Origin of the sequence: Paraburkholderia ginsengiterrae, assembly GCF_001645125.1 — a bacterium.
Lineage (GTDB): Bacteria > Pseudomonadota > Gammaproteobacteria > Burkholderiales > Burkholderiaceae > Paraburkholderia > Paraburkholderia ginsengiterrae.
In genome coordinates, this window is the sequence record NZ_LXKA01000165.1 from 1 (window position 1) to 56180 (window position 56180).

A 56180-nucleotide genomic window follows, 5' to 3' on the forward strand; every position below is an offset into this window, starting at 1 on the left:
ATGCGCGGCGAGGACGGGGGGTGCGCGGCGGCTGGGACGGCGGGTCTGTATTCGGCGGTACATGGGCGGGGGTACGGCCAGGGCGGTGGGGGCCGCGGAGGCGGATATCGGCCGGGAGGGGCTGTGGGGCGACGAGGCGGGGGGAGTACCGCGGGAGGTGCGCTGGGCATGTGGGGGGGGGGGGGCGCGCGAGGTGGAGGGCGAGGCAGACGACCGGGGTGGGGTAGCACGCAGAGGGCGGGCTGAGGGGCGGCGCGCCGAGGGAGGGGGCGCCGGGGGGGTGGCGGAGGGGGGGGGTGGGCCAGGCGCGAGGCGGGGCGGTAAGGGGCGGGCTGGTCGTGAGCCAGGTTTTTACGTTGTACACCACGCCGGTGATCTACCTGTACCTCGACCGGCTGCGCGCGCGACTCGCGAGATGGTCAGCGCGCCTGCCGTGGAATCGCCGCGGCGAAGCACCCGAAACGAGCGCATGATGAAGACGACTTTCTCCGCCACACTGACCGGCGCGTTGCTGGCGTTGCCGGTGCTTTTTCTGGCCGGCTGCATGGTCGGCCCGGACTATCACCGGCCGCCCGTCGCCACGCCCGCCACATGGAAAGAACTGCCCGGCTGGACTGAGGCGCAACCCGCCGCCGAGAGCCCGAAAGGAAACTGGTGGACGGTATTCAACGACCCGCTGCTGGACGAACTCGAACCGCTCGTGTCGGTGTCGAACCAGACCGTGCGCCAGGACTATGCGAACTACCAGCAGGCGCTCGCTGAAGTACGGCTCGCGCGCGCCGCGCTGTTTCCGACCATCGGCGTGACCGGATCGGCGACCCGCGAACGGTCTTCAACAGGCAGCCTGAGCAGCAGCTCCAGCTTCGGCAATTTCCAGCGCGTGAACAACGCCGGCTCGCTCGAGGCCAATGCGAGCTGGGCGCCCGACCTGTGGGGCCTCGTGCGCCGCAACATCGAGGAAAGCGCCGCGACCGCGCAGGCGAGCCAGGCGACGCTGGCGAACGCCACGCTCTCCGAGCAGATCGCGCTGGCCAACGCGGTCATCAATCTGCGCGTGACGGATGCGAATATCGATTTGCTCACGCGTACCGTCGACGAATTCGGGCAATCGTTGCGCGTCGTTTCCGAGCAGGACAAGGCCGGCACTGTGCCGCCCTCCGATCTCGTCACCGCGCAGACGCAACTGGAGTCGGCCCAGTCGAGTCTGATTGCCTTGGGCGTGGCACGGGCCCAATACGTTCATGCGATGGCCGTGCTGGTCGGCAAGAATCCCGAAGAACTGGAGGTGCCGCACAACGTCAACCTGCCGACGCTGCCGTCCATTCCAGCCGGCGTCCCCTCCACGCTGCTCGAACGCCGGCCCGACATTACTACCGCCGAGCGCCAGATGGCGGCGCAAAATGCCGCGATCGGCGTGGCTGTCGCGGCGTATTACCCGTCGGTTTCGCTCTCGGCGCTGGACGGTTTCACGCAGTCGCCGTTGTCCGGTTTGCTGCACGTCGCCAACTATGTCTGGTCATTGGGCGGCCAGGCGAGCGAGACGCTGTTCGACGGCGGTCAGCGCAGTGCGCAGGTCGATGCCGCAAAAGCCGCGTACGACGCGGCGGTGGCCAACTACCGCGGCACGGTTCTGACAGCGTTCCAGGGCGTTGAGAACGACCTCGTGGGCTTGCGCGTCCTCGCGCAGCAAGCCGAGGTGCTGCAGCGCGCGGTCCGCGATGCGACGCGCGGAGCCGAGATCGCGCGCAATGAATATCAGGCGGGGACGGTCGACTATACGACGGTCGCAACAGCGCAGACGAATCAGTTGAACCTTCAGCAGACAGCATTGAACGTGCAGCAAACACGCTTGCTCGATGCCGCGTCGCTGATCGGTGACCTGGGAGGCGGCTGGTCCAGCAGCGAGCTGGTCGATCCTCGTCAGCAGAAACAACTGAAGGTGTTGCCCTAGTCCGGCGTTGCCGTTGCAACCGTCGGGCGGCGCATCTGCGCCTGTTTCATTCCGGCGTCGGCTCCGCTTCGAGCCCCGACCAGCTGACGCTCGACACCCCCTTCTCCATGCTCAGGCGACTAGCGATGCTCTCCAGCTTGGACTGGTCCTTCGGATGCAGTTTGAGCGTCGCGGTCACTTCGATACGTTGTGGGTCGCCCTCGTAGTCCTGGCTGGTCAGACTCTGGAATGACAGCGGCGCGGAAGACATTGAATTGGATAGTGCCGCGCGAATATGGATTTCGTCCGCTTCGCGGCAGACTACCGTCAGCGTGTATTCGCGTATGAGGTCGGCGGCCGATACCGGCGCGGTATTGATCGCGTGGCTGACTTCCCGCAGGACGGTATTCGTCAGCAGCACGATAGCGGTCCCGGCCACGGCGGGGCCGAAGTGCCCTGCCCCGCATAAAACGCCGACGGCGGCTGAACACCAGAGCGTAGCGGCCGTGTTGATGCCCTGAATCGCCCCCTTGTCGCGCATGATGACGCCGCCGCCAAGGAAGCCGACGCCCGATACGACGTAGGAGGCAATTTGCGTGACCCCGGTCGTGCCATTTCCCGTCAGCACCCCGAGGGTGACAAAGAGACAGGCGCCGCTGGCCACTAGGGTAATCGTGCGCAGCCCCGCGGTGCGCTGGCGCATCTGGCGCTCGAGCCCAATCGCCACCCCGCAGGCGAAGGCAGCGAGCAGCCGCAAAGCAAAGTCCAACGTCATGGCGCCCCTGTTCGTTTCGTATGGCAGGTGACCCGGTTTGCCGCTAACAGGAGGCAAACCGGGTACGACACGCGTCCTGCGTCTATTTTATTTGAGCACCATCATCTGCACGACCTTCACGACCACGAGTCCAACCGCCAGCACGAGGTAGCCGCGCAGCACGCCCATCCAGACGCGCTTGGCCAGCGTCAGATTCGGCGGCGGCAGGTCTTCCAGCGGCGGCATGCGCCACGTATCGCGAGCATTCTTCGGATACGTTTGCACCTCTGCCTCCGCGGTTTGGCGACGGAGTCTGCGGATCCCGGCGGTGCCGGCGAAGCCAAAGATGGCCAGCAGTGTTCCGCCGGCGAGCGTTTCCAGAATCGTTTCGCCGGTGATGTCCGGGTAGACGACCGAAGCGGTCAGAATGATGGACAGCATCACCAGCACCCAGATCACGGCGCCGGTGAACAGGTTGAGCCGCTTCGAGTTGACCCACGGACCCAGCACGGCCTTGTCGTTGCACAGCAGCAGCAGAAACACCGTGGCGCTAGGCAGCAGGACACCCGCGAGCGTCTGCACGGCTTCCGTCAGCAAACCAAGCGGGCTGCCCGGAATCAGCACCAGCGCTGCGGCGGCGGCCACAATGCCGAAGTAGACGATATAGAAACCCTTGGCGTCCGACACCGGACGATGCAGCGAGTGGCGAATCTTGAAGACGTCGCCAATGGCGTAGGCCGTGGACAACGACACCGCCGCCGCGCCGATGATGCAGGCATCGAGCAGTGCCACCGCGAAGAGCGTGGCCGAGGTGCGGCCCGCGTACTTTTCCAGCCCGCCGATCACGCCGCCTGCGTCCGTGAAATTGCCGAACTCGGGCTTGCCGGCATACAGCGCCGCGCAGAACGAAATCATCGCCACCGCGCCGATCAGCACGAACACAATGCCAATCCACAGGTCGGCCTTTTCGTACTTCATGAAGCGCGGCGTGATGCGCTTGTCCACCACGTAGCTCTGCTGGAAGAACAACTGCCACGGCGCGACCGTCGTGCCGACAATGCCGATGACGAGCAGCATCACGTCGCTCAGCTTCGAATGGGCGGGCCAGTTCGGGATGAGGAAATCGCGCGTCATCTGGCTAACCGGCGGATGAATCGACACCAGCACGGGCACCAGCAGCAGACTCATCACGCACAGCACCACGGCGAAGCGCTCGAACCGTCTGAAGTTGCCCGTACTGACCGCGGCCATGGTCAGCGCGGCCGCAATGCAGACGCCGAAAATCTTTGAAATGCCGAAGAAGTCGAGCACGAAGGTGATGCCGATGAACTCGGTCACGATGGTCAGCGCGTTCAGAATGAACAGGTCGACGACGCTGAAGGCGCCCCAGAACTTGCCGAAGCGTTCGAAGATGAGACGCGCGTGTCCGACACCGGTCACCGCGCCAAGGCGCAGCACCATTTCCTGATTGACGAACAGCACCGGCACGAGCAGCAGCATGGTCCACAGCAGCGTGGTGCCATAGTTCTGCCCAGCCTGCGTATAGGTGCCGAAAGCGCCCGCGTCGTTGTCGCCGACCATCACGATCAGCCCCGGACCGAGGATGGCGAGCAGCGTACGGAAACGCGCCCACCAGTTGGTGCGCGGCGCGGTGTCGTGGTGGGCGATGGTGCCCAAGGCCCCTTTGATGTCGCCAAGGTGCGCGGTGTCGAGCACGGCGCTGCGTGGCGGCGAAACGTTAGCTGGAGTGGCCATTTTTATGGTTTCCCTGATTCTGTTTGTTGAAAGGAAATTGCGCGGCTCCGGCATACGTAAAGGCGTGTACCGTCGACAGACAGCGTCGCTTGCGTATGACGGATAAGAGCGCGCGAAACTACGAAGCGTGCGAAACGAGCGATTTGAGGCGATGCCAGAATGCGGCGAACCCGTGCGGTTCACTGGCGTGCAACGCCAGCATGGCGTTGTAGTGCGTACGCGATTCTTCGACGTGCGGCAGATTAGAAAGAAGGAGTCCGAAGTTCATGTTATTTCTCCGAGCGTTTGGCTTGACGCGTTTTTGCGGAAAGCCAGCAGACACGGAGGCCGGGCATGCTATGCGCGCGGCGACGAACGTCTACTCGCTTTCCTTAGACAAAGGTAAAGGTGAGTGGCATAAGGGATAACTGTCACTGTCCGGCATGGCGGCTCCTTATCGGCGCTTGGCGCGCTTGGTGCGCGTGCTGCTGCCTGTTTGCAACGCACGTGCTGATCCACGCGTTGGCCCGCGCCTGTGATTCGAACAGGCGCGAACGAACGCTGCCGCGAGTGAACGCTCGCGACGCGATGCCATATGGACGAGCGTTATCGCTGCGGCCAGATGACGCTAATCAGGGTGCACGGAGAGAATGAACTGCGGCGCGCACCGTCTGCCTGCTGGCAAGACGGCGGCTGTGATGAGGGAGCGCGGACGTCCTGCCGGTCAGGCAGCGAAACTATTCGAAGGTCGACTACTGCAAGAGTCCAAGGCGTCAGCCCCATTTGTGAAGATTTTTAAATTTTAGGTGGCGCTTTTAAACGAAGTCAACAGAATTCGCTAAGCAGAGCAAATATTATTTCCGGAGCGTCAAATCTTTCGAAATGAAAGAATTAATGGCGGATGCCATCGCATCGATGCGGACAGCAACGTAGGGCGGGATTGTCGCTGCGACGAATGTGGCGGAAAAGTCGGCGTTCGGCATTTTTGCGCTTTTTTTACTTGCCGTTTGACACAAGTGCCGAATACAATCCGCCCCGTCTTATCAAAAGGAGTCCCTCGTGGACACATGCTCTAGTAGTGGAAGTCCGATGCCGGTCCATGCCGGCGTAGTCACCGCGAGATAGCCGCAGCAGGGTCACTCCTTCGCCGCTAACTCGCTTTGTTCGGGTTAGCGCGCTTCATCACCGACCGGCTTTCTGCCGGTCCGTCAGCAGCACGCTCCCTCTGTTTGACCGCTTTTCGCAACCGCGCTTGCGAGACGCCGTCACGTCTTCATACGTCGCCTGGCTTTGCCGGGCTGGACGGGAGTGAGCCTATGTTCTTCGCTTCGTTTGTTACCTATTTCAAGGGCGGATTTGCTGCCCCGCGCGGCGACACCGCCGCTGCCCGGCTGCTGCCATTGGGCGCTCGTGAAAACCTGGCCGTGCGCTTGACCGGCTATGCCGCGAGAGCCCATTTTCTCGTCGCGCCGTCCATCACTTCGACGACTGCCGCCCATGCCGGCGGCGTCCCGCAGTCGGCCCGCGCCCGCCGTTTCGCCACCGATCCGCTGCGCCGCGCCGGTAAAACCGTAGCGCGCGCCGCACTGCGCGTGGCCTATGCCGGCAGCCCGCTGACACCAACCGGCTACGCCATTCTGGCGCTGACGGTCGCCGCGGTCGCGCTGGTCGCGATGTTGTCCAGCTCGTCGCTTGGCGACGAGCTGGGCCGTGCGATGCGATTGAGCTGGTGGTTCTCCTGAATCGGGGCCGCATTCACGGTCCCGCCACACGTCTCGTGTCATATCCCTCGATGAGCAGATTCTCTCTGCCCTATAACCTGGCTGCCACTTGTTATGAAGAAAAACCTGAAGACCAAACTGCTGCTGTCCGGTGGCCCTCTCGGCCTGACCTGCGTGCTGTCCCTCGGCGTGGTGCCGCCCGCCTTCGCCCAGGCGGCCGGCGAGGGAACGCCCGCCGCCACGCCGGCTCAGAGCGAAGCGCCGGCATCCCCCGCCGGCACAGCTGACGCAGCCAAAGCGGACCAGGCGCCGCCGGCACCGACCGGCTTCTGGGACCGCTCCAACCTGTTCGGCGACATGGGCGGGCTGCGTCCGTGGCTTGGCAACTATGGGGTCACCTTCAACCTGTCGGAAACCAGCGAGTACCTGAACAACCTGTCAGGCGGGACGAAGCGCGGCGGCGCTTACGACGGCCTGACCCAGTTCGGCCTGGTGGTCGACACGGGTAAGGCCATCGGCCTGCCGGGCGGCACCTTCAACGTGTCGGGCCTGCAGATTCACGGCACCAACCTGACCCAGCGCAACCTGCAGACCCTGCAAACGGCGACCGGCATCGAGGCGGATGCGACGACGAGACTGTGGGAACTCTGGTACCAGCAGACCCTGTTCGGCGGCAAGGCCGACGTGAAGATCGGGCAGCAGAGTCTCGACCAGGAATTCATGACCAGCCAGTACGCCGCCACCTTCATGAACGCGACGTTCGGCTGGCCGGTGCTGCCATCCACCGACATGCCTGCGGGCGGTCCGGCTTATCCGTTGTCGTCGCTCGGGCTGCGCGTGCGGGCCACCCCCGCGGATGCGTGGACGGTGCTGGCCGGCGTGTTCGACGGCAATCCGGCGGGCAACGGGATTGGCGATCCGCAGAAGCTGAACGCGCACGGCACCAATTTCAACCTGCATGACAGCGCCCTGTTCATCGGCGAGGTGCAGTACGCGATCAACCAGCCGCCGGCCAACCCGTCGGACGCGAAACCCACAGGTTTGCCGGGCACCTACAAGCTGGGCTTCTGGTACAACACCGGCAATTTCGCCGATCAGCAGTTCGACAACACAGGGCTATCGCTCGCGAATCCGGCGAGCACCGGCGTGCCCCGCAGTCACCGCGGCGACTACAGCTTCTACGCGGTGGCCGACCAGATGGTCTGGCGTGCGGGCCCGGACAGTCCGCAATCGCTGGGCGTATTCGCCCGAATCATGGGCGCGCCTGGCGATCGCAACCTGGTCGACCTGGGGATGAACGTCGGCGTGACGCTGAAGGCGCCGTTCAAGGGACGCGACAACGACACCGTCGGGCTGGCTGTCGGCTACGCGAAGATTGGTTCACATGCGCAGAACCTGGCAAGCGACACGGCTGCGTTCACGCCGGGCTACCCATCGCGCAGCGCGGAAACCATCCTTGAAGCGACCTATCAGTATCAGGTCACGCCGTGGTGGCAGATGCAGGCAGACTTCCAGTACGCGTTCCGCCCGGCCGGCGGTATTCCGAACCCGGAGAACCCTTCGCAGCGCATCGGCAACGAAGCGGTTGTCGGGATTCGCACGGTCGTTACCTTCTAAGCGGTCTTGTCGAATTCGCCCGGCATCAAGCGCAAGAATATGCATAGGATTGCAAACTTGATTCGATGCCGGGCCGAGGCTCGACTACAGATGCAACCAGTACATCTCGGGAATGGCGCGGTCCTCTGCTGATAGATAGGGATTGTCGATCCAGATCAGCTTTCTGCCGCCCAGGTTAGAACGCTTCAGCCCGTTCTGGATATACGGGTGCGAGTTGAACAGCTTCAGATACGAGCCGTCGCGCCACGCGGCCGCGAAGCCGCGTGCGATCGTCGCAGCCAGCAGCGCGTGGTTCGGTGACACGTAGAAAAGAAAATCCGAACGATAGCCCAGCAGCAAACGGTTCTCGACGGCGAGGTGCGGCTCCGTCGACAGGTGCGAATCCAGTTCCGGATAGGCCTCGATCACGCCGCGCGGAAAATAGTCGACCCGCCGGCCTTCGAGCATGCGGAAGATCGTCTCGTAGGTGGAAGGCGTCTGCACGGGAAGCCCCGCGTTGCGCATGATGTCCGTGTCGATCCAGCCGAGGCCCTGCACGCCCGTCATCGACCGGAGGTCCTCGAGGGTGTCGATCCGGTCGAAATCCGCCTGACGGTCCTGCCGGATCAGAAACACCCGATATCCGATCAGGCCCCGGTGAATCGGAATATGCACGACATTCAACCCACGCTCGGCCCGAGCCTCCATGCTCGTCCAGTGCAGGTTGATCGTGTTTCCCGACGCGAGTTCGGCAAGCGCCCTGGTGCGCTCCATGACGATTTCGACCTGGCGCGCGGTATAGGACGCGTTGGCGGCCTTCATGGCGATATCGAGCGTCGCCAGTGCGAACGCCGCGTGCACGTCCCGGCCTGGCCGGATCTGCGGGTAGACGATTTCGAAATGCCCAGCCGGTGCGGCCCGAGCGGCGAGCGCCGCTCCCGCGGCACCCGCAGCCGCGAAGATAAAACGCCTGCGATGCATAGCAATACAGATGAAGAAAACCGGTCGTGCGGAGGGCTCGGGAGAAAGCGAGGCTAATCAGATCGTGGCACGGGCCGCGCCGCGAAAACAGCCCGGGCAAACCCGCTGACGGAAGGCTCACGACATGCCTACAGTATCATTTCCATTCCCGCCTGCTACTCCACGATCAGGCCGTGCCGGATCGCGTAACGGATCACCTCGGCGTTGTTCGAAAGGCCCAGTTTCTGCATCAGCCGCATCTTGTGCGTACTGATCGTTTTCGCGCTGAGCGAACAGGAGTCCGCGATGTCGTTGATGCTTTTTCCCGCCGCCAGCATTTGCAGCACCTGAAACTCGCGATCGGACAATACTTCGTGCGGCGCCATATCGCCGCGGTGCGTGTCGAACACCATCGCATCGACGAGTTTCGGGTCGATAAAACGCCCGCCGTCCGCGAGTTTGCGGATCGCCGCGAGCAGCACGTCCGGGTCGCTGTCTTTCGTCAGATACCCGGTTGCGCCGGCGCGCAGCGCGCGCGAGGCCACCTGTGCCTCATCGTGAATGCTCAGCACCAGGACCGGCAACGCCGGCTGCTCCGCGCGCACACGGCGGATCAGATCGACCCCGCTGATGCCGGGCATGGTCATGTCGAGCAGCAAGAGGTCGACGCTGCAGGTGCGCAGCTTGTCGACGACTTCCGCGCCTTGCGCCGCCTCCGCAGTGACGACGATATCGCTGGTGGTCGCGATGATCTGCCTGAGTCCGCCGCGGACAATGGCGTGATCGTCGGCAATGAGTATTCTGATCATGTTCTGCTGTCGCTCAGGTTACGCTCAGGTGTCGCCAACGAGCGGAATATGAATTGAAACCGTCGTGCCCGCGCCCGGCGCGCTGTCGATCGACAGCGAACCGCCAATCAGCCGCGCCCGCTCGTTCATGCCAAGCAGGCCATACGAATACGCCCGGCTCGCCGCCTGCTGGTCGAAACCGCAGCCGTCGTCGCGTACCTGCAGTTCGAGCTTTGCAGCGGTCGAAACCAGCGTGACGTCGACACGTGTGGCGTGCGCGTGCCGGGCGACGTTCGTCAGCGAGGCCTGCACGATGCGGAAAACCGCCGTGGCATAGGTGTCCGATAGCGTGGGTTCGCCACCGGCAATGCGCAATTCAGCCGCAATGCCGTTGCGCCGGATGAAGTCCTCGACCAGCCACTCCAGCGCCGACACGATACCGAAGTTCAGCGCCGCAGGGCGCAAATGGCTGGCGACATTGCGCACCATCCAGATCGTACCCTCGACCAGTCCGCGCATGTCGTCGGCTTTTTTGGCGGCTTCCGGGTCGTAGTCCAGACGCATCCTGAGCAATGACACATCCATCTTGAGCGCCGTCAGCAACTGGCCCAGTTCGTCGTGAATCTCCATCGCGATGCGTTTTCTTTCCTCTTCACGAATCGCCTCCATGTACGCGGACAGCTTTCGCTGCTGCTCGCGCGATTCGAGCAGTTCCTGCTCCATCTGCTTGCGCCCGGTGATGTCGTTCAGGCCGACGTAGATCGCCGGCGACTCGCCGTAAGTCGCGACCCGCGCGCTTGCCATTACCCAGAACCGTACTCCGTCAGGACGCTTGAACTGCAATTCGGTATTGCTCAGGCTGCCTTCTGTTCGCAGATGATGAACCAGATGCTCGCGCTCCATCGGGTTCACATAGAAGTCCGCAATGTTGGCCGCCATGCCGTCGTCCATGCCGAAGAGTGCTCGCAGAGGCTCGTTGGTGTACAGGATCTGCCCGTCGGGCATCGACGTGATGCACAGCGGCACGGGGCTTGTCTCGACAATCGCACGAAAGCGGGCCTCGCTCGCCTGCAGGCGAGCATCCGCACGCCGGCGCCCGTCGATCTGGGCCTGCAGTGTCGTGTTGGCGCGCGCGAGCTCTTCGGTGCGCAACGCCACGCGCCGCTCGAGATCGTCGCGCGCCTGCGACAGCGCGGCTTCCGTCTCCTTGCGCACCGACACTTCGGCGAGCAATTGCCGGTTCTGTTCGACGAGCCGCTTGTGCATGGCGCGCAACTCGAGATGAACGCCGACTCGCGCAAGCATTTCATCCACGCGCAACGGCTTGGTCACATAGTCGACGCCACCCGCCGAAAAACCCGCGACCCTGTCCTCGTCGCCCGTCAGCGAGGTCATGAAGATGACCGCGATATCGCGTGTGCGTTCATCCAGTTTCAACCGGCGGCACGTCTCGAATCCGTCGATTCCAGGCATCTTTACGTCGAGCAGGATCAGATCGGGCTGCGAAAAAGCAGCGCGCTCGAGTGCCTCGCCGCCGTCGAGCGCAACCAGCACGCGCACGCCACGCGCCTCGAGGCTGTCGACCACCAGCCCGAGATTGGCGGGCGTATCGTCGACGATCAGGATCGTGCCGGTCTGCACGACGGATGCGGCAAGATCGCTCATGGTGAGGTATTCCCCTCAAGATACCGCTCGACCAGCTGCAAGATCGCTTTCGACTGGTAAGCACGCGCCAGTTGATGGAGCCGCGCTGCGAACGCGGCATGCGACGGACTGCTCGCGGCGGTTCGCTCCGACCATTGCACGATGCCGCGCATATTGCCTTCGCGCGCAAGCTGATGCAGTTCGTCCATCATGTCGGCGGGCATTGCGGCGGGCAACGTCTCGAGCGCTCCGAGCGGTGCTTCCGGCTGCACCGCGGCGTAGATCCACGTCAGATCGAGCAGCGCCGCCATGCGCGCGAGCAGCACGTCGAAGTCGACCGGCTTGGCGATGAACGCGTTGGCGCCCGCGGCGAGGCTCTTCGCGCCATCCACGCCCAACGGCGTCGCCGATATCGCAATGATCGGCACGTCGGCGAATTCCGGCACCGCGCGCAAACGCCGCGTCACCTCCATACCGTCGATACCGGGCATCACGATGTCCGTCAGAACCAGATCGGGCGGGTCCGCCAGCGCGGCCGCGATGCCGTCGCCGCCGTTGTCCGCCTCGGCGGTGTCAAAACCGATGCGCGTCAGCAGTTCGACAACGACCGCCCGGTTGATCTGCACGTCGTCGATCACGAGCACCTTGAGGCGCGGCCCCTCGTAGCCGACGACGAGCGACGCGGGCCCCGCCGCGCTCCGTGCCACCGGCTCGTCAAAGGCAGGCGGCAACTCGAACCAGAATACGCTGCCCTGCCCCGCCAGGCTCTCGACGCGCAACTCGCCGCCCATCGCGCGCACGAACTGCCTGCTGATGGCAAGACCGAGCCCCGTGCCTCCCGTGCGGCGACCCGGGCCACCGGCCTGCTCGAACGGCAGGAAGATGGTCTCGTGATCCTCCGGCCGAATGCCGATGCCTGTGTCGTGCACCTCGAAGCGCACCGCGCCGCTGGCACCTGGGCCAATGCCAAGGCGCACGCTGCCGTGGTCGGTAAACTTCACGGCGTTCGACAGCAGATTGAGCAACACCTGGCGCAAACGGTGTTCGTCGGCTCGCACGCTGCCCGGCGCATCGGCGGCAACCGTGCAGTCGAAATCCAGTCGGCGTTGCTCCGCCTTCACACCGATGATTTCGCGGATGGAGTCGACGAGTCCCGCGAGCGGGACGTCGCCAATCTCAATGCGCAGCTTGCCCGCCTCGACCTTGGCGAAATCCAGCGTCTCGTCGATCAACGTCAGCAGGTGCTCCCCGCTTTGCTGGATCACGGCGACGCCGTTGCGCTGACGCGCGGACAACGTGTCGTCGCGCCGCAAGATCTGCGCGTAGCCGAGAATGCCGTTGAGCGGCGTGCGCAGTTCGTGGCTCAGATTGGCGAGGAACTCGCCCTTCGCGCGATTGGCCGCTTCCGCCGCGCGCCGGGCCTCGCGCTCCATCGCGGCCTCGCGTTCGTCGAGATACGCGCGGTGCAGCCGATTGCCCATTGCGTTAAAAGCCGACACCACGCGGTCGAGTTCGTCAGGATCTTTCGACGGCTTGCGTTGCAGCACGAACGGCCGTGGCGGCTCATGAAAGTCATAGTCGCTCACGCTGCGCGCGATCGCGGCAAGATGCCGCGTGACCAGCCGCGACAGGATATAGAACGTGAACAGCGCAACCAGAAAGGTGTTCGCGGCCTGGCTCACGAGTATCACGAGCGCGGTACGCATCAGATCGTGATAGAGGTTGGCCAGGGTCGCCTCGACATAGAGCGTGCCGATCGGCTCGACCTTGTCCTTCACGCGGTACATGATCGGAAATTCGCGCGCGACTGTCATGGTCGGCATGCGCTCGCCAACCGTCACCACCAGCAGCGAACCAGAGGTTCGGGACTCGCGGACTTCCGCTGCGCGGATATCGGCGAGACGCAGCATGCCTTCCAGTTCCAGCTTCACTTGCGGTTGATCGAGACGCCACAGCGCTTCGCCCAGGCTGTCGCGATAGCTGCGATCGATATCGACGAGCCGGTCCTGGATTTGCTCGATGCCATGTTCGTAGTCGCGATACAGTTGTAGCGCCGTCAGAATGAGCGTGATCGCACAGCTAAAAGCGAGCACCGTGGCGAGCAGGCGCAGCACGATGCTGCGCCGCACATCGCGCAGTCCATCCCACCCTGCATCGAGGCTGTCGAGCGCCATATCTCTCCGCGAGCACTGCCATTCTGATTGTTTTATTCTGCACTCACACCACAGCCCGGTCTACCGTGCGCCCTCTCAGGGTTTCAAAAGTCTGATGAAACCCGGCGCGCGTTTTCCGCTCGCCACTATCCAAAGGTCTCGGGCACCTCGCCTTCGGCCCGCAGCCGGACCGTGCGCGCCGGCCGCTCGATCAGTTCGTCGATCAGATCGGCCATTTCGCAAAGTATCTGAAAGTCGTCGTCATCGAGATGATCCGCGTGATAGCGCCGCAGATCGTGCATGGTTTCCCCGAGCCGCCGCACCGCGTGGGGCGTGCTGTTGATCATCGGCCAGCAGTGCATCAGGTACGCCAGCGGCGTCACATTGCGTGATTCGCACCACGCGTCGAACAGGCGCAGACAGATCGAGTTGATCTGCTCCACGACGTTCTCGCGTTCGGACAGATAGGTAATCATCACGTGTCGGCCTGGCATGCGTTGCGATGGTCCATCATCAGCGAGCTGTTTTTTTGACGCAGTCAGCGCACACTGGAAACCGGCGTGCGACATCCTGATTTACGTGTCAGGAAATCCTGAATGCGGTTTGCCCAGCACCGGCAGTCCGGATCCGCGAAAATCCTTGCAGAACGCCGCGCGCGCCGCCTTGTTGTCGGGAAATCCTGACCGTGTAAATCAGCCGTTCCTGAACACACATTCCGCCGCAGCCGATTGGACCCGCGCCCGGGTGCCGCTAGCATCGGTCCATCGGGTATGGGGGGTGCTACCGTGGCGGCCAATACATCACTGCGTTTTCAGATAGAGAAACTGGTGGGCTCCACGCGCGCACCGTCGGCACGAGTACGGTTGCTGGCCCGCTCGCGCAGCGGCGAGATCAGGCGCGTCTGCGTGCAGATCGAGCGGCCAACGGGATCATTCTCACTCTTTTTCTTTCGCCATGCCGACGGCACATGGCGCATTTTTCCGCCGAGCCAGCGCCGCCCCGAGATGGGAATTGGCCGCGAAGCCGCATAATCGACACACCATTCGAGGAGACGCGCATGCATGACGATGCTTCGAACGCTCTGCCGCAATACGTGATCGATCTGCGTGCATGGATGAGCGACTGGTACGACCATGCTTTCAAGGCGGGCTTCGTTCACCCGCCGTTCCGGCTTGATGAATCGATCGCCGGCCGGCTGGAAGGCTACTTCAAGGCGGGGTTGACGCCCGCCGAGGGCGCCATCGCGTTTTTTGGCGTCGTGCATTGAGGTTAGTGTGATGCGATTCGAAGAGTTCGACCTGCGGTTGACCCGCATGCTGCAGTCGCTTCCAGCGGGGACGATCGCGGAGTTGGCCGATTGCTGGATCGCATGGTGGGACGGCGCGTGCACGATGTACGCCCGGATCGGCGCCGACGGCCGCCCTGCCGGGAGGCACGCGTCGGATCTGGTCGGCGAGTGGGAACAATGGCGCGACTGGCTCGCGGTATGGATCGACGAGCCGCGGTTTAGTACGCGATGAGCGGCCGTCCTCTGGAGGCATCCTCGCCAGCAAAACTTTCCCTATGGCCGTGCCGTCACGCGGGTTTCGTCGCCCCACACGACATTGCATCATCATCCATCCGCACCGCGATTCAACCAACCCTCTCGCCTGTCCAGCAGCCTTGTCGATCTGCATGATGTTCTCAAAGTGAGATCGGCTCATCTGCATTTGCTGTTGGACATGGCAATGCAACAGGACAATTCTATGCGTCATAAAGACGTGTCGACTGAGTCGAGCGTCACCTGCATCGATATCACCTGATATCGCGATTTTTCAGGGAGCACGCTGGATGTCTGCTTTATTTACCCCTTTCAACCTCAAGGACGTATCGCTGCGCAACCGCATTGCTATTCCGCCGATGTGCCAGTACAACGCCGTCGACGGATTGATCACAGATTGGCATCGCGTGCATCTTGCCGGACTCGCGCGCGGTGGCGCCGGCCTCGTCATCGTCGAGGCGACTGCGGTGTCGCCGGAGGGTCGAATTACGCCGGGCTGCACCGGCCTCTGGAACGACCAGCAGGCACAGGCTTTTGCGCCCATCGTCGCGTCAATCCGCGCGGCCGGCGCGGTGCCCGGCATCCAGCTCGCTCATGCAGGTCGCAAAGCCAGCTCGAACCGGCCGTGGGAAGGTGGCGACCACATCGCTGCAGGAGATCCTCGCGGCTGGCGGACCATCGCGCCGTCGTCCATCGCATTCGGCGACCATCTGCCGCGAGTGCCCGCGGCAATGACGCTTCAGGACATCGTCCGCGTACGCGAGGATTTCGTCGCGGCCGCGAAACGTGCGCAGGCCGCCGGCTTCGAATGGCTCGAACTGCACTTCGCACACGGCTATCTCGGCCAGAGCTTTTTTTCGGCGCACTCGAACCAACGGAACGATGCCTATGGCGGCAGCCTCGATAACCGCAGCCGTTTTCTGCTGGAGACCCTGGCGGCGGTGCGCGATGTATGGCCTGAACACCTGCCGCTGACCGCCCGTTTCGGCGTCATCGAATACGACGGACGCGACGAGGAGACCCTCGCCGAATCCATCGAACTTGCAAAGAACTTCAAGCGTGCGGGTCTGGACATGCTGAGCGTCAGCGTAGGCTTCTCCACACCGGCAGCTCAAATTCCGTGGGCGCCCGCATTCCTCGTGCCCGTTGCCGAACGCATACGTCGCGAAGCGCAACTACCTGTTGCATCGGCGTGGGGCATCGATACGCCAGAACTCGCAAACCGGTGCGTCGAAAATGGACAGCTCGACCTCGTGATGGTGGGGCGTGCGCATCTTGCCGATCCTCATTGGGCGTATTCAGCCGCGCGCAAGCTCGGGATCGATCGGGCGTCGTGGACACTTCCCGCACCCTACGCTCATTGGCTCGAAAGCTATGCGGTTACTGAGTAAGCCGCGGCGTCTCCGAGGCAGTTGACGTCCGCTGAGTTTAGGCAAGAAAGATGGCTGTCACGTCACCGCGTCAATCATTGAATCGCTCGTCGAATGCGAAAGGGCACTGAGGTGTCGGCTGGCAACTCCGCCGTGGAAGTCGTGGAATGCTCGAATGACTCCCCCACCCGGTTCCCTGACGAATCCTCCAGTTCAGCATTAATCACGATTGCGTAGTCACCAGGGATCCATGGCTTGCTTGGCACCATAGACCACCGCGTTTCACCGCGTGACAGTGTGACCTTGCCAGGCACGCGTCGACCATCAGGTCCCGCGATGGCTACCATGTCACGGCCCATCGCGTCGATCGGCTTGCCCAGCATCACGGATAGTGGCGCGCGTGTGCCGGCCCGCGGCGGATTGATCATCCAGCGGCTGGGAGCAAGTGGCGTCGTATTGCTTGCTGTCACGTTCCACCTTGCGATCTGCTGCCCTTTGAGCGTAAGCCGGATGTGCTCGCCGGCAACGAGCGCGCGACCCAAAGTGTCATGTGCGACAAGTCCCGTCTTGACCCGACCAGGTTGAAGCAGGACGGTCAGAGTAAGGTCGTCGGGCGACCACAACTCCTGCTGATCGAACGGGTTATCAACGATCGTTCCGTCGTCACGGAGGAGTTGCAGGCTCGGAATCACCGGCTGTGTTGGCCGTTCTGCGAAAACGATGGACAGCCGCAACAGGTTTTCCGGCAACGACGCGCACGACGGTCGTACTGCAATTACGGTCTGCGCCGTGGCTTGACTGCTAGCCACGGCGCAAGCAATTGCCAGCGATACGGCAAGGGGAAGCAACTTCATTGTCAGTAGATCTTGAATGGGCTCGTGTAGCCCTCTTCCTGCATGAGTTGCTTCTCTACCGGTTCAATGACGTTGGTCTCGAATCCCGGCGGATATTGGTATCCTGGGAACGCATACTCTGAAACGTAATCCGAGCTACGAAAGAAGTACGATTTGTCATACGTCACGAGTTGCGTTTTGTTCCACTCGACGTTGTCGCGCAGAGCGACAACGTATTGGTCGCTCAGGTTATCGATTCGCTTGACCCCTGATAAGGGCAAGGCCTCTGGTTGAATGCCCTGTATCTGCCCGAACGGAACCCACTGAGTCAGCCCCGATCCGGCATTCGCGTTCGCGATGGTACTGACCGGCATCAAGTCTGCGCTGCGCTCGTAGTTGGTCAGGAGAATATTCGTCGTTGTGCCGCTCTGTCCCGTACTGCTGAAAGAGATCATATCTGACGGTGTATTTCCGAAGCCAAGTTCAGCGATCGTTTTACCGCGTACGTGCGCGCCATCAACCAGCGCATCGAGTGGAATCGTCACGAGCGGCGTACACATGTATGCGGCAACGAGATAGGACGTGCCATTGAGATTAGCAAATGTCATCGTGCGAATCGGGGCACGTGTTTCGACCTGATTGTGGGTAGTGTGATAAATCTCGATTGACGTCAGGCTTGGATTCCCGTCGAATGGGTAACGCATCCGCCACAATGATGATGCAAAGCTCTGGTTCGAGAGTCCGGCAACGAATAGTTCATTGCCGTTCCATCGCATGTCAGTGACCGTCATGCTGCGTTCGGGAATTTTCCCCCAGAATGCTACGTTAGCGGTCGTCGCATTCTTTAACGTAATGTCGGTCGCGCCGGCCGCATTCAAATCGATATTTCGCACCGAGCCTTGTGAAGTGACCTCAGCGATCGCCGGGATACCTGTTGGTCCAAATTCGTATGCGACGTAGACCAATCCCGTTCCTGGGCGCACCTTCATGTCGGCAACTCGAACCGCCGCCCCACCGACTGCCCTCGAGAGCAATAGGGCGAGGTCGTCGATGTTATATGGACTTGCAGTCACAGCCGGCGCGGCAGGCAACCGGATAGCCTCGATGCGCGATGCCCGCCAATCGGCGACAAACAAAACGCCATTGGGACCAAATTCTATTCGAGAAATTGAACTGACGTTGGTCCCGTATGCATGGGTCATGATTACCGCGCTCACAATTGCGGTGGCTACTTTCTTAACACGCATGGTTTGTCTCCTTCCAAGGTACGACTCAAATCGAGCCGACGGTGCACGCCGCGTGCAGCTATTGGGTTACGCCTCCATGTTGAGCAAAATGCGCGTAGCCACCTTCAACCAACGCCTCAATTAGATTTCTCTCACGTGTTTCGCCGAGCGGCATGAGCGGTACTCGTGTATTCCGCCATGTAGGCTCCGCGTAGCGGTGAGCGAGCACGGCCTTGATAGCGGGAATAAGGGGGAAAGACTCGACAATCTGCCGTCTGCGGGTAATCCCAGCTTGAAGTGAATCAGCTGCCGCCGAACGCCAACCCAGGTAGGCCCGTTTTATCTCGCGCGCATTGATGTTTCCCGTCGCCGAGATGCAGCCAACCGCACCAACTCGCAGGCCGTCCAACAGGAAAGATTCGGAGCCAGGAAAAACTCTCAAAGAGGGAAACGCATCGATAACCGCTCGCGTATTCTTGAAATCTCCGGAACTATCCTTGAGACCCGCGATGACGGAGCCATACCTTTTCAGCAATCGCTCGATCAGGAAAAGGCTGAACCCAACCTGCGCTACCGGAGGGATGTGGTAGAGATATACCCGCAAACCCTTTTCGCCAACGCGCTCAATCAGTTCGCTGAAGTATGTGAACAGCGCTTCATCATCGACAGCCTTATAGTAAAAAGGAGGCAGCACCAGAACCCCCGCGCAGCCGGCCGTAACCGCGGCCTTGGTCAATTGCACCGCATCGGCGATGGAACACGAGCCTGTGCCGGGCATGAGTTGCTCTGGACTGGTGCCTTTATCGATCAGAAGATTTAGCAGATCGAGACGTTCAGAAACGCTCAGCGAATTGGCTTCGCTGGTAGTACCCAGAATTGCCAGACCGTCGGCTCCTTCAACTATCAGGTGCCGGCAATGCTCCACAAACAATGAACGATTGATTTGCCCATCGGCTAGAAACGGGGTCGTAGCGGGTACCCATACCCCTCCGCACAGCGTACTCATGATCTAACCTCCAGTAGTTTACTTCGCAAATACCCTGATTTCTCACGCGGGGATGACGGATTAGATGGCGTTTCCTCAGACCCACTGATATAGCTTTGCTGGATTACTCGAGAACAAGGCTTGCTGTTGAGCCCGCTCAGGCATCCAATCAGTGACGGCATCCAACAGGTCAGCGTCGTGAGGCATTGGCCCCTTCACCATGACGTGCGGCCAATCGCTTCCCCAAACGAGCCGCTCCATGCAGTGCTTCGCCAGCCTGCGCGCAATTAGCGCGGCCGTATCGTAGGGCGGCTCTTCGAGACCGATGCGATAGGAACCTGTTACCTTGGCCCAGGCGCGACCGGACTGAAGAAGCGCCAGCATGGCTGTCATTCCCGGATGATCGGGATCGACGCCCCGCGAGAGGTACCCCATGTGACCAAAGACGATGGGCACCTCAAGCGAACCGAGTTCCTCATCAAGGTTTGGATATCTGTCCACGTGGACGAGCAGTTCCAGATGCCATCCCAAGGGCCAGATGCGTTCTTGCAGCCTAAGTAACGCCTGTATAGGTAGATTAGAGCTGGGGGACTTTACATCTACGAGGTTGACTCGAACCCCCTTAACTCCGACCGCATCCATATCTCGCAGTTCGCCAATCGACTCTTTACCACTCAGGACGACAACTCCACGTGCCGCATTACCGAGGCTTTGAAGAGCTTCCAGCAGCGCGCTGTTGTCAGAGCCATAGACGCTTGGTTGGACAAGCACGCAACGGGTCAAACCCAAGCTACTTTGAAGAGGCAAGTAGTCCGCCAGGAGGCAGTCCGGCGGCGTATAGATACGTTCAGTACTGTAGGGATAGCGGGCTGACGGTCCCAGGATATGGAGATGACTATCGCACGCATGGGCCGGTAGCGCGGCACGCGGCACTACCAGGTTAGTCAGAGGTCCAGCACATTGGGGCGCACTATCGCCAATTGAGTTCATATAAAGCGATTCGACAAAGGTTTGCATTATGATTTTCTTGGGCGTGGCGTGACCTTATGACCTATCGCCCTTGGTTCCGACTCGGCCGAAAAGACGTCACACAACATGCTCTAACGTGCGGCGCATCAAGAATGAAACTGAGCAACGTGTTCACTTAACGATATAAATGAACCAGAGATGGCCCTGCACTTTATGTAGTAATTCATATCAATATCAAACTTAGATTAGGTGCTTTTTGCCATACAGAGAGATCGCATCATCTATCTTCTCTTCATGTAGAAAATGATATAAGCTGAAACCAACCGCAGGAAGCTGCAATTACCTCTAACCCTATTGGCAATTCCGATGATACGCACACCATCAGTCTGGATGGATCGAATCGGCAAGCGGATGAAGCTCCGCGACCTTTACATCTTGTCGGCCGTGGTTCGGTGGGGGAGCATGGCGAAGGCCGCATCCCACTTGGGAATGTCCCAGCCCGCGGTATCGGAGGCCATAGCAAGCCTGGAGGCTGCGCTAGGTGTGCGGCTTCTGAATCGCCATGCGCAAGGCGTTGAATCTACAATCTACGCAGATGCCCTTCTCAAGCGTGGTCAAGTGGTTTTTGACGAGTTGATGCAAGGCATCAATGACATTGAGTTCCTCACTAATCCAGAGGTTGGAGAAGTCCGCATTGCCTGTGCGGAATTCTTGTCCGCCGATCTACTGCCGCGCGCGATCAGCCTTTTCTCGCAGCAATATCCGCACGTCGTTTTCAGCGTTGTTCAACAAGACACGACCACATTGGACCATCGCGAGCTGCATGAGCGCGTCGTCGATCTTGTACTTGCCCGCATGCCTGTGAATTTTGTAGACGATGATCTGAATGTCGAAGTGTTGTTCGAAGATCCGCACTGCATCGTCGCCGGAACGAGTAGCCCTTGGGCAAGTCGCCACAACATTGCGCTTACGGAAATCGCCGGCGAACCGTGGATCATTCCGCCGTCGTCCATCATTGAAAAGTTCGTTCAAGCAGAATTTGAAAAAAGAGACATCAAGTTGAATGTTGTCGTGAATGCAGCTTCAATTCTGCTTCGCAACCAGCTGCTGTCAACGGGACGCTACATTTCGGTTCTGCCTTTTTCTTTGTTATCGGGAAATGCCAAGCAATGGTCAATCACCGCCCTGGAGGTGGATGACGTGCATCTAACGCCGCCACCGATCTCGCTCATTACATTGAAGAGACGAGCATTGAGCCCGGTTGTTGAACGTTTCGTCGAGCATCTGAGAGCTATCACGAAATCGATGGGCCCGCCCGCGACGCATTCAACGTCTGGCGCAAGCCGCCGCTGATGAATATCTCTTGTGCGCCCGGGAACGCCTTCGTCAAATGCGCCTCTAGTTGCGGGCCGGTCAGAAACTATGTCGGATTCCAACCATTGCACCTACCTGGCTCATACCAGTACCGGGCGTGGTCCCGCCGAGACTGACCGAGTATGCGGCTTTGCGGCTGTTCTGCAGGAAGGCAAGATTGGCATAGAGCGCCGTCCGCTTGGACAATGAATACGTAATGTTAGCCATCTCCATGTTGGCTCTCGTGTCCTGTTGCGAATTGACAATCCGTTGGACCAACCCTTCAACTGACAGCGCAGCCGTAATCTGGTACAGCGCTTCCAGCGCCACTTGATCCGAGGTAATTCCCATCCCTGATAGCGTTTGCGGTTCAACGTGCCGATGCTCCCAGAGTGCCGAAATTTTTAACGCACCGAACTTCAAGTAGGTGTCGGCGAGCATGCGCGTATTTCGATTGGAACTCGACGTGAAAGGGAGTGGCGCTGCACCATTGAACAAATTCACGGCGGAACCCGGTCCACCATTTTGACTGTCATATGCAACTCCAACACCCCACGGATCCCCGGCGTAACTCAGCATGGCCGACCACTCCCGGCAGGCGGAAGCATTGCCGGGCAAGCTGCCGGCACAGGTCCCCTCTCCCGGCGTGTTGAAGCCTCCAGTGGGTGAATTGTCACGCCCGAACGAATAGGCAAAACCGGCACTCAGGTTGCCGATGTCCTTCCTGTAGGCGACGCTGTTATCAGACCGCGCGTTCGGAATCCATGGATCTATCGATCCAAATCCATAGATGTTTGGCCCGACCGAACTGAACAGGGAAAGCTCTTGCACCAGCATAGAGTATTGCCGACCAAACGTCAGCGTGCCATAAGGCCCGTCGATTCCGACAAACGCCTGACGCCCGAACAACCGCCCTCCTTGCTTAGATAGTCCGGTCCCAACATCGAATCCACTCTCAAGCGTAAATATCGCCTTCCACGCTCCGCCTAATGGCTCCTTGCCGGTCAACCCCCATCTCGACGGCACGGTACCTGTATTAGAAGGTTCTCTTACGACAGAAGCGCCAGTTGAATTCGCGTGATTGATATATTCGATGCCGGTATCCACGATTCCGTAGAGCGTAACGCTTTGTGCCTCAGCCTTCATACAAACGGCACTTGACATGCATGCCCCTCCAAGCAAAACCAATGCAATTCTCTTCATGTCTTCCTCCTTCTGTATTTATTACGTTATGCAAACTATTATTAAGTTAGTTATTCTTTCAAACTATTCTCTTTCTTACGGCAGACCGAACCCAACTCACTGACTCATGAACACGGCGGCCGGATGGTGTCTTGACGCCAACATAGTTAATTCAGGTGAGAGCGATTTTTACTAATAACTCGCAGTATTTGATGACGTCGAATGTGAAACTGATGCTATGACCGTTGTGTCGGCGTCCTTCTTGCGCAACCTATTCTGGTCGCAAAGCAACCAGATGGCCGGTGAGTCCATTCGCCCTACGCTCATTCAATGGGCAGAAGAAGTCTGCAGTTGGTTCTTTGCGGCACTTTCATCTCGCGTCAGTACCGCGATTGTCGAGAAGATCACCGCTAGCACCCAGAACACCGGGCCTAGAATCCCAGGCCAGACAGGCATATGACCGGGAGCGATGACAAAGAGGATGAATCCGACATCTGCGATGCCAACAGTAGCGAAGTTGATCCAATAACCCCAGATGCTGTTCTTCCAGTTCAAGGTAATCGCTACGGCGATCGCACTGATTGAGAAAAACATAAGATTGAAGGCATCCTGGAAAACGCGCCCTTGGACCATTGACGAATCCATGGATCGGCCCAGCACATAGACCGAATGTGCTGCCATGAAATGCAGACAAGCCCAGATGATGTAAAGAATTGCACCGATTTTTGAATGTGTGTTTGAGCTTCCCATAAAACCTCCGGTTCAATAACTAGTTGACAGTTCCAGCGCAATCGCATGCACCCAACTTTGCATAGCGCGTTGTAGTTAAATTCTGACCATTGACGGGTCTTCGAAATGTTTCTTGTAGCATTGCAGCGCGATCGATGAATCGAATTCTCCTGCCAGCTTGCCCACAACTACCGTCGCCACAAGATTACCGATCACCGTCAGCGTCGCTCTTCCGATCGACATAAACTGCTCAACTCCAAGGAGAAGTGCCACTCCCTCCACGGGCACAACATGCGTCGATGCCACAGTCGACGCGAGCACGACAAAAGCACTGCCGGTGACGCCGGCCGACCCTTTGGATGTCAGCATGAGTATCAACAGGATCCCGATTTGCTCCGACATGCCAAGATCGATACCGTAGACTTGCGCAATGAATAGAACCGACATCGAGAGATAGATGGCGGCACCGATCTGGTTGAATGAATAGCCCGTCGGCATGACGAGTCCGACAGCGCGCTTGGAGACGCCGAGTGCTTCCAGTTTCTCCATCAGCGTGGGTAGCACCGTCTCGCTTGGAACGGTTCCGAGGACAAGAATGATCTCTTCCTTGCAGTACTTCAAAAGCCTCCAAAGACTCAACCCGTTCAGCTGAGCAATCAGACCCAGTACGGCAAAGACGAAGAAAGCCATCGTCAGGTACATGTACCCGACCAGCTTACCCAGGACAAGCAGCGAGCCGATGCCATACTTTCCAACGCTGAAAGCAATGGCGCTAAAAGCCGCAACTGGCGCGTATTTCATGACGATCTTGATAATGCCAAACAGCACAACCCCAATTCGCTCGAAGAATTCCTCAACGGGTTTGCCACGAGCGCCCATCAACGCAAGCGCGCAGCCAAAGAAAATCGAGAACGCGATGATCTGCACCAGGTCCCCATTCACAAAGGCCTTCACTGCATTATCTGGAAATATCGCGACTACAGTGTCGACCCATGTCGTCGCCGCTCCTTTCGAGGCATTTGGCAACGCAGATCTTGTTATAGCGGCAACGGGAACCCCGCCGCCTGGCTTTGCAATGTTGGAAACCAACAAACCCAGCGCAAGCGCCACGGTGGTGATAATTTCAAAGTAGACAAGCGCCATCAAGCCGATGCGGCCTGCCTTGCGGAGGTCACCAGCATTGGAAATACCTGTCACGATCATAATGAAGACGATAGGTCCAATCACCATCTTTATCAAACGCACAAAGATATCTGCAAGGGGCTTGATTTCTACTCCGACATTCGGAAAGAAATGACCTACCAGAATACCCATGAGCACCGCCACAAGAACGTGGAACGTACGTCCTCGATACCAACGGCGCTGATTTGCTCCACGCTTCGACATGTCTGTCTCCTCCTTTATGCTTTGATATTCCGCGCGCCGAACGTATGAGCGCAATCGCTCTCTCCAGTCTCGTAACAGGCTTCGCCTGCGGACCACGGCGAGGCGATTCGTATTACGATTCATAGAGCCAGTCAGACTCAAGACAAGACGGAGTGCGCAAAGTACCGCCTCTACAACCCCTCAAACTTCAGAATTAATGTCTTTGCGGGCGTTTCCACACCAAATGCTAGGTCCATCCGAATTTGGCAAGAAGCTGGAATTTCCGCTAACCCTATCGGTTTTGCTTATGCCACTTGAGGCGAAGCTCAGGGACGCGCAGTGGCGGCGGCTGCGCATGTGAGCCGCCGCGTTTCGCTGTCACGCTAGAGGGAGTTATGCGAACCGTCGCATAGCGGGCTCGATCCGGTCTGCTTGCAACCGCAAAAGTAAACCGTTCCGTCTTCCTGGGCCGTGAACTTGACCGGTGTGAACTCGGTGGTTTTGTGGCTGCCATCACAGAACGGTTGCGACTGACTCAGACCACAGCGGCACCAGTAGTAATCCTTGCCGGCCTCAACGGAAACAGCGAACGGGCTCCTGGCCGCGATTTTGCCCTTTGACATAATGATTCTCCTTTCAATGAAGGTGTTTGGAAGTCGGACCCGACCTCCGAGTCGAGCCCGATTTCTTCGCCGATTTGCCGAGATTTGGTGAAGCCACGGCAGCAATAGAACGACAACGCCGACTGCTCCCAGATAGCCAACGAGTATCCGCCGTGTCAGGAGATTCCAGGCGCTCTGGCTCCAGTGCTCGGACGCAAGATTGGCGAGTGCACCGGCTACGCAGGTTAGGAAGCAGTTCAATAGTCCCGGAGCGATGACGCCGACTCCACGCAAATATCGTATCCTCAATTTGCCCATCAGGCTTGCATGGTGTCGCATGGAAGTTGTCTCTCAGCAAAGGGTTCGCGAAGCGCCAGCGTTTCTGAAGATCTGTTCGTTTCCGACGGACTTCTGAATTCATCCCCTTCAACTGTGTCAGGTGCAGCGCTCCAGGCAATCCAGTTATTTTCAACGGGACCATTCCACCGCGGAAGCTGGATATTCCGTTGACCCTATCGGCAGACCTAATGACTCCCGCCCTCGCCACGCACACCAACGTCGACGACACCCATCGGTCTTCCTTATAGGGGTAGACGAAATTGCAGCTTCCACGTAACGGAGTCGCTCCCTAAGATGCCCTGCAGGTTGGACCTTCAGGAGATCCCACGCGATCGAACCGACACACGGTCCAGTACCCCATACAACTCAGAGCAAGCAAAACATGACTGAATCGAAAGTGATTGTGGTTGGCGCTGGTCCTGTGGGCCTGACGCTGGCAATGGACCTGGCATGGCGAGGCGTAGAGGTCGTGGTGGTCGAAGCGCGCGCGGACGGAGAACGCCCCGCGGTCAAATGCAACTCCGTTTCGTCGCGCTCGATGGAGGTGTACAGACGGCTCGGCATCGCCCAAAAAATCCGCGAAGTCGGTCTTCCTCCTGACCACAGCACCGATGTGCTCTCAACAACGAGCGTCACGGGCATTGAGCTATCCCGGCTTGTCCTGCCGTCGCGCAATGGCAGGAAACAAGGTGTGGCCTCCCCTGACAGCTGGTTCCCCACTCCCGAGCCTTCGCACCGCGTGAACCAGTTGTTCTTTGAACCCGTCATCTTCGAGCACGCGGCACAACAACCGCGGATCAAAATCCTGAACCGGCACGAATTCGTTGAATACGTTCAGGAAAAGCATCGAGTGATTGCACGCGTACGCGACCTGGATTCAGGCGAGCTCAAGGAAATCGCCGGTGCCTATCTGGTGGGTTGCGACGGTGGCCGCTCCATCATCCGCACGATGATCGGTGCCACGTTCATCGGTACACCCCAAATCCAGAAGGTGCAGTCCAGCTTCATTCGCGCGCCCAAGCTGATGTCGCTCATCGGCTCGAATCCGGCGTGGATGTACTACGTTCTGAACCCGCGGCGCAGCGGTACCGTCATCGCGATTGACGGTAAGGAGCACTGGAATGTTCACAACTTCCTCTACAACAACGAAGACTACGACGAGGTCGATCGGGACTGGGCAATCCGCCAGCTTCTCGGAGTCGGACCGGACTTCGAGTACGAGATCATCTCGAAAGAAAACTGGGTGGGACGGCGGATGGTCGCTGACAAAATGCGGGATGGGAGAGTCTTTATTGCGGGTGACGCCTGCCACCTGTGGATTCCCGCCGCCGGCTACGGCATGAACGCAGGAATCGCTGATGCGGCCGATCTCGCGTGGATCCTCGCGGCAGCGTTGCAAGGCTGGGCCGGCGAAGGCGTGCTTGACGCATATGAAGCGGAGCGAAAGCCAATCACGGAACAGATCTCCCATATCATCACCGAAGTAGCCGTTGCCGTTATGCAGCAGCGTCGCAACGTCCCAGCGGACATCGAGGACGACAGCCCTGCTGGCGAGGCATCGCGCAAACGCGTAGGCGAGCAGTCACACGATCTCGAGCTCAAACAACAATGCTCGGCCGGCCTCAACTACGGCTACTACTACGGCGACTCGCCGATCATTTCCTACGACGGCGCGAAGCAGCCGGCGTATTCGATGCACGAGTATCAACCGTCCACGGTGCCCGGTTGCCGTGCACCGCACGTATGGCTGGACGGCCGGCGCTCTCTTTACGACGAGCTCGGCCCGTACTACACGCTGGTTCGCGTCGATCCGCTTATCAACATTGGCCCGCTTGTTCAGGCAGCCCACAAGCGCGGAGTTCCGATCAAAGTCCTTGACCTGAAACCGTCAGAAGCAGGTGGTCAGTATGAAATGGGCCTAACGCTGGTGCGCGCAGACCAGTATGTCGCCTGGCGTGGCAATGCCGTTCCGGCCGACCCCGTGAAGCTGGTTGACGTCATTCGCGGCGCAGCGCGTGTGCGAGAGGCGACGGAGATCTAATGTCAGCGAGCGGCAGCAGTTCCATAGCAAGAGCGGACTCCGCGAAGAACATCTCCTTTGTCGCATACAGCGACCAGGGTGCGCGACCCGATGGCGTACAAGTCATCGTGCACAAGGGCTTTGCCTATGTCGGCCATATGTTCAGTGACGGGTTCAGTGTGCTGGACGTCAGGGATCCACGAAGGCCGGAGGCTGTGGCGTTCGTGCCGATGCCCAAAAACACGCGTTCGCACCACCTTCAGGTCGCCGACAAGCTGCTATTGGCAATCAATGGTCCGAGCATCTGGACGCTCGCCCAGTTTCAGGACCAAAGCAAGTATTTCGCGAGTACGCTGACGACTTCATTCAAGGACAACGAGCTCGCCTTCGCAGCCGGCGTCAGGATCTACGACATCAGCGTGCCATCGACACCGCGAGAGATCGCCTTTCTTGAGATACCGGGTCTCGGCGTCAATCGCATCTGGTGGACCGGTGGGCGATATGCGTACGTCGCCGTGCACGAACAAGGCTACACAGATCACGTCATGGCGGTAATCGATCTTTCAGTCCCGGAGCGGCCCGAGATCGTGAGCAGGTGGTGGCTGCCCGGTCAATGGATCGCAGGTGGCGAGCTATCCGCACTGCCGGCCGGAAAACGCCATGCGGCTCACCATGCGATCATTGCGGGTGATTTCGCGTACGGCGCATGGCGCGACGGCGGCATCACGATCCACAGCATCCGTGACCTGTCCAAGCCGGTCATGATCAGCCACTCGAACTGGAGCCCGCCATTCACCGGCGGAACGCACACCGCACTGCCGCTTCCCGAGCGAAACCTGCTGGTCGTTGCGGATGAGGCGACTACCGTGAACTGCGCAAATGGTATTCCGCGGATTTGGGTCGTCGATATCCGACGTCCTGAATCTCCCGTGCCGATCTCAACGTTGCCGGTACCCAAAGAGTTCGACTACTGCCAGAAAGGAGGGAAATTCGGCCCCCACAACCTGCACGAAAACCGTCCTGGATCGTTTCAGAGTTCCGACATCGTTTTCGCCACGTACCTGAATGCAGGCGTTCGGGCCTATGATCTTCGCGATCCATTCCAGCCGGTGGAGTTGGCGCACTACGTGCCACCACCGCCTGCGCGCATGATTGATTCTCGACCGAACGCGCCCGCCGTGGTGCAGTCAGGTGATATCTTCGTCGACCCGGAAGGGTTGATCTACCTGACTGACCCGAATGCTGGTCTGCACATTCTGCAGTTTGAGGGTTAGCAAATAACCAGGTAACCCGTGTGTTGACCGGCTGTCCACCGCTAATCAATTGAATCCGCTTCAGCGAAAAGTCACGAACATGAACGATCTGTCTACAAAAATCTCATTGGGAACAGCAACGCCGGGGGGCGGCTTCCCCTTGTACGGAGATGCGGCCGCCGCCGCTATCAACGAGACTGATGCCTCGCTGCTGGTACAAACACGAAACACCGCCGGCAGCACAGAGAACATTCGTCTACTGGAAGCGGACGAGCTCGACCTGGCGCTGGTCGCAGGTGAGCCGGCCTATGAAGCTTTCGCAGGAATCGGCCGATCCGCCTCGAACCTGAAAATCATCGCGGCTATCTATTCCAGCCCGGGAATGTTCGCAGTCAGGGGTGACAGCACTGCCAGGTGTGTGCGGGATCTGGTTGGCAAACCGATCGCGTGGGGCACGCGTGCATCCGGCATCACCCTGCTCGGCAAGTACGTGATGGATGGGTTGGGTCTGGACAGAGAACAGGACTTTGAGCCGCACTTTCTCGACAAGGCAGCTGATGGTCCAGTCATGCTGGCCGAGGGCAAGGTTGCAGCGCAATGGGGTGCGGGAATTGGCTGGCCAGGGTTCACCGCGATCACAAATGGGGGCGGCCGATTGATCGGACTAGCGGCCGACGAGATCGAACAGATCCGCGCCAGGCACAATTTTTTGAAACCCATTGTCGTCCCCGCCGGTTCCTACGCGGGGCAAGCAGAACCAATCCAGGCAGTTGGATCATGGAGCTACATCCTGGGCCGAATCAGCCTGGATGAAGAACTGGCCTACCGCTTTGCAAAAGCACTTGACTTCGCTCATGCAAGACTGGTCCAGCGCGTTGCGCAGGGTGCCGAGACCCGGCCGGAAAATACCCTGGCCGCTTCCCCTAACTTGCAACGGATTCACCCCGGCGTCTTGCGCTACCTCGCGGACAAAGATGTAGACAATATCGTTTGACGCCGGGCACCTGCGCGACGGACTTCGCAAGCCTGACAGAGATCAGGCACTATAGTCCGGCTGATACAACGGCTGCGCGGCCTCGAACGCCGCGTGTTTCGACGCGTGCTCATAAACGTCAAGAGCGCGTGGATACGCCCGCAGATCGCACTCCATGCGCAGTGCGTTGGCGATCTGCGGCACCAGACACACATCGGCGAGCGTAGGCTGCGCGCCGAAGCACCACGGACCTTCATCGCTGCGTTCGAGCAGTCGCTCAGCGCTGCCCATCCCCTCTGCAATCCAGTGCCGGTACCACGTGGTCTTCTGTTGCGGCGTGACCTTCAGTTCCGTTTCCAGATAGCGCAAGATGCGCAGATTGTTGACGGGATGGATTTCACAGGCGATCAGCAACGAGAATTCGAGCACGCGGGCGCGCAGGTTCGGTTCGAGCGGGATCAAACGCTGTTCAGGATACTGCCGGTCAAGGTAATCGATGATCGCCAGAGACTGACCGAGCCTGAAATCCCGGTCGATCAGCGTAGGCACCAAGGCAGACGGATTCACGCTCGCTACGTAACCGACCGCACGATGCTCGCTTGTGCGAATGTTGACGGGCAGCGTTTCATAAGCGATGCCCTTGAGAGCGAGCGCGATGCGCACGCGATACGATGTTGAACTGTTGAAGAAGCTATGGAGTTGCACAATGAGTTCTTCCATCAATTGCCACGCCTGACGTCAAACGACGCTCACGGCGATTTCACCTAGACGATCGACCCCGACCTTCATCGTGTCGCCCTTCTGCACCGCGCCAACGCCTTCAGGCGTGCCCGTGAAGATCAGATCACCAGGTTCGAGCCGGAAGAACTTCGAGAGATATGCCACTGTCTCCGCGACTGACCAGATGAGGTACGACACGTCGCTCTTCTGTTTGGTCTCGCCGTTGACCGTCAACCACAGGCCGGCGCTTTCGAAGTGACCGACTTCGCTGGCCGGATGAATTGGCCCGATCGGCGCAGAAAAGTCAAACGCCTTGCCAACCTCCCACGGTCGCCCCATCTCGCGCATTTTCATTTGCAGATCGCGCCGCGTCATATCGAGGCCTACCGCGTAACCCCACACGTGCTCGAGTGCCTGCTCGACATCGATATCCGAACCGCTCTTGCCAATTACCGCGACGAGTTCAGCTTCGTAATGGTAGTTCCGCGTCTGCGACGGATAAGCCAGTTCGAGTGTTTCGGCATAAGCGACGGGCACGATGGCATCGGCCGGCTTGCAGAAGAAAAACGGCGGTGCGCGATCGGGATCAAAGCCCATTTCGCGCGCGTGCGCCGCATAATTTCTGCCTACACAATAGACGCGGCGCACCGCGAATTGAGCGTCGCCGCCGGCGACGGGGACAGCGATAGGCGCCTCGGGAGGGAAAACAAAAGCCATAGTGTTTTAACTCGACAGGGTTAAGAAGGCAGCAGCGCGTACAGAAGCGAGCCGGTTGCGTCTAACTGCGTTCTTCGCGCAGCAAATTCAGTTCGGCAAGCACGGGGCGATCCGAGTAGCTGAACAACACGCTCTCCGTCGATGCCGAGAGCCGCACGGGCGCCCACGACGGTGCGATAAACACGTCATGCGGTTCGAACAGGAACTCATCGTCGCCGATCCGGACCGTGCCCCTGCCTTCCACGACACAGTAAATCGTTGCGTCGGTGCTGCGATAGGCACGCCCCTCGAATCCCGCGGGGAGGTATTGCATAAACGTTGCGATGTCCGGCATGGGCCAGCCGCCCGTGGCCGGATTCACATAGCGCAGCTTTACGCCATCCCACTCGTCCAGTTCACCATTGCGGTACAACGTGTCGAGCGCTTCGCGGCTGCGCGCGTACGGGTAGCTGAAGATCGGCGAGGTGGGATCGGATACCCGGTGCCTGACAGGCCCCATGTTGTGGCCAAAACGCGCAAAGCTGTCGCCCTCGGGCCGCGAGATCGGCTGCGTAGCCTCGGAGTAGTTTTCCGCAAAACCGGCGTCCATGTGCGCGACAAGCGGGATATCGAGGCCGTCAAGCCACACAACGGGTTCGCCGCCCTCTTCCAGAGAGGGATTGCCGTGGTCATGCCATGTCCACGATGGCGTAATGATGAAATCACCCGGGTGCATCGTTGTGCGCTCGCCGTTGACCGCCGTCCAGGCTCCCTTGCCTTCTACAATGAAGCGCAGTGCCGACTGCGTATGCCGGTGGCTGGGAGCAATCTCGCCGGGCAGAATAAGTTGCAGTCCTGCGTACAGGTTCGGCGTCATACTCGACTTGCCGGGGAGGCCCGGGTTTTCAAGTACTAACACTCGGCGCACAGCTTCTTCGGCGCTGATCAGAGAACCGGCCCGCATCACGAGATGTCGCACCTGCGCGTACTTCCAGATCGCAGGCACTGCTTTCGGCCGAGGGGTTTTCGGAACGAGGCTGTGCAGCGATTCCCAAAGCGGCGTCATACCCTGGCGGGCAATCTGCTCGTAGTAGGCGGTGCGCGATGCAACCGGATTATCGTTAGTCATTGCGTCTCCTTTCGGTGCTGCGGGCAACGCGCGCGTTCAAAGGTGCCCTTGCTCTACGAGGCCACGACGGATGTGCTCGATCTCCGCTTCGCCAATCTGCAGAGCCTGCGCTGAAGTGTGGACAGAGTAATAGCCAAGCACCAGGTCATGGGGATGCGGGACCGCTGAGCCAATCACGTACTCCGCATCATCCAGGGCGAGGAAATCTACGGCTGTCTCGCCGGGTTCGAAGATAATGATCTCGCCGTGCTCCAATACCTCAGGGATAGAGACTCGTCCTTTACCCATAGCGAGCCAGAGGACGGAGTGCCCCTTAGGCGGCTGATAACGCCACCGCTCGCCCGCCTTGAGAGTAACCGCGAGATAGTTAATCGACATGGCTATCGCAATCGCGCTTTTGGCACCCTCATGCTCCCCAAGCAGCACTCTGGCGGGCCCTACTTGCGCAATGTCGGCTGCGGACTGATAGACGCTTTCCGACGGACCTAGCTCCAACTCCGGCGGCAGCGCGACCCATAGCTGGAAACCACGAGTCAGACCCGGCTCGCCCGCTCCCCCGGCATGCCATACGCCCTTGCCTGCGCGCATCCATTCCACGCAGCCCGCATGCAGCATGCCGCTCGCGTTGTTGGTGTCTTCATAGCTGACACTACCTTCGGCCACGTAGGTCAGCGTCGCGAGCCCCGAATGGGGATGCAAGCCGAAGGTAGGAAAGACGTCCCCACGATTGTCAAACAGATCGAGGAAAACGAACGGCTTCAGGACCCGGCCCAGATCACCAGGACTCATCAGGCGCGTGATGTAGCCGTGGCTCTGACCACAGGAACGATAAGCGATGGCACGAGACTGATCGGACTCGATAGCTGCGGTATTGAGCATGGGACCTCTTGTAAGGCCGGAGCGAAACGGAAACGAAGATGCGTGCGATATCAAACTGCCAGATCAAGTTGCCGGCCTCCAACGTGTCAGACAGAAAGTTCAGGTGTCTTCCGTCAGGAACTCGATGATTAGCTTTCCTACCTCATCCGCTCTTTCGATGTTCGGGCAGTGGCCCGCGTTCGCGAGAACGGCCGCACGGGCGTCAGGAATGCGCGCAGCGAGTTCGTCGGCGAACCCCGGAAGCCGCAGCCTGTCCCGATCCCCTGCAACGATGAGCGTTCTGGCTGTTATGTTTCCATATGGCGTGCGATCGGCGCCGCCGAACTCGGTACGAACGGGCGCCTGCGGCGAGCGAAAGCGCGCCGCCGCGATCGCCTCCCATGCCCCGGGCGCGACGCTCAGTGCATGGCGGCGGCGGACGTACTCGCGATCCTGATACCAGACGGGATCTTCGAATATGGCAGCGAGCAGACCGGCCATTGCTTCCTCGCTGCCGTCATAGTCGAGCAGGCGGCGGCGCTCTTCGTTGTCGGGAATGAAACCGCCGCCGCTAATCGCGACCAGGCGATCTATCGGCAAGCGGCACGGCGTTTCGGCGGCCATCTGAAGCAGAAAGGTTGCCCCCATCGAATTGCCGACGAAATTCGCCTTGTCCAGCGCCATCAGTTGAATGAAGCGCACCATGTGCGACAGCATGCGCTCACGCTTGCTGTCGAAATCATGAATCTTTGCAGTCCTGCCGAAACCAAGCCAGTCTGGGGCAATCACCCGGAAATGGCGGGCGAGCGCGGGTATGAGATATTCCCAGCTCGTCTCGGCACCACCGCCAAACTCGCCGCTGTGAAACAGCACGACTGCGGGCCCTTCGCCAGCCTCGAGGTAATGAGTGCGCATCCCATCCACCTCGACATACCGGCTGCGATGCACTACCTCGACGGGCGGCACGCGCCATTTCTGCTCGCTTGTGACCACGGTGTTCACGACAATGCTCCCATTGGCCGCAGGCGGCGCAGTTCGGCGCGAGGACCCGCCGCCATCATGTCCGGCGTCCATTCCGCAGCGGGATCGACTGTACAGATAACCTTGCTGACACCAGGCACGCGCGCCACCACCTGCTCCACCTGAGCGATGATATTGGCCGCCTGCCAGCAAACCGGACTGGTCAGGCGCAACTCAAGGTACGCCGCACCGTCGTCGTTCAGCGTCATCTTCGTCACCATTCCCATGTCGATCAGGCTGATTGGAAGGCCTGTCGCAATCGAGCAGGGATCGACCACCTGATTGAGCATGGCGCGAATTCCAGCGGTGTCACGCATTGGAAACCTCCTGCACGGTTGAGAACGGTGCGAGCGGCCCGGCTGGCCGCCGGCGCGCGAACTCGTCGTCGCGCGTGGCCAGGAGGCGCACTTCGAGATCTAGTCCCGTCATGCGGCCATAGTTGTCAAACAGAATTGCGCGCTTGGCGGCAAGATCGAGTTGCGGAAGTCCAGCGCCTTCGATCAGCGCCTCCGGAAAAGCGAACTCGCGCACGAACGTTTCCAGCAGCGGCTGTGGATGGAAGGCCATCGCTCCCGTGCCCCACAGTATCCGTTCGATAGCATGCTGCCCTCCTGGGCCGATAAGCGCAGCCATCGCGTGAAGAAATGCCGCCGGGCGGCTGGCCGCCAGAGCGCTGGTGATCTCCAGATTGACATATACATTGTCGAACCGCGCGAGCTGCCAGGCCGTCTCCTCCAGGAATGCCATGCCTCCATGCACAATCTCGAAGTTCAGCCCTGGGAAAGCCATGCATGCCCGGTCGATATCGTCGACCTTGTAATGCTCCATGGGCACTGGCCCAAGCGGAAGTGCCTTATGTACGGCAACGACCTTGATCCCAAGCTTCTCGGCCCGTTCGAACAATGGAAAAGCGATCTCCGGGTCGTCCATCTTCCATCCGCGTATCTCGCTGCCGACCCAGCTGTTCGGATAGAGCTTGAGTCCGACCGGATGCAGCAGTTCCACCTGCCGCTCCAGTTCATCCAGCGCCGCCTTGCCGGTCATCGGATCAACACCGCAGTATGTGATGAATCGATTTGGCCACCGAGCCTGCGCCTCAATTGCCTTGTCCAGGCTGCACAAGCCGTCCTTGAACGAGAATATGGGAAGGACGTGATAGACGGCGAGATCGGTGTCGCTTTCGAGGAACACCTGCTCGGCCGCCTCCTGGATGGACCAGTCCCGATAGAACTGCGCCCGCGTCGGCGCGTAGCCATGCCGCGCTGTCGCCACGACCGATCCATAAACAAGATCGCATAACGGCGCGGCAAAGCGATTGGCATAGTTAGCCGCATCCATGTTATAGGCATGCACGACAGCATCCAGAACGGGAAGACCATCAATCATCGTTCGCCTCCTCAGTGATTTTTAGAGAGTATCTCTATCGATATCACCGACGTCCAGAACAGAAAACTCACTGCCTAATCTCGTTTCAAGATCAGGTGACACGAGAAGTCAATTGAACATTTTGCCGCCCCGCCCCCTGTTCTCGAAGTGAGATTGCCCCATCAGCATTTGCCGTTGGACAGGGCGTGACAGCCAGATAATCTATGCAATATTGGGAGGGCGCGCAGACCCGATGAAGATCGGCATCTTTGCCATGGTGGCCGATGATGGCGAATGAGATCGTGCGCATCACCCGGCACGTCTTTCCGCTTATGGAGGGAAACTGCTCTTCGCGCTCCCTTCACCAACGCAATTCAATAACTTAATTAGCATAACTCTATATTGGAGCGCCTCATGACAGCCCAGCGCCACATCGCTATTAACGCTTTCTATATGCCTTCGCCAACGCAATCATGGGCAGGAATGTGGCCGCACCCGCAGTCAGCCGGAGCTGACTACAACAAGCTCAAATTCTGGACCGACCTCGCCAAACAAGCAGAATCGGGATTGATCGACTGCGTTTTCCTTGCCGATGCGCTTGGCGTGCCGGACACATATGGCGGCGCGCCCGACGCCGCAATCCAGAGCGGCGCGCACTTTCCCGCCAACGATCCAATGATGCTCATTTCGGCCATGGCCTCCGTGACCCGGCATATCACCTTCGGCGTGACCGGCAACACCACTTACGAGCCACCCTATCTCCTCGCCCGCCGTCTGTCGACGCTTGATCAACTCACGGAAGGCCGGCTGGCGTGGAACATCGTTACCGGCGTGATGCCATCAACCGCGAAAGCGATGGGGCAAAGCGAGATGGTTTCACATGACGCCCGCTACGACGTCGCTGACGAGTACATGGATCTTGTTTACAAGCTTTGGGAAGCCAGCTGGGAGGACGGCGCGGCGATTCGCGACCGTGCGCGCGGCATCTTTACGGATCCCTCCAAGGTGCATGCGATTCATCATCGCTCTGAACATTTCGCTTGCGACGGCATTCACTTGTGTGAACCGTCGCCCCAGAGGACGCCATTGCTCTTTTCTGCTGGCGCCTCATCCCGCGGGATTGCCTTCGCCGGTCGACATGCGGAATGCAGCTTCATGTCCACCAACAGCATCGACTTCGCCCGCACAACCACTCAGCGATATCGCCAGGCGGCGGTCGCCGCCGGACGTACACCAGACTCCATAAAAGTGTTCAATGCCGCCACCGTCATTGTTGGTGCAACTGAAGACGAGGCGCTCGATCGGGTCCGGGAATATCAGCGCTACACCAGCGAGGAAGGCAACCTTGCGATTTTTTCCACCTGGCTCGGCGTGGATCTGTCGCGTTACGATCCTGATGCACCGATTGACGTGGTGGAAAGCAACGCTGTCCAGTCCATCGCCGATTCCATGCGCGCTACCGGCGACATGGGCAAAGTGACGTTGCGCGACCTCGCGCGCTTCGCCAATGTCGGTGGCAGAGAGGCATTCATTGTGGGCTCGCCCGATCAGGTCTGCGATACGCTGTTGCAGTGGCGTGACGAAGCCGATGTGGATGGATTCAATCTCGTGCGTACCGTCGAACCAGGTAATCTCCAAAATTTCATCGACCTGGTCATCCCACGCCTTCAGGAACGGGGTGCCTTCAAGACTGGCTATAAGGAAGGCACGATGCGTGAACAGCTGTTCTCTGAAACCGGACCCGGGCTGCGAGCAGATCACTATGGAGCGCGTTTCCGCCCCTCCGTGAACCGCCCATGACCCCCCCCCTTCTGCGAGCACTAGCCGGCATCTGAGACACCCGCCGGCAGGGACAACGTTGCCCGCCACTCACTCGGTGAGCCGCGGACAACGCTTGTCCCGATTACCGAACCTCACCTCGCCTCACACTTTGACGAAGCTGACTCCCGCCAGCGCGCCAAACGGTAACGACGCGAGCGGACCACCGACATCGAGTGCTCCAAGATCGACGGCGAAAAAACCAGCCTTCGCGATAAGCGAGCGGACGGTCGCTTTGGCATCCTGGTCGTCACCGGAATAAAACAGCACGCGATTTCCGCCAGACACTTCCGGTTCGCGCAGAACGTTCACATCGAGGTGGTTAAATGCCTTGACGAGACGCGCACCAGGAACGAGATCGCTAACCACGCTGCTCGAGTGACGGCCGCCAAGATCGACTGCCTTGATACCGTAGGCAGCCAGCGGGTTGCCGGGGTCGTTGGCGTCCGGTGAGTCAGGATCGATCCATTCGACAGGATTGGTGCCGTCGACGACAATGCGCCCGTTCCATGTGGGCAGACCGCCAAGCACTCGTTTCAGATCCACCCAGCGAATGGCGACGAAGACGATGTCCGCCATGGCTGCCTCCTCCGTGGTACCGGCCTTGATCGCCGGACCGAGTTCCTCGACCAATCCCGCGAGGGATTCAGGGCCCCGGCTGTTCGAAATGATCGCCGAAATGCCCACCTTGGCGAACGCCCGGGCCAGGTTCGATCCCAACGCGCCCGCACCGATAATGCCAATGCTCATGCCTCAATCCTCCAACAGTTAATTCGGCTCAGGCCGCCGTGGCCACTACTGCACACCAGGTAGATATGTCGATGACACATCGACACATAGACGAAAGAAAACTCAGGACTGCGGAAGTCGAGACGTCCCGAGCCGCGTGATCTCGGCAACAATATCGGCGATCGTGTAGCGGGAGAGTTCGGTCTCGAGCGCGTTTCTGGCTCGTTGCAGCGCCAGGTGCATGGCTTGCTGAATATTGGCGCCGACCGGACAGTCAAAGCATGGCGGCGTCCGAGGCAGGCTGAAGAGCTCCGTATCCTCGACCGCGTTATAAACGTCCAGCAGGCGGATGCTTTTCACCGGCTTTGCCAGCAATGCGCCGCCGCCGGCGCCTAATTGCGATCTCGTCAACCCTGCATCACTTAACCGCGAAAGCAGGCCGCGAATGACCACCGCGCCCGTATTCACCGACCTGGCCAGATCCTCCGAACGCAGCGGCTTGCCGCCGTTGACGGCAAGCGCTGCGAGTGTGTGGACAGCGACGGCAAAGCGGGTGCTGGTGGGCATAGGGTGGATCGAGCGCCGCGACTAGAGCGCGGACGGAGCCACAATCGAAGCACGACGATTGATCCGGCGGTCGATACTGAATGCACCCGGACCATGGGCTGAGAAGGCTAGAAGGCCGCCCGCCATTGCGACGTTCTTGAGGAAGTTGAACATTTGACCCTGGTCGCCAAATGCATGGTGAAAGATGATCGCGGTCACAACGCAATAGGTCGCCAGCACCCACGCCACGACACGTGTGCGGTACCCAAGAATCAGTGCCGCCGCGCATGCCAGTTCAAGCACCATTGAACCGATATACCCCAGCAGCGGCGCAGGCAAACCCAAGGATGCGATGTAGCCGATCGTAGGGCCCGGCGAAATGAGTTTCTCCACGCCACTGATAACGAAAATTACCGCCATGAGAAGACGCCCAGCCAAAAGGCTTACGTCGTTGTTCGAGTAATCCGAAGTGTTCATTTCAATTCTCCACGAGGGATTTCCAGCTTGATAATGGGGGGACATAAATCTTCCATATGCGTGCTGTCCATATCGCATAAGCTATTGGCGTCGTGACATCGTGTCCAACGGCGAATTCAGATGGTGCGATCGAAAGGGGTGATCGTGGATCACCAGGAAAGCATTCCACCATCCACGATCAAATCCGTGCCGGTGATGTAGGAACTCTCGTCCGAAGCGAGGAAGAGTGCCGCCTGCGCGATCTCTTCTGGTTTTGCAGCGCGGCCGAGCATAATCAGACCGAGGACATGATCCGCCCATTCCTTATTTTTGAGCTGCTCGCGGGTCTGGTTGGTCTCGGTCACTCCCGGGGAAATGGAATTGGCACGGATGCCAAACTCGCGGCCCTCCATCGCCATCTGACGCGTCATGGCGATCACGCCGGCCTTCGATGTGCAATGCGCCAGAGAGCCAAGCGTACGTACCGTCGTGTACGCGTTCGCCGAGGCCGTATTGACAATCGTGCCGCCGTTTTTCTTGAGGTAGGGCCAGGCAGTGCGCGTGAGGAAGAAAACGAGACTGACCTCCTCGTTCAAGCTGCGTGTCCATTCTTCATCTGAGATATCTTCAATCCAGTTGAAATAGGCCATCGCTGCATTGTTGTAGAGCACGTCGATCCGGCCAAAGCGCTCAATCGCGAGATCGACCAATGCGCGGCACTCATCCGAATGAGCGAGATTGCAGGGATGACGGGAGACCATTTCGCCGCCTGCAGCCAGCACCGCCTCTAACGTAGCGGCACCAGCTGCTTCGTTTAAATCGCACCCTACGATGCGCGCACCTTCTCGTGCGAATAGCAGCGCCGCGGCGCACCCCATGCTCCCACCCGTACCTGTGATAATGCAAACCTTATCCTGAAGCCTGCCTGCCATGGTTGTCCTCTCATAGTATTGATGAGGTTGATCGGCTAACACTAGCTGACCTTATAGAGCCCACCGTCAACGACCAACGCCTGCCCTGTGATAAACCCGGCCTCCTCACTCGCAAGGAAGGCAACCGGACCGACAAGATCCTGCGGCTCCGCCAATCGCTTGATTGCCTGTTGCTGCCAGACGGCGCGTTTCGCGTCCTCGGGCATGCCAGCCGTGGCGGGCGTATCGGTCAGCGACGGGAGTATCGCGTTGCAGGTGATCCCGTCGGCAGCGACGTCATTGGCGAGACCTCGCATAAACCCGATCGCGCCCATTTTCGTCGCCATATAGGCACTGAGCGCCTGCTCCGCAATGCCGATCGAATTCGACGAGATGGCGATGAACCGGCCGTAGCCATTCTTGCGCATGCGTGGCACGAAATGCTTCGCGCTATAGAAGTGTGCGTCGAGATTGACTGCGAACCCTCTGCGCCATGTGTCGAAGTCCAATTCGTCAATCCGGCCCCGCGGAAAGGCAGCGGCATTGTTCACGACGATATCCAGACGGTTGAACCTTTCGTCTATGGCCTCCCCGAGTTTCGCCCATGTGGCTTCGATTGACACATCCCCAGCGAAAGCCATTGCCGAATCTCCGGCCAACTTCGCCGATTCAGCCGGCGCTTCCAGATCGACCAAAACAACTTCTGCACCGCATTGCGCAAGCTTGACCGCAATAGCGCGGCCAATGCCTCGGCCCGCGCCAGTGACGACGGCCACCTTCCCTTTCAACGATGTCATGTGTCCCCTCCAGCAGAATTCGGTGCCTGGCACAAGCGTTCATCCCACTTGCCACCGGGCGGATAAAAGAGCACGACTCGCGCCCTTAAGCCAGGTTTCCAATCAGAACGCCGGCGATGGCGATCACCCCGCCAACTCCCTGAAAAACCGAAATCCGTTCGCCGAACGAGAGACCTATGATGAACGAGCCGATCATCACGCCAACGGTCAATGCCGTCACTGCGGCACTAACGGGCGCTCCGGCCACCATCGCTCGCCCCAGAAACCAGAGCGTCAACATGTTGGCGAGAATCATTCCAAGGGTCGGCCATGGCAGTGTCATGCCGGCGCAGAGCTTCATGAAATAGACGGCAATAAGATTGGCGGCGATAGCAATCGCGACCATGACGTAGCTAACAGACATTTTGTCTCCTCCAACAATAGGTATCAGCGGTGCCTTCCGCCAGAGGTCTACGAGCACATTGTTTTGATCAGCAACTTCGTCAACCTGGCTGGTTCAACGCGTCGAACTCATACCGCCTGGCACGGCGGCAGGCGAAAAATGATCCATCTATCTTTTCTTATATCATTTGCATTCCTTATCATCATGTTTGTAAACGGATTGCGAAATAATCGTCCCAACCAAGCATGTCTCTATCTAACCGGCGACATAGCTCGCAGCGCGCCGCGCACCATAGTGCGCGTCCCAATAGTGGAGATGCTCGAGCCAGGGCACATCGGTCAAGCCGATGTCTTCGTTGAACGCCATGACACGCGGCGCGGCTGGATCGAACACCGGCCAATCTGGAAGACTCTTCGCCGCCGGACGGCCGGTACGCGCGAATTCCACCCAGGCAGCGCGGACTGTCTTGCCCAAAGCATAGTCCCCGGGTTGCCATGGCCAATCCCGCAGACTAAAGCGATCGAAACTATAGAAGATAGAGCTGCAGTGAAAAGCGCCCAGGGGCCTCGGGAATGCCTGTTCGTCGTAACTATCAGCCGGCACCGGAGGGGCTTTCTGAAACTGGTAGTAGTAGACGTCGTGCCCAGCTGCTGCATGAAGATGGGCCCATGTCCAATTCTGCCAGGTGAATACACGATGACTATTGGCCTTCAGGCTGGCGGCTAGCGCTTGCGCGTCTGTCGCGGCCGGGTAAAGCGCAAGGAAGCGCTGCGCGTTATCGCCATACTCAGTTTGAACGTACTCGCGATACGCTGCGAGACTGGGGGAGAAACCGATCACGAGGTCCTCGTTCGCAACCGATCCCACGAGTAGCGGAACAGCAGCCTGCTGTCGGCTCTCGAAGATCTGATAGCTTCCCGCCGGCAGTACCGCCCCATCCACAATCGGCTGAGCCGCGTCAAAGATCCCTTGCATATTGGTGCCGTCGACACCACTCGCTGCGCGAATCGTATCGACATCGAGCGTTCGGATGTCGAGGTTGGCACCGCCTGTAATACCGTCGGCCCAGGCTTTGCCCGACCGTGTTGCCGCCGCCAGAGATTGCCAGCGATCAGCCACACCGGTATTGTCAGCCACAATACCGAAGCTGCCGCCGCTTTCAGCAATCGCGCGATGGAACAGGCCGCGTGCGCGGGGCGATGCCATGAGCAAGCTCACGCTGGAGGCGCCCGCGGAAATGCCAAAGATAGTCACGCATCCCGGGTCGCCGCCGAACGCAGCAATATTTTCGCGCACCCACTGAAGCGCCGCGATCTGGTCAAGCAGCCCGTAATTGCCGGAAATGCCCTCTTCATCTTCCAGTGACAGCTGGGGATGGGCGAGAAAGCCGAGTTTCGCCAAACGGTAGTTGATGGTAACGAACACCACCCCGTCGCGCGCCCACGCATCCCCATCGAAGAAGGGAGACGATCCTGATCCGAACTGGAAGCCACCAGGGTGAATCCACACTATCACCGGACGCTTCTCCGCGACATCCCTGGCCGCCGTCCATACGTTGAGGTACAGACAATCCTCCGACTGGTTTTCAGCGCCAAAGGGGAGAAGCGAATTACCTAACATCGATTGTTGAATCGCAATCGACTTCGTGCGCGTGGCGTCTCTCACCCCACTCCAGGCAGCCGGAGGCTGTGGAGCACGCCAGCGCAGTTCACCAACAGGCGGCGACGCGAACGGAATGCCACGAAACGCAGTCACCTCGTCGTCCACGGACGGCTCCCCCCTCAACTGCCCCTGGCTTACTGTTACGATCTCATTCATATTTAGCTCCTCGCATACCGACAAGCGATCAGGTTCGACTTATCTCGTTCTGACTCCGTGCGTTAAAAGGCGCACGCAGGCCAGTCTGCTCCATAAGGGGAAGCACGTCTCGGGTGAAGCGCGCGATCCCGTCCAGCGGATCGACCCAGGTCAGCAGAATGCCGTCGAGCCCGCAGTCCGCCAGCATCGCGAGGCGCTCCGCGATGCGCGTTGCGGGGCCGATCAGCGGAAAACCACCACCGCTGCCGGCCATGCGCTGGCGGAAAGCCTTCAATGCCTCAGGCGACATGAGCTTTGCGTGCTCCAGCTGCATCTGCATCCACGCGTCGACGCAGGCCTTGTCTTCATAGTTGACAATGCAGCGGTGGTAATAGGCATCCGCCTCCGCCTGCGTATCACGCTGCATCACCATCGAATTGGTCCATACCTGGATCTCGCGGCCGAACTCCTCTCTCGCGAAGCGCTTGTACTCGTCCACTTGCCGCCGGATCGCCTCAGGCGACTCAGACTGGACGATGAGAAAGCACATATCGGCGTTCTCGCATGCAAATTGCCGGCCCCGGTCCGAACCACCTGCGTTCATGATCGGCGGGTTCGACTTCTGCACGGGCTTGGGCATCGACGATCCACGCGCGACATCGAAGAAGTCCCCGTGAAAATCGAATTCCTCATGAGATTGCCAGAGCTGGCGAATCACGGCGAGCCATTCCGACAGATGGTCGTAGCGTCGATCATGTTCCTTGAAGGGCGCGCCGAACATCTCGAGTTCGGGCTTGTTCCAGCCGCCTACGACATTCAGCCCGAAGCGGCCACCGGAAATGATATCGATCGTCGCGCTCTGCTTGGCCGCGAGGATAGGATGGATCGTGGGGGCATGCGAGGTTGCAAAGACCGCGGAATAGCGTGTGGCCTGTGCAATGCCCGCGGCCCAGGTGAAAGGATCCATCGTGACGCCGGTGGAATCGTCATTGCCACCGGTCACCCAGCCTTTCCAGCGGGCGTAGGAGACAATTGCCTCGAAACCGGCTGCGTCTGCCATTTGTGAAGTCTTCACCGACAGGTCCCAGGTTGGCTCGTAGGCTTCCGGTACCGTCGTCATGATTCCACCCCTACCATTTATGGCAAAGATGCCGATCTTCATTCGGTTGGCGTTGAAGATCGGATTGGTCGAGCCAGGCATCAATGTCCCTCCTGCAGGTCTCTGCTTATATAAACATATGCGACGCTCGACACGGTCGGCGCGTCTTCCTTATGTCGCATAGATTATCTGGCTGTGACGGCATGTCCAGCAGCAAATGCTGATAGGGCAATCTCACTTTGAGATTTCATTTGGCAGTCTCGATGAAGAGGCGCGAAGGCCCGAAGGACGTTCACAAGATTCGATCATGCCATCAGGATTTGCCGTTGGACACGCTACGAAGGCGCCATTAGCTTATGGGGTATGGGCTGGCACGCATAGACGCGAAGACCGTGACGAGCCAGTCAGTTGAGCCCTATCTACAAGGAGAAGACAGAATATGGCAACCCCGCAGACCCGTACCAAAGCTCTGATGTGGCATGGCAAGCCCTTTTCGATCGAAAGCTACACCAACGGCCCCGTCTTTGTAGCGGACACTGACCTGAGCCGGGCAAACAAGGAAGTGTTTGAACGGCATCTCGTCGCGGAATGGTCGAGCGACATCGAAGAAACGATGGCGACGGTTCATCCCGTTGGCGCCTACCAAAGAATTCCTGCACTAGGCGTTGACGTGGACAGCTTTAACGGCATCCGCGAGTTCTATCTCGACCGTTTCGAAAAATGGCCCGGTCCGGCGCTCAAGTCTTTTACGCGTGTGACCGTTGTGGACACTTTCATCTACGTCGAGGGAGAGTTTGACGTCGAAGCCGCCGGGGACGACCTGCAAAGTCTCAACGTTTCCGGAAAGTCGGTCAAATCGCCCTGCATGATCGTACTCGAGTGCCGGGACGGTCTGCTGGTTGGCGAGATCGTCTACATGGACAGCGGCGCGCTCAAGGTTGCCTGACATCTGAAAGCGCAGTAATCCGGCCTCCGCGGTGAATCATTGGATCATCGCGACGAGCGGGTTATCTCAACAGGAGAGAAGATGAGGATCGTAGCTCTTGAGGAGCATTTCCTTGTTCCCCCGCTGGTCCACGCCCATTTTGATGCCAGCAGCAATCCCGGCTATTCCCCGGAGAGCGACATCGTACTGGGGGATCTCGATGCCGGCCGTCTTGCTGCCATGGACCAGCACGGCATTACTCGGCAGGTGATTTCCGCGAGTATGCCCGGGGCCGATCTTCTGGACGGTAGCGCCGGAATCCGCTTCGCCCATGAGACGAACAATCGCCTGGGCGAAGCCGTGCGCCGGCATCCGAACCGGTTCGGTGGATTTGCTCACCTGCCGATGCGAGAACCTGACGCAGCGGCGGACGAGCTGGAACGTGCCGTCTCCGATCTCGGCTTTCGAGGTGCAATGGTGAACGGACTCACTAATGGCCGCTTCCTCGATGACGAACGTTTCACACCGGTGCTGGCTCGGGCTGTCGCGCTCGATGTGCCGATCTATATTCATCCCAATCTGCCACCGAAGGCGGTATATGACTGTTACTACGACGGGCTGCCAGGTCGAGCCGGGCCATTGCTTGCGTCCGGAATATTCGGCTGGCATTCGGAGACCGCGATTCATGTCCTCAGGTTGGCACTAGCCGGGACGTTCGAGAAATTTCCCGGCTTGACCGTGATTGTCGGGCATATGGGAGAGATGTTGCCTTTCATGCTCGGACGTGCCGATGACGTGCTTTTGAGCCGTGGCGCCAACCCGATCAGCCAAACGATCGTGGATAACCTCTACATAACGACATCGGGTGTATTTCACCTGTCGCCTTTCCTGAACGCACTGACTTCATTCGGTGCGGACAGGATCATGTTTAGCGTGGATTATCCGTACAGCGCCAACGCGCCGGCGCGAAAATTCCTTGATGCGCTGCCGGTGTCTCCCGCGGATCGAGTCAAGATCGCGCATGGCAACGCCGATCGGATTCTCAAGTTGGATGTTTCCCCCAGCTTTGACACCCATGCTCAAGCAGCCATGTAACCCATCTCGCACAACGTCGCGTTAGGGGTCGCTGCGTGAGTTAATCCGGGTCCGCCCGTTCCGGGACTCACACGCAATACTTGCGGCCAGATCCGACATATCAATTCGGAGTCCAATATAGATTTGATGTAGATACATACTCACGATTCTTATTATAAAAGCAATTTGTTCCCGCGCCGCCGATGTGTTTTTGCTTTATCTGAATGGCCGTTATGCAGCATTGAATCAAACATATTAAATGACTACATTAGGAGACGGAGATGAAAAAGAAGCTTGTTTGCGTGATGTTAACCTCGCTTGGTTTTTGTGCGGCACACGCCCAAAGCTCTCTGACGCTTTACGGACGTGTGGCTGCTGACCTCGATTTCGTGAATCACGTTGCGACTTCGGACGGCAGCAAAAACCTCTTTCGGTTTGGAAGCAATCAGTACGGGGCAAGCTTTCTTGGTCTTCTCGGCAAAGAGGATATTGGCGGCGGGACGAAAGTAGTCTTCAATCTGGAGAATATGTTCCTTGCTGGCACCGGCCAGACAATCGGGGATGCATACTGGAACCGCTATGCGTACGTCGGCCTCTCGAACGACACCTACGGCAGTTTGTGGGCCGGCCGTGCAATGGTGTTGTCGGACGCGACGGAGTGGTACCTCGATCCGTTTGTCGCACAGCAGACCAGCGTTCTCAACTTCTCCAGGTACCGCGGAACCGGGCAAGCGGTAAACGCTTTGACCTACAATTCGCCGGAGATGCACGGCCTTTCGTTTCGCGTGCAAAACGGCTTCGGGAATACCGCTGGTAACTTCAAGGCATCACGAACATTCAGCGCGAGCGTGCAATACTCCTTGGGCGGATTCACCGGCTACGGACTCTACGACGAACGTCGGGACGCGAACGGAAACTTCTCGGGCCTGTACAGCAATTCGAGAGAGTATATGGCCGGTGCGACCTACCAGTTGCAGGCGTGGAAGTTCTACGCGGGCTACCAGCAACTGGTTTCCTCTGGCTCGGATACCGTCGCCGATCCGACCAACACCGTTGGTGCAACACGAGCGACTCAGGAGTGGGTTGGCGTGTCATATCAGTTCGATCCGGCACTTCAGCTACAGGCAGCGTGGTACCACACCAATGTCAACCACGGCGGCGGAACTGCCAATCTCGCGGCTATCGGCGCAACGTACAACCTTTCCAAGCGCACATTTATCTACGTGGTGGTTGCCTCAATGTTCAACGGCGCGAATGCAGCGTTTCCTGTAGAGACGCAGGATTCGCCACCTGAGCAGGGACACAATCAGCAAGGCAGCTACATCGGCATCATGCACATGTTCTGATGCCCTTAGGAATGGCGTTAACACGCGACAATACTGTGAAAAATCTGCGAAGCGGTGAAGTCTAGGCTTCCGATATCTATTAGGAGATGTCCTGATGAAATGTAAGCTTGCCTTTGTGTTGTTTTGCTTTCTCACGTCAGCGTCAATGGGTGCTTATGCCCAGACTAGTGAGGCTTCTGCCCCGACGTCTCAATCAGCCAGGTCGAGTAGAGCCGCTGATCGCGCGCTGTCGAAACAAGTGCGAGCGGCCCTGATCAAGGCGAAGATTGTCGACACACCGACGATCTTCGTGCGTGCGAAGAATGGATCGGTCACGCTCGCAGGCTCGGTCAGCGACCAGTCTCAAATCGAGCGTGCCGGCGACGTCGCTCGAGGTGTGAGTGGAGTAAGCTCGGTCAACAACGCACTGACGGTCCGTCAGCCCGGTCAATAGAATCAGAATGCTCTGGGTGTCATTCAATGGTCCGTGCCACCCAGGCAGTCGTTTGCCCGTTAAAACATACGATTCATCGCACGTGCGGACGACCGCATCCAATCCAGTGACTTTGATGGCGTCTATCAATCGACTTCACTCATCTCCAGAGCAGCAACCTCCTGCAACGGCCTGGCTTCAACATCAGAAGACATGCGCTGAACGATTCGCCTAAATTGATTGATCGCGACATTGGTGCTGGTAGCCGCCTTTCGCCACGCGATCCGCAGCTCATAGTTGGGTAGCGGATCGGTCAGGTACGCGTAAGATGCGCCGGTAGAAAAATTTTCAGCAACCCATTTCGGTGCGAGTGTCACACCGATCCCGGCATTGACCAACGACATCAGGGTATGAAGCTGCTCGGCCTCCTGTGTCACCCTGGGCATGTACCCCGCCCCCGAGCAGGCCGCGACAATCATCTCCAGCATCCGGGTCCGCTTACGCGTGGGGAACAGGACGAAAGGCTCAGTCGCCAGTTCTCGCAACGCGATATCACGGCGACTGGCGAGACGGTGTTGCTTAGGCAGTACAGCCACGAAAGGGGTTGCAGCGAAAGGTTCGGTACAGATATCCGCATCCAGTGGCGCAGGTGACGGAAAGATGGCGATATCGATCGCCGAGGAATTCAGCGCTTCGATCTGCGCGATGCGGTCAAGCTGCCGCAATTGCAGATCAATCTCCGGAGCCTGATTGCGAAATTCACTCAAGATTGCCGGCAAGGTCGCCCAGAGCGCGACGTCGACGAAGCCGATCGTCAAGCGGCCGACCGTGCCCCGAGCGCAAGCGCGCACCCGCTCCAGCCCCTCGTCCGCCCGTTGAAGGATTGCATAGGCTTCCGGCAAAAAAATTTCGCCCGGAATGGTAAGACCTACCTTCTGGCCGATACGTGTGAACAACGTGAAATCAAGCTCCTCCTCCAGAAGCTTGATTTGCCGGCTAACCGCCGACTGCACGACATTGACCTTTTCGGCCGCACGACCGAAGTGCAGCTCTTCGGCAACAGCCACGAAATATCGAATCCTGCGCAGATCCATGGGAATCACCTCAAGAGTCAAGTGCAACGTTTAGCAAGTCCAGCGTTCGGCAACTCACTGACCATGACGAACCCGGGCGCATCGCATTTTGCAAACGTCAGTCCAGCATGTGCCCGAGCACGGCTTGTTTTGTTTTCAGATAGAAAGCGTTTTCGCTGTTTGGCGCCGTGACGAGGGGCACGCGTTCCTCGATGCTCAATCCGAACCCGGAGATGCCCTGATACTTGCGCGGGTTGTTCGTCATCAGCCGCATCTTTGTTACGCACTGGTCATGGAGAATCTGAGCGCCAACCGCGTAATCTCGCGCATCCACCTGGAGACCCAACTGCAGATTTGCCTCAACGGTGTCGAGGCCCTCGTCCTGTAACGCATAGGCTCGCAGCTTCTCGGTCAGCCCGATGCCTCGCCCTTCGTGTCCCTTCAGATAGACAATCACTCCGCGGCCCTCTGCTGCAATCTGGCTCATCGCCAGATCAAGCTGTGCGCGGCAATCGCATCTGATTGATCCGAACACTTCTCCGGTCAGGCATTCCGAATGAACACGCACCAGAGGCGAGTCGTTTCCCGGCAATTCGCCCATTACCAGTGCCGCGTGCTCCTGCCCCGTGACAGTTTCCCTATACCCGTACACGGTAAACACACCATATCGGGTGGGCAGACGCGCAACCGACATGCGTTCTACGATGCATTCATGCTTGCGGCGATATGCAATCAAATCCTTGATCGTGACAATGGGCAGCGAATGTGTGCGCGCGAACGCCATCAGTTGCGGCAACCTCGCCATGGTGCCATCGTCATTGACGACCTCGGCCAGCAAGCCACCAGGCGCCATTCCAGCGAGTCGCGCGAGGTCAACCCCTGCTTCGGTGTGCCCGGGACGGCGCAATACGCCGCCGCGCACCGCGCGCAACGGAAAGATGTGTCCCGGCCGGTTAAAGTCCGCGGCGTCGGCATTCTCGTCGACGAGCGCCCTGACAGTGATGGCACGGTCGGCCGCCGAAATTCCCGTCGTCGTACCAATGCGATAGTCCGTGCTCACCGTGAATGCGGTACCCATCGAATCGCTATTGTTCGCCACCATAAGCGGAAGTGATAGCGCGTCCAAACGCTCCCCCGGCAGCGATACGCAAAGCACTCCGCTCGTGTAACGCACCATGAAGGCAACGTCGGCCTCAGTTGCGGCCTGCGCGGCCATAATCAGATCGCCTTCGTTCTCGCGGTCTTCGTCGTCCACTACGACAACCATCCGCCCGGCCGCGATCGCGTCAATTGCGGTTTCGATCGAATCTGTCTTCACCTTCTTTCTCCTTCATTCCAAAATCAACCTGCTGCCGGGCAACCAATGGGACTGCGACCACCACTGCCTCAGCAAAGCGTCGCAATGCCTGAACCGAGCCATGCACACTGCTGTATTCCTGCGTGCCAATGCGGCCATCCAGCGTGATGTGCATCCCTGAAGCGATGGCCAGTTCGATAATGTCCATCAGTCGTCTCCTCCTACACATGGGTTCCCTGCTAATCCCGGCAAGCATTCGACCTGTATTAATTGAGCGCGAACATTGGCTTCTTCGAGGCAGGAGGAAAAACACTCCATGACCCATCGTCGTGACGGAAAAAAAATATCTTTATTGCATGACCAGCCCCAATCGATTCGAAGCAAACTCAGCGGCCTAGTGACGAATGCACGCGTGATGATCGCGTAAGTCGATAGGTGCCGTCAGATTGGATACCAAACCATTTCTCAATTAGCCACCGCAACGAATTTCCATCCGCATGCATTTTGGCCTCCTAATTTCATATACTTGATCAATCACCCCGCTTTACCTTTTCCTCACTGACGACCGGATCCATTCGTGCGTCATGGGGCGCGTACTGCCGCTCGCTTCGCACGTGGTGCGCTTCCTGAAGTGCCTTGATGGACGACTTCGATGAGAACCATCGGTCTCGCTGCAATACCATTGAAGCGCCTGCGACATCCGTCTACGAGAACACGGCCGATTTTATAATCACCCAATATTTATATTAATAATATTCAACAGCGTTTGTTAATTAAGAGTCAGCGAGTCTCTTCCGCTAACCAACACGATATTCAACGGGATCTGTATTCCACGTGTTCAAACTCCTCAGCGTGGCCAACTTCTTCATCCGCGCGAACTCGACGACTTGCCGGCCAACCGTTTCCAGAGAATCGGCTACTTTGGAATCGATACATTCATCGTTCACAAAGATTCCACCGGAGCTATTGATCGCGGCTCCAAACGGCGTAGGCCAGCCACGCAGCGCATGGGTAATTGTCCGCAATGTGACCAGGGTACTGCCCGTCGCCTGCCAGCCATAAGCCGTTGCTATCAGGCCGACCGGAACACCCTCCAGATACGGTCGACCATCCTTGGCCGTTTCCTCAAGATAGTCAATTGCATTCTTCAGGAGCCCGGAAATCGTTCCATGGTAGCCGGGGCTGGCAATGACCACTCCGTCGGCGGCCCTTATTGCTCTCAAAAGCAGGACCGCGCATGGGTTGTCGGCGGCATTCGACACGAGATAGTGGGGCAACGATGCAAGTACTTCGCCGCCAAACATCTGTACATCGGCCCCTGCGCTCTCGGCCGCGGACATTGCGATCCTGAGCGATTTTTCAGTAGATGAACCCGGCGTAGAAGTACCACCGAGGCCAACAATGAAGGGACGAAAGTTATCTTCGGACGACATCGTAAATCTCCAGAAATTGCCGAGGAAGCACGGAACGATAGCCTCCCGGACTCGCCATACTCGCTTTTATTACCAGGCATCATCGAGAAATGGGAGTGGCAAGCCCTTCAGATCAGATCTGATCAGATCACACTTCCATCGTGCCATGGATAAAACATAAGGAATCCATATCATTACATCATCACCAAACCCCTCATTGTTCACCGTGCGAGATCCCACGTGACCAACATCCTGGGCTACATCAACAACGTTTCCTATCTTGTCAGTTCAGACAGATCCAACCGTCATTCGAGTCACTGCGCAAGGTACTCACCAACGATCGGCTCCAACCGCTATTCAATGTCGACCGCGGTCAGTGGCCGGTATCTTCTCGCCATCGAATTGCCCCAACAACCATTTTCGTTAGCGTTTCAACCAGCTCGGAGTCGTCAATGTTTCGGTTCAACAACTCCAGATCGCCATTTGCGACAACCCAGTTGTAGCAACTGAATTCAACCATCGAGCAAAGCACCGAGCTTGCGACTTCCGGATCAACGCCTTGGCAATAACCGCGACGCTGTGCGAGGCGGATGCGAAGGCTGGCAATGCGGATGCCCTGTGCGCGAATCTGTCGCCACATGTCCGCGAACGACTCGTTCACCATCGCGGCCTGAAAGACCGCTACAGCAACCGCCCCGTGTTCGCGGTAGGCCCGCCAGAACGCACGCACCACCGCGCGCAAATTGTCGAAAGGGTCCAGTTCGATCCCGCTGGGGGCGCCAATGTTGTCCTGCACCGCGATCCGGAATTCCTCAGCAAGTGCCAGAAGCAGTTCCTCCTTGTTTCGGAAGTACTGGTAAAAGGAGCCGATAGCTTTACCCGCTTCTTCCGCGATGTCACTTATCTTCGCGTTGTGATAGCCGTCTCGTGCCAACACACGGCGGGCCGCAGCCTTGATTGCCGCTTCCGTCTTGCCACGCTTCGTACTTTCGCGAGAACGCCCCGCCTGTTCGATTGCCATGTCTACGCTACCCACCTATCTGACTTCCATGCAGACAACTATAGCAGCCCGACATCTAAAATGAAAGTGAATTCATATTCATTTTTATATTGGGGCACGACCCTCTGGCACATCGCACTATATGTTTCAGTTCGCGCGGCAGGCGTGTCCTCATCAAAGCCCGGAAAGTCTGCTCCTGACGTGAGACCGCGACCGGCTTGCGGTCACGGGTACACAGGCGTCAGCACTAGGCAAAGGGCAGCGGGAGATCTGGAGGGGTATTAAACGGGGATGGATTGAAGTCGTCAACGACGTTGGCCCGCCAAACCGGCCACCTCCCGATCAAAAAGGATGAGGTCGGCTTCAGCGGGTCAACTTTGGTTCACAGAACTTCGAACACGCTATACGTGGGTCCGTTTGCGAACCGATGCCCGGTACCGATAGCGAGAACACGGTTCAGCCACTCGTATCGACCAGGCGGCGCTTCGAAGATGGGGTTGATCCGGAAGTAGTAGCTCGATGGATCGACAAGCTCACCTTTCTCGAGCCGCTGTATGACTTCGGGCGGCCCATGCCGAACGCCGCGGTACGACATCGCGATCGTTGCGCCGTCGTCGGTCTGCAGGATGAGGCGTACGTCGAGCGTGGTGCTGCCGTCGCTGCGCACGGCCTGCCAATCGCTGCCGCCATCGAGCACTTTTCCGGACAATCGGTCGCCTTCGAACACTCCCGACGGAACGATACCCACACGACGAAACGGTCCCGGCGTAGCGCCGACAACGACGATCGGCTTGACGTCGAGCCGCATGACGAACAATGGGCGCGTCTGCACGCTTTTAAGTGGTGCGGGAAGGCTGTCGAAGAGTGTTGTGGGCATGTTTTATCTCAAGAATCAGCGCCTGGTTTATGGACAGCAAAGTTTAGTGGTGACTAACCAGTCTCACGAGGCCGTCTTTCCACCGTTGACCCTGATGATTTCGCCCGTGATGAAACCCGCCTTGTCGGACGCGACGAACACGATTGCGTCGGCTATCTCTTCAGGGGTTCCCGCACGCCTGAGCGGCACGTTCGTGAGAAACGCGGCTTTTCGCTCGGCGGTGCCGGTCAGCCGATCGAGCATCGCGGTCTCGACAGGGCCTGGAGCGATTGCGTTGACGCGCACCCCCGACGCGGCACCCTCGATCGCCGCCGATTTGGTCAGACCTTCCACGGCGTGCTTGCTCGCCACATAGAGCGATGCGTTCGCCGCGCCACGCGAGCCCATCGTCGATGAAATATTGACGATGCTGCCGCTACCCTGCGCCAGCATCACGCACATTTCGTGCTTCATGCTGAGCAGCGTGCCGAGCACATTAGTATCGAACACGGCGGCATAGCCCTCGGGAGTCCGGTCCGTTACGGGACCCGACTGACCTTCGGTGCCCGCCGAGTTGACCGCCACGTCGAGCCGGCCAAAGCGCGCCACCGTCATGTCGACGAGGTTGCGTACTTCGTCTTCGAATCGGACATCGGACTGAATGAATTCGGCTTCAACACCGTGTGTGCGAAGCTCCTCAGCCAGCTTCTGGCCTTCGCCGGCGCGCCGACCGGAGACAACGACGTGAGCGCCCTCACGGGCGAAGGCCAGCGCAGTGGCGCGTCCGATGCCAGTCAACGCACCAGTGACCAGAACAACAGGATGTGTAGACATTGCCCTTCCTTGGCGAAGTTTGCGAATGCTGCTGACGGAGCCGCACAACGATTGGAGCCAGCTGCTGCGCTTGAACCGGCGACCGTCAGCGCCCTGCGCAGCGAAAAGGCAATAGTAGAGTTCAGGAAGCCGGAAATAAACAGCCTGAGACTCCGATCATTTCGGACATCTCAGTCCGCCTTCGCGCCGATTATCCGAGTCCTCGCCCGTTGTCAGATCTGCAGATTCTGGTTGACATAGAAAGCCGCTTTCGAACGATATGTGCGTGCTCCAGCACGGACCCGGCGCCGGTTGTGCCCCGCTCATCGCGAGTCTGTCCGGCGCCGCGTTATGGGCTCACATCAGTTGCGCCCCTGAACCGTGATCGACACATACCGGTCCGGCTGCAGGCACGCGATCAGCGCGCGGGGATCGCCATCCAGACAGTGCGTCCGCGGCTCGCTCGATCCCACACCTTGCGCGTGAATGATGCTGCCGTCCAGTCCGCGAGCAACCAGATAGTCCCGCACGGAGTTAGCGCGGGCCAGCGACAACGGTCCGTTGATGGATTCGGAACCGAGCCTGTCGGTATGACCGACCACCGTAATGGCGTTCACCTGCTCATGCTTGCGGATACGTTCGGCGATCTGATCGAGTTCGACTTTCGCGGCGGGCAGCATCGACTCGGGCGCCGACTTGTCGAACGGAAACAACGCATCCGCTTGCACCGTGAAGTTTTCGATCGTGGTTGCGTCTGCTGCAACAGGAGCCGGTTTGGTCGGCGCGTCAGCACTGGCATCCTGGCCGCATCTGAACAGCAGAACACGCGGGTCGTTGCGGTTGTCGTCAGCGGCGCGAACCTGGTCGATCCTGTCGATCGGCTGCACTGCCTTGTCGCGGCAGATGCGTTGCGCCACCTTCATGCAGGTTGACGCGCTCTCGAACAGCCCGTGGCACTCGGCCCGGTATGTCCTGACGCCGTTGCTTGCATCGACGGAATAGGCGTTGAAGGTCGGGCCGCTCCCGGCCGTGCATCCTGTCACGGCAAGCGCGGCAGTGCAGAAAAAACTGGCGAAAAAAAGTCGGTTCATCAAGTACTCCATAGATTGTGGATGGCGGAGAATGCGGGGCGCGCGGCGGCTGCCCCGCCCTCGCGACTTACCATTGCATTGCCGCGTCGACGCCGACCGTCGTGCCTCCCGGGCTCATGCCCACGCCGGCTTTCATCTTCAGGTTCTCAGTGAGACGCGCCGTGCCGCCGAGCGCGACTGCCTGATAACCGCGAAAGCCCGCAGTGCCGATACCGAGCGACAGCGTCTTGTCCTTGTCCACTTCCGGAATCATCGTCAGCGCGGTCGCCGCAGCGATGCCTGAATACGCGTTGCGCGCGGTGGAACTAATGCCGTTCTGCAATTCATTTATCCGGGTATCGGTGTACGTGTTGGCCTGGGAAAGCGCATTGTTCAACTGTTCGACGTTGACCGCGTCGGTCGCCGCCGTGCCGGCAGCGACATTGATGACCTGCCGGGTCGACGCGGCGGAGCCGACCGCCACCACGTTCGCTCGGCCGCCGTCGTTACTGTTCGAACCGAGCGCCGTCGATCCGCTGCCGGTCGACGTTGCACCGGCT

At 59.1% G+C, this 56180-nt stretch carries 57 protein-coding genes and 1 pseudogene (1 of these 58 running past the window's edge); 17 read left to right on the forward strand and 41 right to left on the reverse strand.

The window, feature by feature from the left end; translation table 11 throughout:
• Nucleotides 1-338: 338 nt before the first annotated feature.
• Entirely contained in the window at nt 339-473 is a 135-nt protein-coding gene (locus A6V37_RS42815; protein ID WP_279616161.1) for a hypothetical protein, read from the forward strand.
• Complete coding sequence (locus A6V37_RS13000; protein WP_064265695.1) at nt 470-1951, forward strand: efflux transporter outer membrane subunit; 1482 nt, start codon at nt 470-472, stop codon at nt 1949-1951. Before A6V37_RS42815 ends, A6V37_RS13000 begins: the two co-directional genes overlap by 4 nt.
• Nucleotides 1952-1997: 46 nt before the next feature.
• Here A6V37_RS13000 and A6V37_RS13005 read toward each other — a convergent pair whose 3' ends face one another.
• The 3 genes from A6V37_RS13005 to A6V37_RS41335 all read right to left on the reverse strand — a co-directional run bounded on the left by A6V37_RS13005 (nt 1998) and on the right by A6V37_RS41335 (nt 4707).
• Nucleotides 1998-2705 carry an MgtC/SapB family protein gene (locus A6V37_RS13005; RefSeq protein WP_064265696.1) on the reverse strand — a complete coding sequence of 236 codons (708 nt, stop codon included), beginning with the start codon at nt 2703-2705 and terminating at the stop codon, nt 1998-2000.
• Nucleotides 2706-2792: 87 nt separating this feature from the next.
• Complete coding sequence (locus tag A6V37_RS13010; protein ID WP_064265697.1) at nt 2793-4439, reverse strand: NRAMP family divalent metal transporter; 1647 nt, start codon at nt 4437-4439, stop codon at nt 2793-2795.
• A gap of 118 nt (nt 4440-4557) precedes the next feature.
• A complete protein-coding gene (locus A6V37_RS41335; protein WP_165614398.1) occupies nt 4558-4707 on the reverse strand; it encodes a hypothetical protein in 150 nt (49 codons plus the stop codon).
• Between the two features lie 1027 nt (nt 4708-5734).
• Between A6V37_RS41335 and A6V37_RS13015 the strand changes: the two genes are divergently transcribed.
• Nucleotides 5735-6160 (forward strand): hypothetical protein, encoded by a 426-nt coding sequence (locus A6V37_RS13015; RefSeq protein WP_064265698.1) that lies wholly within the window; start codon nt 5735-5737, stop codon nt 6158-6160.
• Between the two features lie 93 nt (nt 6161-6253).
• Nucleotides 6254-7756, forward strand: coding sequence for a carbohydrate porin (locus tag A6V37_RS13020; RefSeq protein WP_064265699.1), 1503 nt, complete (start codon nt 6254-6256; stop codon nt 7754-7756).
• 84 nt (nt 7757-7840) lie between these two features.
• On the opposite strand, the gene A6V37_RS13025 is transcribed toward A6V37_RS13020, so the two are convergent.
• From A6V37_RS13025 to A6V37_RS13045, 5 genes are all read right to left on the reverse strand, one after another.
• The gene (locus A6V37_RS13025; protein ID WP_064265700.1) at nt 7841-8716 is read right to left on the reverse strand and encodes a type 2 periplasmic-binding domain-containing protein; all 876 of its coding nucleotides are present in this window, start codon (nt 8714-8716) and stop codon (nt 7841-7843) included.
• A gap of 155 nt (nt 8717-8871) precedes the next feature.
• The gene (locus A6V37_RS13030) at nt 8872-9504 is read right to left on the reverse strand and encodes a response regulator (protein ID WP_064265701.1); all 633 of its coding nucleotides are present in this window, start codon (nt 9502-9504) and stop codon (nt 8872-8874) included.
• A gap of 24 nt (nt 9505-9528) precedes the next feature.
• Complete coding sequence (locus tag A6V37_RS13035; RefSeq protein ID WP_064265702.1) at nt 9529-11148, reverse strand: hybrid sensor histidine kinase/response regulator; 1620 nt, start codon at nt 11146-11148, stop codon at nt 9529-9531.
• Nucleotides 11145-13301, reverse strand: coding sequence for a hybrid sensor histidine kinase/response regulator (locus A6V37_RS13040; RefSeq protein WP_064265703.1), 2157 nt, complete (start codon nt 13299-13301; stop codon nt 11145-11147). Before A6V37_RS13040 ends, A6V37_RS13035 begins: the two co-directional genes overlap by 4 nt.
• 125 nt (nt 13302-13426) lie before the next feature.
• Nucleotides 13427-13756 (reverse strand): hypothetical protein, encoded by a 330-nt coding sequence (locus A6V37_RS13045; protein ID WP_064265704.1) that lies wholly within the window; start codon nt 13754-13756, stop codon nt 13427-13429.
• A gap of 309 nt (nt 13757-14065) precedes the next feature.
• On the opposite strand from A6V37_RS13045, the gene A6V37_RS42290 reads away from it, so the two are divergent.
• From A6V37_RS42290 to A6V37_RS13060, 3 genes are read left to right on the forward strand one after another with little or no spacing between them, the layout of a single operon-like run.
• Complete coding sequence (locus tag A6V37_RS42290; protein ID WP_242665724.1) at nt 14066-14311, forward strand: hypothetical protein; 246 nt, start codon at nt 14066-14068, stop codon at nt 14309-14311.
• Nucleotides 14312-14337: 26 nt separating this feature from the next.
• On the forward strand, nt 14338-14547 hold the full coding sequence (locus A6V37_RS13055) for a hypothetical protein (RefSeq protein ID WP_064265706.1): 210 nt from the start codon (nt 14338-14340) through the stop codon (nt 14545-14547).
• Nucleotides 14548-14557: 10 nt separating this feature from the next.
• Nucleotides 14558-14800, forward strand: coding sequence for a hypothetical protein (locus A6V37_RS13060; RefSeq protein ID WP_064286045.1), 243 nt, complete (start codon nt 14558-14560; stop codon nt 14798-14800).
• On the opposite strand, the pseudogene A6V37_RS43150 reads toward A6V37_RS13060, so the two are convergent.
• Nucleotides 14801-14896: pseudogene (locus A6V37_RS43150) on the reverse strand (DNA-binding transcriptional regulator KdgR); the annotation flags it as partial.
• A 214-nt stretch (nt 14897-15110) separates the two neighbouring features.
• Here A6V37_RS43150 and A6V37_RS13065 point away from each other — a divergent pair.
• Nucleotides 15111-16211, forward strand: coding sequence for an NADH:flavin oxidoreductase/NADH oxidase (locus tag A6V37_RS13065; protein WP_064265708.1), 1101 nt, complete (start codon nt 15111-15113; stop codon nt 16209-16211).
• A gap of 74 nt (nt 16212-16285) precedes the next feature.
• Here the strand turns inward: A6V37_RS13065 and A6V37_RS13070 are convergent, their stop codons facing one another.
• The 4 genes from A6V37_RS13070 to A6V37_RS13085 form a co-directional block, all read right to left on the reverse strand.
• The gene (locus A6V37_RS13070; protein WP_064265709.1) at nt 16286-17044 is read right to left on the reverse strand and encodes a hypothetical protein; all 759 of its coding nucleotides are present in this window, start codon (nt 17042-17044) and stop codon (nt 16286-16288) included.
• Nucleotides 17045-17046: 2 nt separating this feature from the next.
• Nucleotides 17047-18270, reverse strand: coding sequence for a hypothetical protein (locus A6V37_RS13075; RefSeq protein WP_064265710.1), 1224 nt, complete (start codon nt 18268-18270; stop codon nt 17047-17049).
• A 58-nt stretch (nt 18271-18328) separates the two neighbouring features.
• Entirely contained in the window at nt 18329-19255 is a 927-nt protein-coding gene (locus A6V37_RS13080) for a dihydrodipicolinate synthase family protein (RefSeq protein ID WP_064265711.1), read from the reverse strand.
• Between the two features lie 75 nt (nt 19256-19330).
• The gene (locus A6V37_RS13085) at nt 19331-20251 is read right to left on the reverse strand and encodes an amidohydrolase family protein (RefSeq protein WP_082902579.1); all 921 of its coding nucleotides are present in this window, start codon (nt 20249-20251) and stop codon (nt 19331-19333) included.
• Nucleotides 20252-20593: 342 nt separating this feature from the next.
• On the opposite strand from A6V37_RS13085, the gene A6V37_RS13090 reads away from it, so the two are divergent.
• Nucleotides 20594-21556, forward strand: coding sequence for a LysR family transcriptional regulator (locus A6V37_RS13090; protein ID WP_165614399.1), 963 nt, complete (start codon nt 20594-20596; stop codon nt 21554-21556).
• A gap of 60 nt (nt 21557-21616) precedes the next feature.
• On the opposite strand, the gene A6V37_RS13095 is transcribed toward A6V37_RS13090, so the two are convergent.
• The 4 genes from A6V37_RS13095 to A6V37_RS13110 all read right to left on the reverse strand — a co-directional run bounded on the left by A6V37_RS13095 (nt 21617) and on the right by A6V37_RS13110 (nt 25455).
• Nucleotides 21617-22759, reverse strand: coding sequence for a porin (locus tag A6V37_RS13095; RefSeq protein ID WP_064265713.1), 1143 nt, complete (start codon nt 22757-22759; stop codon nt 21617-21619).
• A 306-nt stretch (nt 22760-23065) separates the two neighbouring features.
• Nucleotides 23066-23488 (reverse strand): hypothetical protein, encoded by a 423-nt coding sequence (locus A6V37_RS13100; protein ID WP_131799814.1) that lies wholly within the window; start codon nt 23486-23488, stop codon nt 23066-23068.
• A 75-nt stretch (nt 23489-23563) separates the two neighbouring features.
• On the reverse strand, nt 23564-24853 hold the full coding sequence (locus A6V37_RS13105) for a cation:dicarboxylate symporter family transporter (RefSeq protein WP_064265715.1): 1290 nt from the start codon (nt 24851-24853) through the stop codon (nt 23564-23566).
• Between the two features lie 362 nt (nt 24854-25215).
• A complete protein-coding gene (locus A6V37_RS13110; protein ID WP_064265716.1) occupies nt 25216-25455 on the reverse strand; it encodes a CDGSH iron-sulfur domain-containing protein in 240 nt (79 codons plus the stop codon).
• A 700-nt stretch (nt 25456-26155) separates the two neighbouring features.
• Between A6V37_RS13110 and A6V37_RS13115 the strand changes: the two genes are divergently transcribed.
• The 3 genes from A6V37_RS13115 to A6V37_RS13125 all read left to right on the forward strand — a co-directional run bounded on the left by A6V37_RS13115 (nt 26156) and on the right by A6V37_RS13125 (nt 30040).
• Entirely contained in the window at nt 26156-27814 is a 1659-nt protein-coding gene (locus A6V37_RS13115; protein WP_064286046.1) for an FAD-dependent oxidoreductase, read from the forward strand.
• Nucleotides 27814-29067: an LVIVD repeat-containing protein gene (locus tag A6V37_RS13120; RefSeq protein WP_064265718.1), complete on the forward strand. Its 1254-nt coding sequence runs from the start codon at nt 27814-27816 to the stop codon at nt 29065-29067. Before A6V37_RS13115 ends, A6V37_RS13120 begins: the two co-directional genes overlap by 1 nt.
• 79 nt (nt 29068-29146) lie before the next feature.
• The gene (locus A6V37_RS13125; RefSeq protein WP_064265719.1) at nt 29147-30040 is read left to right on the forward strand and encodes a TAXI family TRAP transporter solute-binding subunit; all 894 of its coding nucleotides are present in this window, start codon (nt 29147-29149) and stop codon (nt 30038-30040) included.
• A gap of 42 nt (nt 30041-30082) precedes the next feature.
• On the opposite strand, the gene maiA is transcribed toward A6V37_RS13125, so the two are convergent.
• The 7 genes from maiA to A6V37_RS13160 all read right to left on the reverse strand — a co-directional run bounded on the left by maiA (nt 30083) and on the right by A6V37_RS13160 (nt 35828).
• Nucleotides 30083-30724 (reverse strand): maleylacetoacetate isomerase, encoded by a 642-nt coding sequence (gene maiA / locus A6V37_RS13130; RefSeq protein WP_064265818.1) that lies wholly within the window; start codon nt 30722-30724, stop codon nt 30083-30085.
• Nucleotides 30725-30757: 33 nt separating this feature from the next.
• Nucleotides 30758-31456: a fumarylacetoacetate hydrolase family protein gene (locus A6V37_RS13135; RefSeq protein WP_064265720.1), complete on the reverse strand. Its 699-nt coding sequence runs from the start codon at nt 31454-31456 to the stop codon at nt 30758-30760.
• Between the two features lie 61 nt (nt 31457-31517).
• Nucleotides 31518-32564: a gentisate 1,2-dioxygenase gene (gtdA, locus tag A6V37_RS13140; protein ID WP_064286047.1), complete on the reverse strand. Its 1047-nt coding sequence runs from the start codon at nt 32562-32564 to the stop codon at nt 31518-31520.
• A 36-nt stretch (nt 32565-32600) separates the two neighbouring features.
• Nucleotides 32601-33443, reverse strand: a complete 843-nt coding sequence (locus A6V37_RS13145) for a pirin family protein (protein WP_064265722.1) — start codon at nt 33441-33443, stop codon at nt 32601-32603.
• Between the two features lie 99 nt (nt 33444-33542).
• Entirely contained in the window at nt 33543-34424 is an 882-nt protein-coding gene (locus A6V37_RS13150) for an alpha/beta fold hydrolase (RefSeq protein WP_207547571.1), read from the reverse strand.
• Nucleotides 34421-34759 (reverse strand): metal-sulfur cluster assembly factor, encoded by a 339-nt coding sequence (locus A6V37_RS13155; RefSeq protein WP_064265723.1) that lies wholly within the window; start codon nt 34757-34759, stop codon nt 34421-34423. Before A6V37_RS13155 ends, A6V37_RS13150 begins: the two co-directional genes overlap by 4 nt.
• A complete protein-coding gene (locus tag A6V37_RS13160) occupies nt 34752-35828 on the reverse strand; it encodes an amidohydrolase family protein (RefSeq protein ID WP_064265724.1) in 1077 nt (358 codons plus the stop codon). The genes A6V37_RS13155 and A6V37_RS13160 overlap by 8 nt, the downstream gene beginning before the upstream one ends.
• 393 nt (nt 35829-36221) lie before the next feature.
• On the opposite strand from A6V37_RS13160, the gene A6V37_RS13165 reads away from it, so the two are divergent.
• Complete coding sequence (locus A6V37_RS13165; RefSeq protein ID WP_064265725.1) at nt 36222-37607, forward strand: LLM class flavin-dependent oxidoreductase; 1386 nt, start codon at nt 36222-36224, stop codon at nt 37605-37607.
• 123 nt (nt 37608-37730) lie between these two features.
• On the opposite strand, the gene A6V37_RS13170 is transcribed toward A6V37_RS13165, so the two are convergent.
• From A6V37_RS13170 to A6V37_RS13205, 8 genes are all read right to left on the reverse strand, one after another.
• On the reverse strand, nt 37731-38375 hold the full coding sequence (locus tag A6V37_RS13170; RefSeq protein WP_064265726.1) for an NADPH-dependent F420 reductase: 645 nt from the start codon (nt 38373-38375) through the stop codon (nt 37731-37733).
• Nucleotides 38376-38477: 102 nt separating this feature from the next.
• Complete coding sequence (locus A6V37_RS13175; RefSeq protein ID WP_064265727.1) at nt 38478-38921, reverse strand: Rrf2 family transcriptional regulator; 444 nt, start codon at nt 38919-38921, stop codon at nt 38478-38480.
• 21 nt (nt 38922-38942) lie between these two features.
• Nucleotides 38943-39377 (reverse strand): DoxX family protein, encoded by a 435-nt coding sequence (locus tag A6V37_RS13180; RefSeq protein WP_064265728.1) that lies wholly within the window; start codon nt 39375-39377, stop codon nt 38943-38945.
• Nucleotides 39378-39526: 149 nt separating this feature from the next.
• Nucleotides 39527-40288, reverse strand: a complete 762-nt coding sequence (locus tag A6V37_RS13185) for an SDR family NAD(P)-dependent oxidoreductase (RefSeq protein WP_064265729.1) — start codon at nt 40286-40288, stop codon at nt 39527-39529.
• A 41-nt stretch (nt 40289-40329) separates the two neighbouring features.
• A complete protein-coding gene (locus A6V37_RS13190) occupies nt 40330-41064 on the reverse strand; it encodes an SDR family NAD(P)-dependent oxidoreductase (RefSeq protein WP_064265730.1) in 735 nt (244 codons plus the stop codon).
• A gap of 85 nt (nt 41065-41149) precedes the next feature.
• A complete protein-coding gene (locus A6V37_RS13195; RefSeq protein WP_082902581.1) occupies nt 41150-41467 on the reverse strand; it encodes an SMR family transporter in 318 nt (105 codons plus the stop codon).
• A 234-nt stretch (nt 41468-41701) separates the two neighbouring features.
• Nucleotides 41702-43264 carry a carboxylesterase/lipase family protein gene (locus A6V37_RS13200; protein ID WP_064265732.1) on the reverse strand — a complete coding sequence of 521 codons (1563 nt, stop codon included), beginning with the start codon at nt 43262-43264 and terminating at the stop codon, nt 41702-41704.
• Nucleotides 43265-43292: 28 nt separating this feature from the next.
• Nucleotides 43293-44444, reverse strand: coding sequence for an LLM class flavin-dependent oxidoreductase (locus A6V37_RS13205; RefSeq protein WP_064265733.1), 1152 nt, complete (start codon nt 44442-44444; stop codon nt 43293-43295).
• A 337-nt stretch (nt 44445-44781) separates the two neighbouring features.
• Here A6V37_RS13205 and A6V37_RS13210 point away from each other — a divergent pair, with 337 nt between their 5' ends.
• The 4 genes from A6V37_RS13210 (at nt 44782) to A6V37_RS13225 (ending at nt 48120) form a co-directional block, all read left to right on the forward strand.
• A complete protein-coding gene (locus A6V37_RS13210; RefSeq protein ID WP_064265734.1) occupies nt 44782-45288 on the forward strand; it encodes a nuclear transport factor 2-like protein in 507 nt (168 codons plus the stop codon).
• An 81-nt stretch (nt 45289-45369) separates the two neighbouring features.
• Complete coding sequence (locus A6V37_RS13215; RefSeq protein ID WP_064265735.1) at nt 45370-46362, forward strand: amidohydrolase family protein; 993 nt, start codon at nt 45370-45372, stop codon at nt 46360-46362.
• Between the two features lie 260 nt (nt 46363-46622).
• Nucleotides 46623-47687 carry a porin gene (locus tag A6V37_RS13220; RefSeq protein ID WP_064265736.1) on the forward strand — a complete coding sequence of 355 codons (1065 nt, stop codon included), beginning with the start codon at nt 46623-46625 and terminating at the stop codon, nt 47685-47687.
• A 94-nt stretch (nt 47688-47781) separates the two neighbouring features.
• A complete protein-coding gene (locus tag A6V37_RS13225; protein ID WP_064265737.1) occupies nt 47782-48120 on the forward strand; it encodes a BON domain-containing protein in 339 nt (112 codons plus the stop codon).
• A 125-nt stretch (nt 48121-48245) separates the two neighbouring features.
• Here A6V37_RS13225 and A6V37_RS13230 read toward each other — a convergent pair whose 3' ends face one another.
• From A6V37_RS13230 to A6V37_RS13270, 9 genes are all read right to left on the reverse strand, one after another.
• Nucleotides 48246-49193 carry a LysR substrate-binding domain-containing protein gene (locus tag A6V37_RS13230; protein ID WP_064265738.1) on the reverse strand — a complete coding sequence of 316 codons (948 nt, stop codon included), beginning with the start codon at nt 49191-49193 and terminating at the stop codon, nt 48246-48248.
• 97 nt (nt 49194-49290) lie between these two features.
• Nucleotides 49291-50490, reverse strand: coding sequence for a bifunctional 3,4-dihydroxy-2-butanone-4-phosphate synthase/GTP cyclohydrolase II (locus A6V37_RS13235; protein WP_075643486.1), 1200 nt, complete (start codon nt 50488-50490; stop codon nt 49291-49293).
• The gene (locus A6V37_RS13240) at nt 50459-50677 is read right to left on the reverse strand and encodes a hypothetical protein (RefSeq protein ID WP_064265739.1); all 219 of its coding nucleotides are present in this window, start codon (nt 50675-50677) and stop codon (nt 50459-50461) included. Before A6V37_RS13240 ends, A6V37_RS13235 begins: the two co-directional genes overlap by 32 nt.
• 589 nt (nt 50678-51266) lie before the next feature.
• Entirely contained in the window at nt 51267-51902 is a 636-nt protein-coding gene (locus A6V37_RS13245) for an NADPH-dependent FMN reductase (RefSeq protein ID WP_064265740.1), read from the reverse strand.
• A gap of 352 nt (nt 51903-52254) precedes the next feature.
• Nucleotides 52255-52902, reverse strand: a complete 648-nt coding sequence (locus A6V37_RS13250; protein ID WP_064265741.1) for a TetR/AcrR family transcriptional regulator — start codon at nt 52900-52902, stop codon at nt 52255-52257.
• A gap of 361 nt (nt 52903-53263) precedes the next feature.
• A complete protein-coding gene (locus A6V37_RS13255) occupies nt 53264-53758 on the reverse strand; it encodes a DUF3237 domain-containing protein (protein WP_064265742.1) in 495 nt (164 codons plus the stop codon).
• Between the two features lie 63 nt (nt 53759-53821).
• The gene (locus A6V37_RS13260) at nt 53822-54571 is read right to left on the reverse strand and encodes an SDR family NAD(P)-dependent oxidoreductase (RefSeq protein ID WP_064265743.1); all 750 of its coding nucleotides are present in this window, start codon (nt 54569-54571) and stop codon (nt 53822-53824) included.
• Between the two features lie 341 nt (nt 54572-54912).
• The gene (locus A6V37_RS13265; RefSeq protein ID WP_064265744.1) at nt 54913-55641 is read right to left on the reverse strand and encodes an OmpA family protein; all 729 of its coding nucleotides are present in this window, start codon (nt 55639-55641) and stop codon (nt 54913-54915) included.
• A 67-nt stretch (nt 55642-55708) separates the two neighbouring features.
• Nucleotides 55709-56180 carry the end of an ESPR-type extended signal peptide-containing protein gene (locus tag A6V37_RS13270; RefSeq protein WP_064286048.1) on the reverse strand. The gene runs 5756 nt beyond the window's last position, so only the last 472 of its 6228 coding nucleotides appear in the window; the start codon falls outside the window, past its right edge; its stop codon occupies nt 55709-55711.

What these genes read in the sequence shown, in the direction of transcription:
- A6V37_RS13175 (WP_064265727.1), bottom strand. Translation starts at nt 38,921, where the DNA reads ATGCCCACCAGCACCCGCTTTGCCGTCGCTGTCCACACACTCGCAGCG.
- A6V37_RS13100 (WP_131799814.1), bottom strand. Translation starts at nt 23,488, where the DNA reads ATGGGAAGCTCAAACACACATTCAAAAATCGGTGCAATTCTTTACATC.
- A6V37_RS13045 (WP_064265704.1), bottom strand. Translation starts at nt 13,756, where the DNA reads ATGATTACCTATCTGTCCGAACGCGAGAACGTCGTGGAGCAGATCAAC.
- A6V37_RS41335 (WP_165614398.1), bottom strand. Translation starts at nt 4,707, where the DNA reads ATGAACTTCGGACTCCTTCTTTCTAATCTGCCGCACGTCGAAGAATCG.
- A6V37_RS13010 (WP_064265697.1), bottom strand. Translation starts at nt 4,439, where the DNA reads ATGGCCACTCCAGCTAACGTTTCGCCGCCACGCAGCGCCGTGCTCGAC.
- A6V37_RS13190 (WP_064265730.1), bottom strand. Translation starts at nt 41,064, where the DNA reads ATGACATCGTTGAAAGGGAAGGTGGCCGTCGTCACTGGCGCGGGCCGA.
- A6V37_RS13145 (WP_064265722.1), bottom strand. Translation starts at nt 33,443, where the DNA reads ATGCTCAATACCGCAGCTATCGAGTCCGATCAGTCTCGTGCCATCGCT.
- A6V37_RS13005 (WP_064265696.1), bottom strand. Translation starts at nt 2,705, where the DNA reads ATGACGTTGGACTTTGCTTTGCGGCTGCTCGCTGCCTTCGCCTGCGGG.
- A6V37_RS13205 (WP_064265733.1), bottom strand. Translation starts at nt 44,444, where the DNA reads ATGCCTGGCTCGACCAATCCGATCTTCAACGCCAACCGAATGAAGATC.
- A6V37_RS13030 (WP_064265701.1), bottom strand. Translation starts at nt 9,504, where the DNA reads ATGATCAGAATACTCATTGCCGACGATCACGCCATTGTCCGCGGCGGA.
- A6V37_RS13080 (WP_064265711.1), bottom strand. Translation starts at nt 19,255, where the DNA reads ATGAGTACGCTGTGCGGAGGGGTATGGGTACCCGCTACGACCCCGTTT.
- A6V37_RS13165 (WP_064265725.1), top strand. Translation starts at nt 36,222, where the DNA reads ATGACAGCCCAGCGCCACATCGCTATTAACGCTTTCTATATGCCTTCG.
- A6V37_RS13070 (WP_064265709.1), bottom strand. Translation starts at nt 17,044, where the DNA reads ATGAAGTTGCTTCCCCTTGCCGTATCGCTGGCAATTGCTTGCGCCGTG.
- A6V37_RS13240 (WP_064265739.1), bottom strand. Translation starts at nt 50,677, where the DNA reads ATGGACATTATCGAACTGGCCATCGCTTCAGGGATGCACATCACGCTG.
- A6V37_RS13210 (WP_064265734.1), top strand. Translation starts at nt 44,782, where the DNA reads ATGGCAACCCCGCAGACCCGTACCAAAGCTCTGATGTGGCATGGCAAG.
- A6V37_RS13120 (WP_064265718.1), top strand. Translation starts at nt 27,814, where the DNA reads ATGTCAGCGAGCGGCAGCAGTTCCATAGCAAGAGCGGACTCCGCGAAG.
- A6V37_RS13195 (WP_082902581.1), bottom strand. Translation starts at nt 41,467, where the DNA reads ATGTCTGTTAGCTACGTCATGGTCGCGATTGCTATCGCCGCCAATCTT.
- A6V37_RS13265 (WP_064265744.1), bottom strand. Translation starts at nt 55,641, where the DNA reads ATGAACCGACTTTTTTTCGCCAGTTTTTTCTGCACTGCCGCGCTTGCC.
- A6V37_RS13245 (WP_064265740.1), bottom strand. Translation starts at nt 51,902, where the DNA reads ATGTCGTCCGAAGATAACTTTCGTCCCTTCATTGTTGGCCTCGGTGGT.
- A6V37_RS13260 (WP_064265743.1), bottom strand. Translation starts at nt 54,571, where the DNA reads ATGTCTACACATCCTGTTGTTCTGGTCACTGGTGCGTTGACTGGCATC.
- A6V37_RS13015 (WP_064265698.1), top strand. Translation starts at nt 5,735, where the DNA reads ATGTTCTTCGCTTCGTTTGTTACCTATTTCAAGGGCGGATTTGCTGCC.
- A6V37_RS13155 (WP_064265723.1), bottom strand. Translation starts at nt 34,759, where the DNA reads ATGCGTGACACCGCTGGAATTCGCGCCATGCTCAATCAGGTGGTCGAT.
- A6V37_RS13230 (WP_064265738.1), bottom strand. Translation starts at nt 49,193, where the DNA reads ATGGATCTGCGCAGGATTCGATATTTCGTGGCTGTTGCCGAAGAGCTG.
- A6V37_RS13025 (WP_064265700.1), bottom strand. Translation starts at nt 8,716, where the DNA reads ATGCATCGCAGGCGTTTTATCTTCGCGGCTGCGGGTGCCGCGGGAGCG.
- A6V37_RS13055 (WP_064265706.1), top strand. Translation starts at nt 14,338, where the DNA reads ATGCATGACGATGCTTCGAACGCTCTGCCGCAATACGTGATCGATCTG.
- A6V37_RS13250 (WP_064265741.1), bottom strand. Translation starts at nt 52,902, where the DNA reads ATGGCAATCGAACAGGCGGGGCGTTCTCGCGAAAGTACGAAGCGTGGC.
- A6V37_RS13135 (WP_064265720.1), bottom strand. Translation starts at nt 31,456, where the DNA reads ATGGCTTTTGTTTTCCCTCCCGAGGCGCCTATCGCTGTCCCCGTCGCC.
- A6V37_RS13000 (WP_064265695.1), top strand. Translation starts at nt 470, where the DNA reads ATGATGAAGACGACTTTCTCCGCCACACTGACCGGCGCGTTGCTGGCG.
- A6V37_RS13035 (WP_064265702.1), bottom strand. Translation starts at nt 11,148, where the DNA reads ATGAGCGATCTTGCCGCATCCGTCGTGCAGACCGGCACGATCCTGATC.
- A6V37_RS13085 (WP_082902579.1), bottom strand. Translation starts at nt 20,251, where the DNA reads ATGCAAACCTTTGTCGAATCGCTTTATATGAACTCAATTGGCGATAGT.
- A6V37_RS13225 (WP_064265737.1), top strand. Translation starts at nt 47,782, where the DNA reads ATGAAATGTAAGCTTGCCTTTGTGTTGTTTTGCTTTCTCACGTCAGCG.
- A6V37_RS13170 (WP_064265726.1), bottom strand. Translation starts at nt 38,375, where the DNA reads ATGAGCATTGGCATTATCGGTGCGGGCGCGTTGGGATCGAACCTGGCC.
- A6V37_RS13090 (WP_165614399.1), top strand. Translation starts at nt 20,594, where the DNA reads ATGGATCGAATCGGCAAGCGGATGAAGCTCCGCGACCTTTACATCTTG.
- A6V37_RS13115 (WP_064286046.1), top strand. Translation starts at nt 26,156, where the DNA reads ATGACTGAATCGAAAGTGATTGTGGTTGGCGCTGGTCCTGTGGGCCTG.
- A6V37_RS13060 (WP_064286045.1), top strand. Translation starts at nt 14,558, where the DNA reads ATGCGATTCGAAGAGTTCGACCTGCGGTTGACCCGCATGCTGCAGTCG.
- A6V37_RS13095 (WP_064265713.1), bottom strand. Translation starts at nt 22,759, where the DNA reads ATGAAGAGAATTGCATTGGTTTTGCTTGGAGGGGCATGCATGTCAAGT.
- A6V37_RS13110 (WP_064265716.1), bottom strand. Translation starts at nt 25,455, where the DNA reads ATGTCAAAGGGCAAAATCGCGGCCAGGAGCCCGTTCGCTGTTTCCGTT.
- A6V37_RS13160 (WP_064265724.1), bottom strand. Translation starts at nt 35,828, where the DNA reads ATGATTGATGGTCTTCCCGTTCTGGATGCTGTCGTGCATGCCTATAAC.
- A6V37_RS13075 (WP_064265710.1), bottom strand. Translation starts at nt 18,270, where the DNA reads ATGCGTGTTAAGAAAGTAGCCACCGCAATTGTGAGCGCGGTAATCATG.
- A6V37_RS13040 (WP_064265703.1), bottom strand. Translation starts at nt 13,301, where the DNA reads ATGGCGCTCGACAGCCTCGATGCAGGGTGGGATGGACTGCGCGATGTG.
- A6V37_RS13185 (WP_064265729.1), bottom strand. Translation starts at nt 40,288, where the DNA reads ATGGCAGGCAGGCTTCAGGATAAGGTTTGCATTATCACAGGTACGGGT.
- A6V37_RS13220 (WP_064265736.1), top strand. Translation starts at nt 46,623, where the DNA reads ATGAAAAAGAAGCTTGTTTGCGTGATGTTAACCTCGCTTGGTTTTTGT.
- A6V37_RS13200 (WP_064265732.1), bottom strand. Translation starts at nt 43,264, where the DNA reads ATGAATGAGATCGTAACAGTAAGCCAGGGGCAGTTGAGGGGGGAGCCG.
- A6V37_RS13065 (WP_064265708.1), top strand. Translation starts at nt 15,111, where the DNA reads ATGTCTGCTTTATTTACCCCTTTCAACCTCAAGGACGTATCGCTGCGC.
- gtdA (WP_064286047.1), bottom strand. Translation starts at nt 32,564, where the DNA reads ATGACTAACGATAATCCGGTTGCATCGCGCACCGCCTACTACGAGCAG.
- A6V37_RS13020 (WP_064265699.1), top strand. Translation starts at nt 6,254, where the DNA reads ATGAAGAAAAACCTGAAGACCAAACTGCTGCTGTCCGGTGGCCCTCTC.
- A6V37_RS13125 (WP_064265719.1), top strand. Translation starts at nt 29,147, where the DNA reads ATGAACGATCTGTCTACAAAAATCTCATTGGGAACAGCAACGCCGGGG.
- A6V37_RS13215 (WP_064265735.1), top strand. Translation starts at nt 45,370, where the DNA reads ATGAGGATCGTAGCTCTTGAGGAGCATTTCCTTGTTCCCCCGCTGGTC.
- A6V37_RS13105 (WP_064265715.1), bottom strand. Translation starts at nt 24,853, where the DNA reads ATGTCGAAGCGTGGAGCAAATCAGCGCCGTTGGTATCGAGGACGTACG.
- A6V37_RS13180 (WP_064265728.1), bottom strand. Translation starts at nt 39,377, where the DNA reads ATGAACACTTCGGATTACTCGAACAACGACGTAAGCCTTTTGGCTGGG.
- A6V37_RS13255 (WP_064265742.1), bottom strand. Translation starts at nt 53,758, where the DNA reads ATGCCCACAACACTCTTCGACAGCCTTCCCGCACCACTTAAAAGCGTG.